This window comes from Paracidovorax konjaci (assembly GCF_900112675.1).
GTDB classification, from domain to species: Bacteria; Pseudomonadota; Gammaproteobacteria; order Burkholderiales; family Burkholderiaceae_C; genus Paracidovorax; species Paracidovorax konjaci.
Genome location: NZ_FOMQ01000001.1, coordinates 57,672 through 115,342, shown reverse-complemented (window position 1 = coordinate 115,342; position 57,671 = coordinate 57,672). Strand labels below are relative to the sequence as shown.

Genomic DNA, 57,671 nt, shown 5'->3' with positions numbered 1-57,671 from the left:
TGGCCTCGCTGCCGCCGGCCGATTGGCCCTCGGCCGAACAGCACGCGATCGCGCGCGAGGCGCTGCACCGCCTGGACGCGGCCCTCGCCGGGCTGGCCGAACGCGTGCGGCGCGCCTTCCTGCTGTCGCAGCTCGAAGGGCGCGACTACGCCGCCATCGCCACCGAACTGGGGGTGACCGAGCGCAGCGTGAAGCGCTACATGGTGCAGGCGTTCGAGGCATGCATCCTGGCAGCGGACTGAGCGGCGCGACCGCCGGCACTCCGCCCGGCCGCGCCGCCGTGCGCGAAGCCGCGCGCTGGCTGGCCCGCCTGCACGCGGGCGGCGCCAGTGCGCAGGACCATGCCGCGTGCGAGCGCTGGCGCGCCGCCCATCCCGAGAACGAACAGGCCTGGCAGCGCGCGCGCCGCATGCAGGATCAACTGGGCCTGGTGCCCCCGCCGCTGGCCCGCGCCGTGCTGGGCCGGCCCGACGCCGCGGGACGCCGCCGCGTGCTGCGCGCGGCGGGCGGGATCGCGCTGGCGCTGCCGCTGGCGCACCTGGCGTGGCGCGAAGCCGGCACGGCCTGGGCCGCGGACCTGCGCACCGGCGTGGGCGAGCGCCGCCTGGCCACGCTGCCCGACGGCTCCCGCGTGTGGCTCAACACCGGTACCGCCGTGGCGATCGCCTTCGGCCCGCAGGCGCGCCGCCTGGAGCTGCTGCGCGGCGAAGTGCGACTGCAGGCCGGCGCGGCGGCCGGCGGCGCGCCGCCGCTGGAACTGCACACGGCCGCCGGCACGCTGCAGGCGCTGGCGGAAGGCGCGCTGCCGCCCGCGCACTTCCTGGCGCGCACGCTGGAGGATGCCGACACCGGCTGCCGCGCGACCGTGCAGGCCGGCGCCGTGGCGCTGCGCACCGCCGACGGCCTGGAAGCCCGCGTGGACGCCGGCCAGGCGCTCTCGTTCGGCCCGGCGCACCTGGGCCCCGCCCGGCCGGCCGACCCGTTCGCGGACCGCTGGACCGACGGCCTGCTGGTGGCGCGCGGCCAGCCGCTGGGCGACTTCCTGGCCGAGCTGGCGCGCCACCGCCATGGCTGGCTGCAGTGCGATCCGGCCGTGGCGGGCCTGCGCATCACCGGCGCCTTCCAGCTCGACCAGGGCGATGCGGTGATCGACGCCCTGCCCCGCTCGCTGCCGGTGCGCGTGGTCTGGCGCACGCGCTACTGGGCGCGGGTGGTGCCGGCGCACGGGGCCTGAGCCCATGCCCGCAGCCCGCTGCCTGCGCCCCCGCCGGGCCTGCGGCACCGCGGCATTGGCGGCGGTGCTGGCGTTCGCTGCGGGCCCGGGCGCGGCACGGGGCGCCGCCTTCGACCTGCCCGCCGGCCCGCTCGTGGAACAGCTCGCCGCCCTCGCGGCGCGCGCGGGCATCACCATCCAGGCCGACGGCACGCTGCCGCAGGACCTGGCCGGCCGGCCGGTCGCGCAGGCCGCCACCGCGGCGCAGGCGCTGCAGCAGCTGCTGCGCGGCACGGGCTGGGTGGCCGAGGAAGTCTCCCCGGGGCTGTTCGCGCTGCGGCGCGCGGCCCCGCCCCTTCCCGGCCCGGATGCCGCCGTGCATCCCGAGGTGCGGGTGGCGGCACGTCGCGATGCGGACGGCGCAGCCGGCGCCGCGGTGCGGCCCGATGCCGCGGCCCCGGCGCCCTCGGCCACGCGCATGCCCGGGCCGGCGCTCGCAGTGCCGCAGGCGCTTTCCACCATCGACCGCGGCACCCTCGGCGCGCTCGGCGCGACGCGGCTCGACCAGGTGATCGACTACGTGCCCGGCGTCTCGCGGCAGAACGATTTCGGCGGCACCTGGGACAACATCGCGCTGCGCGGCTTCGCGGGCCACGAGGACACGGGCATGAGCCTGCTGCGCAACGGCATGCAGGCCAACCGCGGCTTCAATGCGCCGCGCGATACCGCCAACGTGGAGCGCTTCGAATTCCTGCGCGGGCCGGTGGCCGCGCTCTACGGTTTTTCCGAGCCCGGCGGCACCCTGGACAGCGTGACCCGCGCGGCGCCCCGGGAGCCCGTGCGCGCCGCCGAATGGACGCTGTCGCAGCACCGGGGCCGGCGCGGCGTGCTGGAGCTGGGCGGCCCGTTCGGCGCCCCGCCGGACACCGGCGCCGACGCGCCGCCCCCGCGCCTGGCCTGGGGCCTGATCGCCGTGGCAGAAGACCGCGGCAGCTTCCGCGAGCACGTGCGCACGCGCCGCGAAATGCTCGCGCCCACGCTCACCTGGAAGCCCGCGCCCGGCACCACCGTGCGCTACGACGGCGAGTGGCTGCGCCAGCGCGCGCCGCTGGACCGCGGCGTGGTCGCGATCGGCGGCGTGCCCGGCACCATCCCCGACACGCGGTTCTTCGGCGAGCCCGGCGACGGCGATCTCACCATGGTCAACCAGACCCACCAGGGGCTGCTGAGCCACGACCTGTCTCCCGGGTGGCAGCTGCATGCCGGCGCCATGGCGCGGCGCGGCACCATGCGCGGCTTCACCACGTACGGGCACGGCTACGGCGAGGCGCTGGCCGACCTGGACGCCACCGGCTGGCTCTGGCGGCAGCGGCGCTGGCGCGACTTCGCCTCCACCGACCGCTCCGTGCAGGCCGACCTGCGCGGGCAGTTCACCGACGGCGGCGGGCGCGCGCACGCGCTGCTGCTGGGCGCGGAAGCCTTCGCCTTCGACATGGACCAGCTGCTGCTGCGCAACCCGGAAAGCGGCTGGCGCGACTACGGCATCGACGTGCGCGACCCCGTCTACCGCAGCGTGCTGCCGGCCACCACCGACACCCTGCAGTCCACGCGCGAGCGGCAGTCCGGGCGGGGCCTGTACCTGCAGGACCAGGTCACGCTCGCGCCCCGCTGGCGGCTGCTGCTGGGCGTGCGGCACGACAGCTTCCGGCAGGCGGTGGACAACCGGCTCGCCGCCACCGCGCAGCGCCAGTCGCAGAGCGCCTGGTCGCCGCGTGGCGGCATCACCTGGCTGCCGCGCCCGGGCTGGGCCGTGTACGCGAGCGCGGGGGCTTCGCTGCGGCCCAACATCGGCGTGGACGCGGCCGGTGCTTCGTTCCGCCCGGAGCGCGGCAGCGCCCGCGAAGTGGGGGTGAAGTGGCAGCCGGAGCCGGGCCGCCTGTCCGCCGCGCTGGCGCTCTTCGACATCGCCAAGCGCCACGTGCTGGTGATCGACCCGCAGCACACCGACCACAGCCTCGCCGCCGGCCGCGTGCGCAGCCGCGGGCTGGAGGCCGAACTGAGCGGCCGGCTCTCCCCGTCCTGGCGCATCGTGGCCGGCGCCGCCTGGCTGCGCGAATCGCTGCCGCAGTTCCCGCGCGCCAGCGGCAGCGTGCTGCTGCTGCGCGAATGGGCGCTGGACGAAGGCGGCGGGGCCTCGGCGGGAATGGGACTCACGCACGTGGGCGAGCGCACGGGCGACGCTGGCTCGCCGCGCCTGCCGGCCTACACCACCGCCCGCCTGGTCGCGCAATGGAAGGCGGCGCGCGGCTGGCGGCTCTCGCTGCAGGTGGACAACCTGTTCGACCGGCGCTACTACGCGAGCGCCTACCACACGGTCTGGATCACGCCGGGGGCGCCACGCAGCGCATCGGTCAGCCTGCGTCACACATTTTGATACACAAAGCCCGCTGAAGGCCTGTCCCCTGCGGCCCGCGCCACGTGTCCTCCCTCTCGACATCCGACGTCCGTCCATTCCACTTCGAGAGGAGAAATCGCCATGCCGTGCACGCGCCCCGCATGTTTCCGCCACCCATCGCGCGCCGCGCGCCGCCGCCGGCTCGTCGCCGCGGGCCTCGCGTCCCTGGTCCAGGCCATCGCGGCCTCGCAGGCCCAGGCCCAGGCCCAGGCGCAGGTGCCCGCCCCTGCCGCGCCCGAAGCCCAGTTGCCCGCCACCGAGGTCGTGGGCCGCCAGCAGTCCGGCCAGTACCACGCCCAGGAGTCCGAGGGCGCCACCAGGACCGACACCCCGGCCCTCGAAGTGCCCCAGGCCGTGCGCGTGGTCACGCGCCAGTTCGTGGACGACCTGGGCGCGCTGCGCCTGGACGACGTGCTCGACTACGTGGCCGGCGTCTCGCGCCAGAACAACTTCGGCGGCACCTGGGACAACATCGCCATGCGCGGCTTCGTGGGCCACGAGGACATGGGCATGGGCCTGCTGCGCAACGGCATGCCGGCCAACCGCGGCTTCAATGCCCCGCGCGACACGGCCAACGTGGAGCGCTTCGAATTCCTCAAGGGCACGATGGGCGCGCTCTACGGCAACAGCGAGCCGGGCGGCACGGTGAACGTGGTCACCAAGCAGCCGCTCTGGCGCGCCGCGCATTCGGTGGAGGCCTATTACGGCAGCCACGACGCCAAGCGCCTGGCGCTGGACACCACCGGCCCCATCGGCGGCAGCGAGCGCGAACCCGCGCGCCTGGCGTACCGCCTCAACATGTCGGTGGAAGACAAGGACAGCTTCCGCGACTTCGTGCACAGCCGCCGTGAACTGGTGGCGCCGGCCCTCACGTGGAAGCTCGCGCCCGACACCGTGCTGCGCTACGACGGCGAATGGCTGCGCCAGCGCGCGCCACTGGACCGCGGCGTGGTGTCGGTGAAAGGCCGGCTGGGCGCGGTGCCCACCTCGCGCTTCTACGGCGAGCCGCGCGACGGCGACATCACCGTGGACAACCAGACGCACCAGTTCTTCCTGGAGCAGGCCCTCTCGGCCGACTGGAACCTGCGCGCGGGCCTGCAGTACAAGCGCGGCACGCTCTCCGGCCTCGCGAGCGAGCCGCACCAGTACGGGCCCGCGCCCTGCCAGACCTCGGTGGAGACGAGCGGCTGGCTCTGCCGCCGCCTCATCGACCGCGACTTCCGCTCCAACGACACCACGGTGCAGGTCGACCTGAACGGCCGCTTCGCCACGGGTGCGCTGCGCCACGAACTGCTGGTGGGCGCCGAGGTGTCGCGCTTCCGCATGGACCAGACCATGATGACCCAGGCCGGCGGGGGCCGCTTCGGCTACGGCATCAGCGTGTTCGATCCCGTCTACGGCGCCGCGCAGCGCCCGGCTCTCACCGCCGCGGCCATCGACCGCACGGTGAACGACCGCACCGCCGCGTTCTACGTGCAGGACCAGATCGCGCTCGCGCCGCAGTGGAAGCTGCTGGCCGGACTGCGGCACGACCGCTACCGCGGCGAGATCGACGAGCGCAGCGGCGGCGGCGTGACGCGCCAGGAGCCCAGCGCCACCTCGCCGCGCCTGGGCCTCACCTGGCTCGCGCAGCCCCACCTCTCCGTCTACGCGAGCGTGGGCAAGTCGTTCCGCGCGCAGGCGCAGACCACGGCCTCGGGCCAGCCCATCGAACCCGAGATCGGCACCGCGCGCGAAGCCGGCGTGAAGTGGGAAAGCGCCGACCAGCGCCTGGGCGGCAACGTGGCGGTGTTCGACATCCGCAAGCGCAACATGGCCACCTGGGACGACGACGGCGTGCACCTCGTGCCCCTGCCCGGCACGGTGCGCAACAAGGGCCTGGAGGCCGAACTGGCCGGCTGGGTGGCCCCGGGCTGGCGCGTCGCGCTGAGCTACACGTACCTGGACGCCGACCCGCAGATCACCCAGTTCGCGCGCCAGAGCGCCAGCGCCTTCGTCACGCACGAACGCGCGGCCCCCGGCGGCGGCCTGGTGGGCGTGGGCGCGGGCGTGACCCACGTGGGCGAGCGCCGCGGCGACACCGGCGAGCCGCGCCTGCCGGCCTACACCATCGCCAAGCTCACGGCCTACTGGAACGTCGACCGGCGCCTGCGCGTCTCGCTCGACGTGGACAACCTGTTCGACAAGACCTACTACCACAGCGCCTACAACCGCGTCTGGGTGATGCCGGGCAGCCCGCGCCAGGTCACGCTGGGCCTGCAGTACAAGTTCTGAGGGAGAAGGAAGAAAGAGAAGCGGCTCGGAGCGATGCATGGAGCCATATCGGCTCCATGCCGCCGCAAACATTGAATAGTTTGCTCATTTTTTTATAGCGACAGCACCGGCCGGCGGAGGACCGCAGCACCGGGCCATGGGCCGGTAATTCACAACGTTTGAGGACTTTTCAGACGCGCTTCAAGACCTTGCCCGCAGGCTCCGGAAGAATCCCGATCGATCTCCTGCCGCCGCGACAGCGAAGGCCGCACGAAGGAGAAAGGGGAGCGCCGGCATACCGGCGCCTCCGGAAACGGAAGGCCGGGGCACCAAGGCTCGCATGCCGCCGGCACAGTGCACCACAGCGACCCAAACCAGAGAGAGGAATACCACCATGTCCAACAACAACATCCCCGGCGGCTGGACCGCATTCAACTTCGACCTCACGCCCGAAGCGCAGAAGGTGTTCAAGGAGGCCGTCAACCTCGTGGGCGCCACGTACACCCCCATCGCCTTCGCCACGCAAGTGGTGGCCGGCACCAACTACTCCTTCCTCTCCAAGGTCCAGGCCGTGGTGCCCAACGCGCAGCTGCGCGTGGTGAAGGTGCACATCCACCAGCCGCTGCAAGGCCAGCCGCACATCACGCAGATCATCGATATCCAGCCCTGATCGGCGGTATCCCCCAGAAAAAATGGCGCCTCCGGGCGCCATTTTTCTTTCGCGGCGCGCAGGCGCCCCGCAGGCGGGAGGCCTGTGCCTCCGGGCCGCTTCAGCGCGGCAGGTCCGAGTAGCCCATGAGGAACTCGTCCACCGACCGCGCGGCCTGCCGGCCTTCGCGGATGGCCCACACCACGAGCGACTGGCCGCGGCGCATGTCGCCCGCGGCGAACACCTTGGGCACGTTGGTCGCGTAGCCGCCCGTGAAATCCGTCGTGGCGCGGGCGTTGCCGCGGGCGTCCTTCTCGACGCCGAAGGCTTCGAGCACGGGCGAGACGGGCGCCACGAAGCCCATGGCCAGCAGCACGAGGTCGGCCTTGAGCGTCTGCTCGGAGCCGGCCACCTCGACCATCTTGCCGTCCTTCCATTCGACGCGCACGGTCTTCAGGCCGGTGACCTTGCCGGACTTGGCATCGCCGATGAATTCCTTCGTGGCGATGGCGAACTCGCGCTCGCAACCCTCTTCGTGGCTGGAACTGGTGCGCAGCTTGTAGGGCCAGTAGGGCCAGGTCATGGGGCGGTTCTCGACCTCGGGCGGCTGGGGCATCAGCTCGAACTGGGTCACGCTCGCGGCGCCGTGGCGGTTGCTCGTGCCCACGCAGTCGCTGCCCGTGTCGCCGCCGCCGATCACGATGACGTGCTTGCCCTCGGCCCGCAACTGGCCCTTGAGCTTGTCGCCCGCGTTCACCTTGTTCTGCTGCGGCAGGAATTCCATCGCGAAATGGATGCCGTCCAGCTCGCGACCCGGCACGGGCAGGTCGCGGCTCTGCTCGGCACCGCCGGTCAGCAGCACGGCATCGAACTCCTGCTGCAGTTGCTCGGGCGTCACCGTCTCCTTGGCCCAGTTGGTGACCTTGGAACCCTTGCCCAGACCGTCCTTGGCGGCGCCGACGAACACGCCGGTGCGGATGCGCACGCCTTCGGCCTGCATCTGCTCGGCGCGGCGGTCGATGTGCGACTTCTCCATCTTGAAGTCCGGGATGCCGTAGCGCAGCAGGCCGCCGATGCGGTCGTTCTTCTCGAAGAGCGTCACGTCGTGCCCGGCGCGTGCGAGCTGCTGGGCGGCCGCCATGCCCGCGGGGCCGGAGCCGACCACGGCCACCTTCTTGCCGGTCTTGTGCCGGGCCGGGCGCGGCTGCACCCAGCCCTCGGCCCAGGCACGGTCGATGATGGCGTGCTCGATCGACTTGATGCCGACCGGGTCGTCGTTCACGTTCAGCACGCAGGCGGCCTCGCAGGGCGCGGGGCAGATGCGGCCGGTGAACTCGGGGAAGTTGTTGGTCGAATCCAGCACGGCCCAGGCGCTCTTCCAGTCCTGCTGGTACACCAGGTCGTTGAAGTCCGGAATGATGTTGTTGACCGGGCAGCCGCTGTTGCAGAACGGCGTGCCGCAGTCCATGCAGCGCGCGCCCTGCAGCTTGGCCTGCGCATCATCGAGGCCGATGACGAATTCCTTGTAGTGCTTCAGGCGCTCGGCGACGGGCTTGTAGCCCTCCTCGATGCGCTCGTATTCCATGAAGCCGGTGGTCTTTCCCATGATTGCGTGTCCTGTCGTTGTGCGTTGCGTCGTCGGCGTGGGGGGCGTCGTGCGGCCTTACTTGGCCGGCACCGCCGCGCGCGCGCTGGCCTGTGCGGGGTCTGCCACCGGCGGGGTGGGCGGCTCCTGCAGCGCGCGGCGTTCATGGATCTCGGACAGCGCGCGCTTGTACTCGGTGGGGAACACCTTCACGAACTTCGCCCGCGAGGCCGCCCAGTTGTCCAGCAGTTCGCGCGCGCGCTTGCTGCCGGTCCAGCGGTTGTGGTCCTCCAGCATCTTCTTGAGCTGCGCCTCGTCGGTCTGGCCGCGGTGCCAGATGCCGGCCGAGGTGGTGGACATCTGCTCGTCGGAGGGCACGATGCGGTCCAGCGTGACCATCGACAGGTTGCAGCGCGTGTGGAACAGGCCGTCCTCGTCGTAGACATAGGCCACGCCGCCGCTCATGCCGGCCGCGAAGTTGCGGCCCGTCTTGCCGAGCACCACCACGGTGCCGCCCGTCATGTATTCGCAGCCGTGGTCGCCCGTGCCTTCCACCACCGCCGAGGCGCCCGAGAGGCGCACCGCGAAGCGCTCGCCGGCCACGCCGCCGAAGAACGCCTCGCCGGTCGTGGCGCCGTACATCACGGTGTTGCCCACGATGGTGTTGCGCACCGTATCGCCGCGGAAGTCGATGCTCGGGCGCACGATCACGCGGCCGCCCGACAGGCCCTTGCCCGTGTAGTCGTTGGCGTCGCCGATCAGGTAGAGCGTGATGCCGCGCGTGAGGAACGCGCCGAACGACTGCCCGCCCGTGCCCTCGAGCTGGATGCGGATGGTGTCGTCGGGCAGGCCCTCGGGGTGCTCGCGCGTCACGGCGCCCGAGAGCATCGCGCCCACGGAGCGGTTCACGTTGCGCGCCACCTCGATGAACTGCACGCGCTCGCCCTTCTCGATGGCGGGGCGGCTGCGTTCGATCAGCTTGCGGTCCAGCGTGTGGTCGATGTTGTGGTCCTGCTTGTCGACGTGGAAGCGTGGCACGTCGGCCGGCACCTGCGGCTGCGCGAAGAGGCGGCCGAAGTCCAGGCCCCGGGCCTTCCAGTGGGCGATGCCGGCGCGCATGTCGAGCAGGTCGGTGCGGCCGATCAGGTCGTCGAATTTCGCGATGCCCAGCTGGGCCATGATCTGGCGCACTTCCTCGGCGATGAAGAAGAAGTAGTTCACCACGTGCTCGGGCTTGCCCGAGAACTTCTGGCGCAGCACCGGGTCCTGCGTGGCCACGCCCACCGGGCAGGTGTTCAGGTGGCACTTGCGCATCATGATGCAGCCCTCGACCACCAGCGGCGCGGTGGCGAAGCCGAACTCGTCGGCGCCCAGCAGCGCGCCGATGGCGACGTCGCGACCGGTCTTCATCTGGCCGTCGGCCTGCACGCGGATGCGGCCGCGCAGGCGGTTGAGCACCAGCGTCTGCTGGGTCTCGGCCAGGCCGATCTCCCAGGGCGAGCCCGCGTGCTTGATCGACGACCAGGGCGAGGCGCCCGTGCCGCCGTCGTGGCCGGCGATCACCACGTGGTCGCTCTTGCACTTGGCCACGCCGGCCGCGATCGTGCCCACGCCCACTTCGGAGACGAGCTTGACCGAGATGTCGGCGTGCGGTGCCACGTTCTTCAGGTCGTGGATGAGCTGCGCGAGGTCTTCGATCGAGTAGATGTCGTGGTGCGGCGGCGGCGAGATCAGGCCCACGCCGGGCACGCTGTGGCGCAGCTTGCCGATGTAGTCGGTGACCTTGCCGCCGGGCAGCTGGCCGCCCTCGCCGGGCTTGGCGCCCTGGGCCATCTTGATCTGGATCTGGTCGGCCGACGACAGGTATTCGGCCGTGACGCCGAAGCGGCCCGAGGCCACCTGCTTGATGCGGCTGCGCAGCGAATCGCCTTCCTGCAGCGGCAGGTCCACCTCGACGTTCTGCGCGCCGATCACGCTCTTGAGCGTGTCGCCCTGCTTGATCGGGATACCCTTGAGTTCCTGGCGGTAGCGCGCGGCGTCCTCGCCGCCCTCGCCCGTGTTGCTCTTGCCGCCGATGCGGTTCATGGCCACGGCCAGCGTGGCGTGCGCCTCGGTGGAGATCGAGCCCAGCGACATGGCGCCCGTGGCGAAGCGCTTGACGATCTCCTTGGCGGATTCGACCTGCTCCACGGGAATGGCCTTGGCCGGGTCGAACTTGAACTCGAACAGGCCGCGCAGGGTCATGTGGCGGCGGCTCTGGTCATTGATGATCTGCGCGTATTCCTTGTAGGTGTTCCAGTTGTTGGCACGCGTGGAATGCTGCAGCTTGGCGATGGCGTCGGGGCTCCACATGTGCTCTTCGCCACGCGTGCGCCAGGCGTATTCGCCGCCCGCGTCCAGCATGGTCTCCAGCACCGGGTCGTCGCCGAAGGCGGCCTTGTGCATGCGGATGGCTTCCTCGGCGATCTCGAACACGCCGATGCCCTCCACGCGGCTGGCCGTGCCGGTGAAGTACTTGCCCACGGTGTCGCTGTTGAGGCCGATGGCCTCGAAGAGCTGCGCGCCGCAATAGCTCATGTACGTGGACACGCCCATCTTGGACATGATCTTCGACAGGCCCTTGCCGATGGCCTTCACGTAGTTGTAGATGGCCTTCTCCGGCGACAGGTCGCCAGCCAGGTCCTTGTGCATGTCGGCCAGCGTCTCCATGGCCAGGTAGGGGTGCACGGCCTCCGCGCCGTAGCCGGCCAGCACGCCGAAGTGGTGCACTTCGCGCGCCGTGCCGGTCTCCACCACCAGGCCGGCGGTGGTGCGCAGGCCTTCCCGCACCAGGTGCTGGTGGATGGCCGAGAGCGCGAGCAGCGCGGGGATGGCCACCTGCGTCGCGCTCACGGCGCGGTCGCTGATGATGAGGATGTTGGCGCCGCCCTTGATGGCGTCCACCGCCTGCGCGCACAGCGATGCGAGCTTGGCTTCCACGCCTTCATGGCCCCACGCCAGCGGGTAGGTGATGTCGATCACCGCGCTCTTGAACTTGCCCTGCGTGTGCTGCTCGATGTCGCGCAGCTTGGCCATGCCCACGAAGTCCAGGATCGGCTGGCTCACTTCCAGGCGCATCGGCGGGTTGACCTGGTTGATGTCCAGCAGGTTCGGCTTGGGGCCGATGAAGCTGTTGAGCGACATCACGATGGCTTCGCGGATCGGGTCGATCGGCGGGTTGGTCACCTGCGCGAAGAGCTGCTTGAAGTAGTTGTAGAGCGGCTTGTTCTTGCCCGAGAGCACGGCCAGCGGGCTGTCGTTGCCCATGGAGCCGATGCCCTCCTCGCCGTTCCTCGCCATGGGCGCCATGAGGAACTTGATGTCCTCCTGGGTGTAGCCGAAGGCCTGCTGGCGCTCCAGCAGCGGCAGCTCGGAAGGCAGCGGCGCCACCGGCAGGTCGCCGCCCACGCTGTCGAGCTTGATGCGCAGGTTCTCGATCCACTGCTTGTAGGGCTTGGTGTTGACGATGTTGGCCTTCAGCTCGTCGTCGTCGATCATGCGGCCCTGCTCCAGGTCGATCAGGAGCATCTTGCCGGGCTGCAGGCGCCACTTGCGCACGATCTTGTTCTCGGGCACGGGCAGCACGCCCGATTCGGAGGCCAGGATCACGATGTCGTCGTCGGTCACGCAGTAGCGCGAGGGGCGCAGGCCGTTGCGGTCCAGCGTGGCGCCGATCTGGCGGCCGTCGGTGAACACGATGGAGGCCGGGCCGTCCCAGGGTTCCATCATCGCGGCGTGGTATTCATAGAAGGCGCGGCGGCGCTCGTCCATGGTGGTGTGCTGCTCCCACGGCTCGGGGATCATCATCATCACGGCCTGGCTGATGGGGTAGCCGGCCATGGTCAGCAGTTCGAGGCAGTTGTCGAACGTGGCGGTATCGGACTGGTCCGCGAAGCTGATGGGGTAGAGCTTCTTCAGGTCCGGGCCCAGCACGGGCGAGGCCATCACGCCTTCGCGCGCACGCATCCAGTTGTAGTTGCCCTTGACGGTGTTGATCTCGCCGTTGTGCGCCACGTAGCGGTACGGGTGGGCGAGCGGCCACTCGGGGAAGGTGTTGGTGGAGAAGCGCTGGTGCACCAGGCCGATGGCCGAGACGCAGCGCGGGTCCTGCAGGTCGAGGTAGTAGGTGCCCACCTGGTCGGCCAGCAGCAGGCCCTTGTAGACCACCGTGCGGCTGGACATGCTGGGAACGTAGTATTCCTTGCTGTGCTTGAGCTTCAGGCTCTGGATGGCGGCGCTGGCCGTCTTGCGGATCACGTAGAGCTTGCGTTCCAGCGCGTCCTGCACGATCACGTCGTTGCCGCGGCCGATGAAGACCTGGCGCAGGATGGGTTCCTTCTTGCGCACCGTGGGCGACATCGGCATCTCGACATTCACCGCCACGTCGCGCCAACCCAGCAGCACCTGGCCCTCGGCCTTGATGGCGCGCTCCATCTCCTGTTCGCAGGCGAGGCGGGAGGCGTGTTCCTTGGGCAGGAAGATCATGCCCACGCCGTATTCGCCGGCCGGCGGCAGCGTGACGCCCTGCCTGGCCATTTCTTCGCGGTAGAGCGCGTCGGGGATCTGGATCAGGATGCCGGCGCCGTCGCCCATCAGCTTGTCGGCGCCCACGGCGCCGCGGTGGTCGATGTTCTCGAGGATCTTGAGCGCCTGCGTCACGATGTCGTGCCGCTTCTCGCCCTTGATGTGGGCCACGAAGCCCAGCCCGCACGCATCGTGCTCCTGGGCGGATGAATACAGACCGTGCTGTTGCAGGTGCAGGATTTCGGCAGCCGTCGTCATGGCGCTCTCCTCGGGGAAATTGATCGCAGGGAGCCCGAGCGTAGTGCATGACGTTATGCACATCAAGTATTTTAATTGGGGTCAGATAACAATTTTATTTACACAACGATCTTTGAGAAAGAAATTAGGGACATATCAGAAAAGGTGTTTTTCTTCCGCAATCGGCCAACGTCACGCCTCTGGCGGGTCGTCCGGGGTCTTGCGCGGCCGCCCTGCTCGCGCCTTGGTCACACGGCGGACGGTCTGCTCCTGCAGCGCCGCAGCGAACGACTCGCCTCCCAGCGCCCAGCCGGCCAACGTCGCCTCCGTAATGCGGCCTTGTTCGGAGGCGGCCAGCCCGGCCTGGACCAGGGCGGCATAGGCGGCCTCGCGCGCGAATGGTGTATTGCCCAGCGCCCAGTAGAGCGCGTGCGGCGTCACCACGCGGTCCGGCCGCAGGCCCAGCGCATGGGCGTGGCTGGACCACGGGTAGTCCTCGGGCCGGGCCACCAGCCCGGCCCGCACGGGATTGAGGTCGATGTAGGCCATGCAGGCCAGCAGGTAGCGCGCGGCCTCCAGCACCGTGGAGCGGTAGCGCCCCTCCCACAGCGTGCCGCTGCGTCCGTGGCGCTGATTGAAGGCCCGCACATAGCTGCGGCCCACCGACTGCATCAGCAGCGGAAGACCGTCCGCGGTGCGCGGCGTGGCCAGCAGGTGGAAATGGTTGTCCATCAGCACATAGGCATGGATGGCGACCCCGCAGGCGCGCGACTGCCCGGCCAGCAGATCCAGCAGGGCTTCGCGGTCCTGCCGGTCCACGAACACCACCTGGCGGTTGTTGCCGCGGTGGATGACGTGGTGGGGGTACCCGGGCAGGGTCAGGCGGGGAAGGCGGGCCATGGCGGGCGAGCGGGCAGTGGGCGAAGGCAGCAGCGTGGAGCGCGATCTTAGAGCGACCGGCAGAGGCCTTGCGGCGCCGCCGCCAAGGGCCGCGCCGCCCGCAAGGCCTGCGGCAGGGCCGGCGACATGGCACCCGGCCGCAACCCCCTCGCCGGGTTCTGCGGGCCGCTCCGCAGCGCCCGTGGTGAAGCGCCCGCGGCTCCAGGCCTGGATGCTACTATTTTTATAGCAAACTATTCAATGGATCCGGCGGCATGGAGCATTTTTCATGCAGATTCTTCCGCCACCGCTCCGGCAGGGGCCGGAGCGGCCGGCAGCGGGAACCGCGCCGCCAGTTCCTGCTCCAGGCCGAATTCCGCCAGGATGGCCCGCAGCCGCTCGGCCGCGCTGCGTTTGCGCTGGCCGGTGTGGCGCGCCACGATCAGCTCGTTCTTCATGCTGTGCTCCCAGCCGACCAGCTCGGTCACCGTCACCTGGTAGCCGCTGGCCTCCAGGTAGAGGCAGCGCAGCACGTTGGTGAGCTGGCTGCCCATCTCGCGCGTGTGGAGCGGGTGGCGCCACAGTTCGGCCAGCGGCGTGCGCGCGAGCGCCAGCGCCTTGTTCTGGCGCAGGCAGGCGGCCACTTCGGCCTGGCAGCACGGCACGAGCACCATGGCGCGCGCCTGCTTCGCCAGACCGAAGGCGATGGCATCGTCCGTCGCGGTGTCGCAGGCGTGCAGCGCGGTGACCACGTCGAAGCGGGCGGGCAGCGCCGCGGCCGCGGTCGATTCCGCCACGGTCAGGTGCAGGAAGGCCATGCGGTCGAAGCCCAGCCGCTGCGCCAGGGCCTGCGACCGCTCCACCAGCTCGGCCCGCGTCTCGATGCCGTAGCTGTGCCCGCGGCCCAGCTCCCGGAAAAACAGGTCGTAGAGGATGAAACCCAGGTACGACTTGCCCGCGCCGTGGTCGGCCAGCGTGGGCGCCTGCCCGTCCTGCGCGAACTCGCGCAGCAGCGGCTCGATGAACTGGAACAGGTGGTAGACCTGTTTCAGCTTGCGCCGCGAATCCTGGTTGAGCCGGCCATCGCGCGTGAGGATGTGCAGTTCCTTGAGCAGTTCCACCGACTGGCCCGGGCGCAGCTCCTGCAGTACCTGCGCGTCGGCGGCCGGGGCCTGCGCACCGGCACGGGGGGCGGCCCTGGGGACGCGAGCGGGCTTCACGCTCCGCTCCCGGCGCCACCGTGCGCGACGGGGCAGCGCGGGCCCACGTCCAGCGCGGCCCAGCCTTCGGCACCCAGTGCTTCGAGCATCTCGATGTTCTTCTCGAAGATCGCCTCGGCCTCGGGAAAGGCTTCCACGGCGCGGTCGATGCTTTCCTCGCGCAGCAGGTGCAGCGTGGGGTACGGCGCGCGGTTGGTGGCGTTGCCCACGTCGTCCACCGCGGTGTCGGCGAACTGGAAGCGTGGGTGGAACGAGGCCACCTGCAGGATGCCGCCCAGGTCCATCGCCTCCACCAGATCGTCGGCCAGGCCGAGGAAGTCGTTGAAATCGAGGAAATCCTCCATGCAGCCCGGCGCCATGAGCAGTGTGGTGTCGCGGCGCTCGGGCGAGGCTTCGGCCAGCGCTTCCAGCTCGCGCTGCAGGTCTTCGATCAGGCCGCGCGCGTCGGTGGCATCGCTCACCACGTAATGGATCTGCTCCTTCACGTGGACGGCCTTGGCGAAGGGGCACAGGTTCAGGCCGATGACGGCACGCTCCAGCCAGCGCACCATGTCCTCGATCACGGTCTGGTGCACGGACGCGCAGGCATCGGCGGCAGGCGGCACGGCGCCGGCGGGGGATTCGCTCATGGGGTCTTTCTGGGGGGGAAGCCGCGATTTTATCGGCGGGGCCGCCAGCGAGCCTTGTCCCCGGGCAAAAGGCTGCCGGACGGCAACCCGGCGTCAGGCCAGCAGGCGCACGCCCGTGAGCCGCTCGTGCTCGCGCACCGCGAACCGGTCGGTCATGCCGGCGATGAAATCGGCCACGGTGCGCGCATGCGGCAACGCGCCCGCCGCCGCCGTGCCGGCAGCCCCCTCCAGCGCCGCGGCCGCGCGGTCCGCGAAGCGGTGCTTCATCTCGGTGGGCCGTGCGGCATAGATCTCGAACAGCTCGCGCACCACCTGCTTGGCCAGGCCCGTGGTCTCCATGACCTGCGGATGCCGGTAGAGGTTCTGGAACAGAAAGCGCTTGAGCGCCTGCGACTGCGTCCGCATGGAGGCACTGAAGCCCACCAGCGGCGGCAGGCGGCGCACGTCGTCCACCGTGCGCGGCGCCGCATCCGCGATGGCGGCGCCGGTGGCATCGATCACGTCGTAGACCTGCGCGCTCAGCATGCGGCGAATCGCCTCGTGCAGCAGCCGGCGCTGCGCCTGCGGCCCGCCCAGGTGCGGGTGGTCGCGCTCGGCATCGGCGCGGAAGCGGTCGAACAGCGGCAGGTCGCGCAACTGCGCCAGCGTGATGAGCCCGGAGCGCACGCCATCGTCGATGTCGTGGGCGTTGTAGGCGATCTCGTCGGCCAGGTTGCACAGCTGCGCCTCCAGGCCCGGCTGCTGCCGGAGCAGGAAGCGCGCGCCGACGCCGCCGGGCTCCTGGGCCTCCAGGCCCTCGGCATGGACGCGCGAGCAGTGCTTGAGGATGCCCTCGCGCGTCTCGAAGGTCAGGTTCAGGCCGTCGTAATCCGGGTAGCGCTCTTCCAGCGCATCGACCACGCGCAGGCTCTGCAGGTTGTGCTCGAAGCCGCCCTGCTGCGCCATGCACTCGTGCAGGGCATCCTGCCCCGCATGGCCGAACGGCGTGTGGCCCAGATCGTGCGCGAGCGAGACGGCCTCGACCAGGTCTTCGTTGATGCGCAGCGAGCGCGCGATGGAGCGCCCCAGTTGCGCCACTTCCAGCGAATGCGTGAGCCGGGTGCGGAACAGATCGCCTTCGTGGTTGAGGAACACCTGTGTCTTGTAGACCAGCCGCCGGAACGCCGTCGAATGCACGATGCGGTCGCGGTCGCGCTGGTACTCCGTGCGGGTGGGCGCGGGCGACTGCGGATGCCTGCGCCCGCGCGTCAGGGCCGGGTCACAGGCATACGGGGCCAGCGGCGGCACACAGGCCGGCGCGCCACTCCCCTGCCCTGGCAGCGGCTGCGGCGCGCTGCCTGCGCGGGCGCCCGGGACGAAAGAGGGTTCTTTTGCCTGCACCGTGGCGGTCCGGGTCGCTCAGGCGCAGCAGGCGTCGATGACTTCGCGCACCAGCGCATCGGGCGCCGGGCGCATGGAGGCACTGCCCGGGCCGTCGATGACCACGAAGCGGATCTCGCCGCCTTCGGATTTCTTGTCCAGGCGCATGAGTTCGAGGTAGCGGCCGGCGTTGTCCGAGGGGTCGATCACGGCACCGCGCACCGGCAGACCCGCGCGCACGATGAGGGCGCGCAGGCGCTCCACGAAAACCGCATCCACCAGCCCCAGCCGATGCGACAGTTCGGCCGCCATCACCATCCCGGCACCCACGCCCTCTCCGTGCAGCCACACGCCGTACCCCATGCCGGCCTCGATGGCGTGGCCGAAGGTGTGGCCGAAGTTCAGGATGGCGCGCAGGCCGGCTTCGCGCTCGTCCTGCCCCACCACCCAGGCCTTGATCTCGCAGCTGCGCCGCACGGCATGCGCGAGCGCGGCGTGGTCGCCCGCCCGCAGGGCATCGACGTGGCCTTCGAGCCAGGCCATGAAGTCCATGTCGGCGATCGGCCCGTACTTGATGACTTCCGCCAGCCCCGCGCTCAACTCGCGCGCAGGCAGCGTGGACAGCGTAGACAGGTCGCACACCACCAATTGCGGCTGGTAGAACGCGCCGATCATGTTCTTGCCGAGCGGGTGGTTGATCGCCGTCTTGCCGCCCACCGACGAATCCACCTGCGCGAGCAGCGTTGTCGGCACCTGCACGAAGGGCACGCCACGCATGTAGCTTGCCGCCGCGAAGCCGGTCATGTCGCCCACGACACCGCCGCCCAGCGCGAACAGCACGGTCTTGCGGTCGCAGCCATGGGACAACAGCGCATCGAAGATGCGGTTCAGCGTCTGCCAATCCTTGTGCTCCTCGCCGTCCGGCAAGGAAACGATGAACACTTCGGGATAGCGGTGGGCGATGGCCTGGCGCAGACGCTCGGCATACAGCGGCGCCACGGTTTCGTTCGTCACGATGAGGGCGCAGGCGGCCTTGGGGCACGCCGCGTAGGTATCTGCCGCATCGAGCAGGCCCGCGCCGATCTCGATGCCGTAGCTCCGGTCGCCCAGCGGAATTTCCACGCGGGATGGCGGCACGGGCCCATCGCCCCGGCCTGGCGGCAAACCGCGCTCGGTCGATGGGGGGATGGCAGATGCGCTGGAGGACGAAGGCGCAGACCGTGGGGACCGGTCGGTATCGCGGGCAAGGGTGGCGTCGGCAGTCATGGCCCCGGAGTCTATCGGCTTCCGCTGCGCGAACCGCAGCCGGCCTGCCGGGGAGGGCACGGGACGCCAAGCATGGCTCTGGCGCGTCCACTCGTGCTGCTGGAGACTGTGGGACCTCAGGGTGGGCGGCACGTGCCGCCATGGAGGACAGGCGGTGTGTTAGAGAAAGGGGCGCAGCATGTGCTCCGCCGTCTTTCAGGATCGCCCCCCGACAGCGGCACTGCCAGGCTGCCAAGCCTTCGGACTTCGGACTTCGGACTTCGGACTGCGGGGCCGCCCCGCTGCCGCCTCAGGGCGCCGTGGGTGGCGGGGGGTGTGGTGGCCCGGCCAGTTCTATCTGCATTGCAATGTGCTGTACCAGCGCGGCAACGTTCTTGCCCCGCCCCGGCGACACCACGAAATGCGCCGTCTCCCGGTACAGCGGATCCCGCTCGCGCTGCAGTTCACGCAACCGGTCCAGCGGCGCTGCCACCTGCAGCAGCGGCCGGGTCTGGTCATGGCGGATATGGCGAAAGATTTCTTCGGGCGATGCATTCAGGTACACCACCGTTCCCCGCTCGCGCAGACGCGCGCGGTTGGCCGCGCGGATCACCGCGCCCCCGCCCGTCGCGAGCACGCGCGCCTCGCTCTCCTCCGTCAACTCGCGGATGACCTCCTCCTCCAGATCCCTGAAGGCGGCCTCTCCCTCACGATCGAAAAAACCACGGATCGAGCCGCCGATGCGCTGCTCGATCACGTGGTCCGAATCGATGAAGGGCAGCCCCAGCCGCCGGGCCAACTGGCGCCCGACGGTGGATTTGCCCGAGCCTGGAAGGCCGATGAGGTGGATGCTCAGCTGGGGTCCGCGCAATTGAGGGCCGTGCCGAAGGGGCTGACGCGCGATGCCGGGGGCACCGTCGCACTGGTCATGTCGTCCGCGCTGGCAGAGGCACTGAAATTGAAGAACGAGCTGGATTCGGTGCCCGCGACAACCGCCTTGGCGGCCAGTTCGAACAGGATCCAGTTGGCGTATTGCTGGCCGTAGGTCAGCGTGAAGGAGGCCGAACCGACAGCGTCCGTGGTCACCGATGCCGGCGCGATCGCCGCGGGCAGGCCCGGGCTCAGGCGGCCGTTCCCGTCACGGTCTTCACCCGCATCAAGAATGCCATTGCGGTTGGTGTCTTCGTTCAGGCAACCCACCGAGCGAGTGAGCGTGGTTGTGTTGCCATTCGTCCAGACGCCGTTGATCCCATCGTAATCCATGGTGCCCTTGCCGAAGACAGGAGCCCAGTAGGACAGCGTCACGTTCTGGTTGGCCACCGGTGCGCCATTGGCGTCTGTGACCTGCACGGAGAACGTCTTGCGGTAGGTGGTGGTCTGCTTCTCGATGGTGTTGTTCGCAGCGATCGAGATGAAGAGTGCCTGGCTGCTCACCGTCAGGGACGAGACGGCGCTGATGCTGGTGTTGGCCACCGTGGCACGGATCTGCACGCCATTGGCGGCCGTCGACGTGGCACCCGACACGAACACGTCGGTGGCAAGGCCGTTGGCGTCCGTCACGGCGGTACCCGTCTTGATGGAGCCACCGCTCAGATCCTGCACCGCCGTGAAGAAGACGGTCTTGCCTTTGACGGCATTGCCGGCGGCATCGCGCACAGTGGCACGCAGTTGCACCTGGTTGGTCGAGCTACCGGGGCTGTTGGGAGCCAGGGCAGCCGAGGAGGTCTGCAGCACCAGGGTCGCGGGCGTGGAGGCCACGAAGCTCACAGGCAGGGTGGTGATCGCGCTGTCGTCCACACGGGCGCTCACGGTCGCCACGCCGACGGACGGCGAAGTCACCTGCACGGTGGCCGTGCCATTGGCATCGGTCACTGCCTGCGCAGGCGAAACCGTGCCGCGGGTGGTGCCGAACGACACGGCCTTGCCGGCCACGCCGACGCCGCCGGACAGGTACCGCACCGTCACGGCACGGCTGCTGTTGACTTCCACTTCCGTGTTGGCGGCCGGCGACGTGAATGCGAAATTCACGCTGCTGACGTTCACCGTGAGGGCCTGCGAGGCACCTGCACCCTGGATCGTCAACGTGTCCGTGCCGCTGCGGGTGGCAGAGTAGGCCAGCGTGACCGAGCCATTGCCATCGGTATTCGTGCTGCTGGCCGTGATGGCATTGCCCAGGGAGGAGGACGCCGTCACCGCAGCGCCCGAGATCGCCACGCCGCTGCTGTCGCGGAGGCTGACGGCGAAACTCGTGGATGCACCGGTCAGCAGGGACGTCGAGCCGGAAGCCGTCAGCGTGGTGCCGGTGACCGGAATCGTGGCCTTCTGGGTGATGGAACCGGAGGTCACCGTGACCACGATGTCGCGGTTGGAGCGGTCATTGCCTGCGGTCAGGACGGCCGTGGCGCGCCCGTCGGTGCCTGTCGAGGCCGCGACGCTGGTCAGCGTGCCGCTGCTCGCGCTGAAAGACACGGCCCTGGAAGCGATCGAATTGTTGGCGGCATCCTTCACCACAGCGGTGACGGTGACGCCGGTCGTGTCCGCAGAGGCCAACCCCGTGGCCGATGTCAGGACTTCGATGGATGCAACCGCCGGCGTCGTCGTGCCGCCCGTATCGGTGCCTCCGGCACTTCCCCCACCCCCACCACACGCCACGAGCGTGGCGGCCAGCGATAACGCGATGGCCTTGATCAATGATTTCATTCTGTCACCCAAGTTGATTTTTTAACGAACTGGACCTTTGTCCGAAATGACTTTCGGGGTGATAAACACCAGCATTTCACGCTTGGTGGATTCCTTGGTCCTATTTTTGAAAAGATTCCCGACCACGGGGACGTCGCCCAGTACGGGAATCTTGTTTTCCTGGTTGGTCTCTTCCAACCGGAAAATCCCGCCGATCACCACGGTGCCGCCATTTTCCACAAGAACCTGCGTCTTGATATGGTTCGTATCGATCGCGACCCCCTGGGTCGTCGTTTCACCCTTGCTGTCCTTGTTCACGTCCAGGTCAAGAATAATGTTGCCCTCGGGCGTGATCTGGGGCGTGACCTCCAGCTTCAGGACGGCCTTCTTGAATGCGACCGTGGTGGCGCCGTTCGGAGCCGTCACCGAATAGGGATACTCGGTCCCCTGCTCGATCAGCGCTTTGGTCTGGTCGGCCGTGATCAGGCGCGGGCTCGACACCACTTTGCCCTGGCCATCGGCCTCCATGGCCGACAACTCCAGCGTGAGAAAGCGGTTGGCGGCAGAGTTGAACAGCGTCAGCGCGAAGTTGCCGAAGCTGCCGCCGGTGGAGAGTGCCGCAGGCAGGTTCACGAACGACGAACTGGTATCCACCGTGCCGCCGGCACCGCTGCTCGCCACGGCGTTGCTGTAGCTGGTGCCGATCGCTAGCCGATTGTTGCCACCGACGCTGTAGCCGCCGTCACCACCGCGGTTGGCGCGCAGGTCGGCGCCCCCCAGCCGCACGCCCAGCGAACGGCCAAAAGTGTCCCGCGCTTCGACAATGCGCGCCTCGATCATCACCTGCCTGACGGCCACGTCGAGCGTCAGCAGCAATTGGCGCACTTCTTCCAGCTTGCTCGGCGTATCCGTGACGAAAAGCTGGTTGGTGCGGGGCTCGGCGATCGCGCTTCCGCGCTCGGAGAGAAAGCGCGTGGAAGTTCCGGAGCCCGCGCTGGTGTTGGCCAGCTGCGTCAGCATGTCGGCAGCCTTGGCATAGTTCAGCTGGAAGGCCTGGGTCCGCAGGGGCTCCAGCCTCTGGATGGCCAGCGCGGCTTCGTAGTCCTTCTTCGTCCGGGCATCGATCTCGTCTTTGGGCGCGATCCACAGGACCGTCCCCGACTTGCGCATGCCCAGGCCCTTGGCATCCATGATGATCTGCAGGGCCTGGTCCCACGGCACATCCTTGAGCCGGAGCGTCAATGCACCCGTCACGGTATCGGACGTCACGATGTTGAAGTTCGTGAAGTCCGCGATCACCTGCAGCAGGGACCGCACTTCGATGTTCTGGAAATTCAGGGAAAGCTTTTCACCGCTGAAACCAGGGCCTTGCGTCAGCTTGTTCAGGTCGACCTTCTTCTGACGGACCTCGACCACGAACTGGTTGTCGCTCTGGTAGGCGCTGTGTTCCCATTCGCCGATCGGCTCGATCGTCATGCGGACGCGTTCGCCCTGCTGGGCGGTGGTCACGATGCGCACGGGGGTCCCGAAATCGGTGACGTCCAGGCGGCGGCGCAGCCCTTCGGGCAAGGAGGACTTGAGGAACTCCACCGTCAGGTTGTTGCCCTGCTTGCGGAGGTCGACGCCCACCTGGTTGTTGGCCAAGGCCACGATGATGCGGCCCGCGCCATCGGTGGCGCGCCGGAAGTCCACATCCCGCAGAGGAAGCACATCGGTGTTCCTGCTTTCGGCAAACGCCACCGGGGCCACGGCCTGGGCCACTGCGCCCGTGGACGCGGGATCCAGCGACACCAGCAGCGCAGAACCCTGGATCTCCGCCTTGTAGGAGGTGGGTTGCTTCAAATTGAGCACCACGCGCGAACGGTCCCCGGCCTGAACGATGTTCACCGACTTCAGGTTGCCTTGGTTCACCTCGACGAGGGACTGGCCGGTGCCGTTCGTGGTGTTGGGGAAATCGAGCGCGATCCGCGCGGGTGCCTGGATGGCGAATCCGGAAGGCAGCGTGCTGAGCGGCTGCGAGAGCTCGATGCGCACCAGTTCCGTGCCGCCCTGCATGACGCCCCGCACGGACTCGATCGCTGCCTGCGCATGGACCCAGGTGCTGCACAAGGTTGCCGCCGCGGCGACCAGTACCGCTCGGCAACGAAAACCGAACCATTTCGTTTGAATCATTTCTTCCCCTCTTGGAGATCAAGCGTCACGGGACGCTCTATCCAGTCGCCCGTTGCATCCTGAACAATTTCACGCACCTGGATGGCCGTCTCGGTGATCTGCGTGATCTTTCCGTAGTTCTGCCCCAGGTAATTGCCCGCCCGTACCTGATAGATCAGGTTGTCCACCTTCAGCAACGCAGTCAGTGCACCGGCCTTGTTCAGGCTTCCCACCATGGACATGGTGTCCAGCGGGAAGGCCTCCAGCGGTTCCTTGCGGCGCGACATCTCAGGAGCGATCAATGTCGCGTTGGCCGCCACCTGCACGGAGTCCCGTCGCAGGGCCTGGGTCAGCTTGAGTGGATTGAAAGGGTCGGTCGCCCCGTCGGCCCTGTAGTTCTCGGGCTGGAATTTCTTGGGCTCGCTCAGGGGCGTGATGCGCGGCTTGGTCGTGGCGCGCAACCCGGACATCCATTCGCGCAATTCATCCTCGTTCGACGAGCCGCAGCCCTGAAGCGCCAGCGCCGCCAGCACTGCGAAGCCATACACAAGATGCCGCTTCATTTCTTCGCTCCGGCAGCTTGGCGTTGGGCCTGAATTTCCTCAGGATCGAGATATCGGAACGTCCGTGCCGTGGCCTCCATGGAGAGCGTACCGGCCGCTGCGTCCTTGGCGCCAGACGGCGACAGCGAGATGTTGTTCAGCGTCACGATGCGCGAGAGGTTGGCGACATCCGAGGCGAACGCCCCGATGTCGTGGTACCGGCCGGTCACCCGGATGGCAATCGGCAGCTCTGCGTAGTAGTCCCTCGCGACCACCTGCCCCGGACGGAACAATTCGAACTGCAGGCTGCGGCCGAGGCCCGCCTGGTTGATGTCGGACAGCAGCGCGGCCATCTCGGCCTTGCTCGGCAGTTGCTTTTCCAGCTGGATCACATACTGCTGCACCTGCTCGCGCTGCTTCTTGAGCGCATCGAGGCTCACGGCCTTGGTCAGCTTCTTCTGGTAGTCCTCGCGAAGAGCCACCTCCTTGTTGCGCTCGGACTCCAGTTCGTCCTGGTACTCACTGATCTTGAAGAACCAGAGAAACGCTGCGACACCAACGGCAATCACCACGCACAGCAACAGCTTGGGCACCGGTGGCCAGAGAGAGGGGTCCTTGGCGTCGAGATTCTTGAATTGGCGCTGCAGATTGCCCTGCAGTGCGACGAAGTCAACGGATGTCTTTTTTCTGCTCGCCATGCTCATCCCCCTGCCGCGCGCGGTGCGCCGTGGGGTGCGCTGGCACCGTCCATGGCCTTTTGCGCTTCGCTGGTCCGCATGAGGCGGAAGCGCAAATTGAACGAAGCCACACGGCGCTGGTCCCGGGGCGTCAATGCCACGTTGGCCGCCACGATCTCGACCAGTTCGGGCTTGGAGAACCACGGGGTGTTCTCGGCCAGGTTACGCAGCATTTCGGAGACGCGCTCGTTCGACTGCGCCATGCCTTGCATGGTGATGACCTGGTCCGCCTGCTTGAGGCTGGTGATGTAGACGCCGTCCGGCAGCTGCTGGACCAGCTCAGTGAGCAGGTGGACCGGCAGGTTGCGATCGGACTGGAGATCCTCCACCGCCTTCTGGCGCGCGCGCAAGGCGGCGATTTCTTCCTCGATGGTGGCGATTTCCTTGATCTGGCTTTCCAGAACCTTGATCTCGGATTGCAGGAAGCTGTTGCGCCCCTGCTGCTCGCTGATCATCATCTGGTACCACCAGTAGATGCCTGCAGCGATGGCAAGGCCGATCAGGAACGAAGCGAACATCGTCGCCTGGAAGGCTTCCTTCCGGCGCTTTCGGGCTGCCTCGCGGTGGGGCAGCAGGTTGATGAGAATCACTGGAGGAACCTCCGCATGGCGAGCCCACACGAGGTGAGGTAGGACGGCGCTTCGCGCACCATCTTCTTGAGGCGGACGGAACTTCCGATCTCCATGCCCTCAAAGGGATTGACGGCCGTGCAGGCACACCCCGAATGCTGGGTGACCGCCTCCGTCAGGCCCGGCAATGGCGCCGACCCTCCCGCAAGCATGATGTGATCCACCCGGTTGTAGGGTGTACTGGTGAAGAAGAACTGCAATGCCCGCCCGATTTCCTGAGCCATGCTTTCCACGAACGGCCGCAGGACCGCGGACTGGTAGTCCTCGGGCAGGTCTCCGTTGCGTTTCTTGCTCTCCGCCTCTTCCGCGGAAAAACCGTACTGCCGGACGATGAGCTGGGTCAACTGTGCGCCGCCGAACGCCTGGTCCCGGTCGTACAGCACTTCATCGTTGCGGATGACCTGCATGCTCGTGGTCAAGGCGCCCACTTCGAACAGGGCCACCAATGCATCCGTGCCCTGGTTGGGCAAGGCTTCGATGAGCCTGCCGGCCGCCAGGCGGGAGGCGTGCGACTCGATGTCGACGACCACCGGCTTCAACCCCGCGGCTTCGGCCAACCCCTGCCGGTCCTGCACCTTCTCGCGGCGCGAGGCGGCAATGAGCACATCCACATCGCCGGGGGCGTTCTTGCTGGGGCCGATGACGCAGAAATCCAGGCTCACCTCGTCCAGCGAGAACGGGATGTACTGGTTGGCCTCGGATTCGACCTGCACCTCCAGCTCCTGCTCGGACATGCCGCCCGGCAGGGTGATGCGCTTGGTGATGACCGCGGAAGGAGGCAATGCCAACGCCACGTTCTTCGTGCGCGTGCCGCTCTTCTTCACCAGCCGGCGCAAGGCCTCGGCGACCTCATCGAACTTCTCGATGTTGCCGTCGCTGATCCAACCCCGTTCCAGGGGCTCGATAGCGCAACGTTCCAGCACCAGCCCCCCTGCCTTGTCGCGCCCCAGTTCCACGAGCTTGACGCTGGAAGAACTGATGTCGATGCCCAGCAGTGGCGCAGCCTGGCGACTGAACAAAGATCCCAAAGAGATCAAGATTGGCCCCCTGTAACTCGCTTTATTGACGCAACAAAACTTAACACTTCACATGAATGCTAGCAGTAAGGTTGTAGAGCGGCAAAGTGTTTTACCCCGCCGTAACCAGCGCTGCGTTGTCAAAAGCAGACGGAATTCACGGTGGCGGCAGAGGTTATCCAGAGGCGCTGTCCAAGGGTGCAAACGCCGCCCTTCCGCACAGCGGTAAGCGTGCGGAAACGCCACGCCATGGGCGATTTTTTATAATGCCCGGTTGATTCCCACTGGACCGATATGCCGCCCTCCTCTCCCGACAAGACCGCGCCGCGGGCCACCCCCTCCCGGCCGACGTGGCTGCGCTGGCTGATCAAGAGCTTTGCCTGGCTGTTCGGGATCGCCGCTGCAGGCGCGCTGGGCCTGGGACTGGCCATCGCCGTTGCGCTCGCAGTGGCATACCCCAACCTGCCGGACATCTCGGACCTCGCCGACTACCGGCCCAAGCTGCCTTTGCGCGTGTATTCCGTGGAAGGCGCCCTGCTGGGTGAATTCGGCGAAGAGCGTCGCAACCTGACGCCCATCCAGGAGATCCCCAAGGTCATGACCAATGCGGTGCTGGCCATTGAAGACGCGCGGTTCTTCCAGCACGGGGGCGTGGATTACAAGGGCATGGTGCGGGCGGCCCTCGCCAACCTCGGCCGGGTGAAAAGCCAGGGCGCCTCTACTATCACGATGCAAGTGGCACGCAATGTTTATCTTTCGTCGGAGAAAACAATTACGCGAAAGATTTACGAAATATTACTAACATTCAAACTCGAGCATCTGTTGACCAAAAATCAGATTCTCGAGATTTACATGAACCAGATTTATCTGGGAAATCGGGCTTACGGTTTTGCCGCCGCGTCCGAGGCTTATTTCGGCAAGCCGCTGAAATCCATCAGCATCGCAGAAGCCGCCATGCTGGCGGGCCTGCCGAAGGCCCCCTCGGCGTACAACCCGATCAGCAACCCCAAGCGGGCCCGGGTGCGACAGCTCTACATCATCGACCGCATGGTCGAGAACGGATTCATCACCGCCGAAGAAGCCGCCGCCGCCAAGCAGGAAGACCTGAAGATCCGTCCGGGCGGCCCGGACAACACCCGCATCCACGCGGAGTACGTGGCCGAGATGGCACGCCAGCTGATCTTCGCGCAGTACGGAAACGATGCCTACACCCGTGGACTGAACGTGTACACCACGCTCAATGCCGGGGACCAGGAAGCCGCCTACCAGGCCCTGCGCAAGGGCATCATGGATTACGAGCGCCGCCAGCACTACCGCGGCCCCGAGAAGTTCGTCGCCCTGCCCACCAACGCCCAGGAGGCCGAGGACGTGATCGACGACACCCTGGCCGCCCATCCGGACAACGGCGATGTGCTGTCGGCCGTGGTGCTGGAGGCGACGTCCAAGAAGATCGTGGCGGCGCGCGCCAATGGCGAGCCCATCGAGATCACGGGCGACGGACTGAAGCCCGTGCAATCCGGCCTGAGCGACAAGGCCCCGCCCAATATCAAGATCCGGCGCGGCGCGGTGATCCGCATCATCCAGACGCCCAAGAAAACCTGGGACATCACCCAACTGCCGGAAGTCGAAGGCGCCTTCGTGGCGGTCGATCCGCGCTCGGGCGCCGTCAAGGCGCTGGTGGGCGGCTTCGATTTCGACAAGAACAAGTTCAACCACGTCACCCAGGCTTGGCGCCAGCCGGGTTCGAGCTTCAAGCCGTTCATCTACTCTGCAGCCCTCGAAAAGGGCTTCACCCCGGCCACCGTGGTGAACGATGCCCCGCTTTTCTTCAGCGCCGGCACGACGGGCGGCCAGCCGTGGGAGCCCAAGAACTACGACGGCAAGTACGACGGCCCGATGACGCTGCGCACCGCGCTCGCCAAGTCGAAGAACGTCGTCTCCATCCGCATCCTGCAGGCGGTGGGACCGAAGACGGGGCAGGAATGGATCACGAAGTTCGGTTTCGAGGCGGACAAGCACCCGGCCTACCTCACGATGGCGCTCGGAGCCGGATCGGTGACGCCGATGCAGATGGTGTCGGCCTACTCGGTGTTCGCCAATGGCGGCTACCGCGTGAATCCATACCTCATCAGCCGCGTGACGGACCACAAGGGCCGGATCCTGTCGGACTTCCAGCCGCCCGCCACGGCCGACAACCCGCGGGCCATCGAGCCCCGCAACGCCTTCGTGATGAACAGCCTGCTGCAGGAAGTGACGCGCTCCGGCACGGCCGCGCGCGCGCAGGCGACGCTCAAGCGCTCCGACATCTACGGCAAGACCGGCACCACCAACGATGCCGTGGATGCCTGGTTCGCGGGCTTCCAGCCCACCATCGCGGCCGTGACGTGGATCGGCTACGACACGCCGCGCAACCTCGGCAGCCGCGAAACCGGGGGAGGCCTCAGCCTGCCGATCTGGATCAGCTTCATGGAACGCGCGCTGAAGGGCGTGCCCGTGGCCGAACCCACCGTGCCGCCCGGCGTGGTGAACGTGGGTGGCGAGTGGTTCTACGAGGAATACGCGCGCAATGCCGGTGTGGCCAGCGTCGGCATGGAAGACCATCCGGCGGCGGTGCCGGGGGCCGCGCCGCAGGCACCGCCGCCCGTGGAAGAGCGCAACCGGATCCTGGACCTCTTCCGCAACTGACCGCACGCCTCCGCCAGGGGGGCGGCGATCCGAAGGCACCGCGGCGCCCGCCGCGGTGCCTTTTTCTTTGGGCGATCCGGGTCAGGCGGCCGCGAAGGCGAGCGGCATGCCCGACTGGCGCGAGGCGGCGTCGCTCAGCGCCCCGAAGAATTCGCCCGCGCCTTTGGTGTCCATCCAGGCGCTGCCGTCGAAGCGGTAGTGGTAGCCGCCCGACTGCGCGGCCATCCAGATCTCGTGCAAAGGCTTCTGCCAATTGATGACGATCTGGCTGCGGTTGGAGAAGACGATGGTCACCATGCCGCCCGAGCGCTGGGCGTCGAGGTCCGCGTCGGTGGTGTCGTTGATGCGGTCGCAGCCCTGCTCCACCGCCAGCAGCAGTCGTTCGGCCTGGTCCAGGAATTCTTGATCGGTCATTACTTCTACAATTTGCGGATGTTGAGAGCTTCGCAAATTCTAGTCAGCACGTGCGTCCTTGCTGCCGGTGCGGTTGCCGCGCTGACGGGCTGCGGACAGCGCGGTCCGCTCTACCTGCCGTCCGATCCGGCCGCAACCCAGCGCGCCACGCTGCCGCAGACGCTCGATCCGATGCGCGACGCGCCCACGCCGTCCCCCATCCCGGCACCGGTGCTGGCACCGTCGCCCGCCCTGCCCTCAGCCTCTCTTCCCTCGTCCCCCGCTTCGACGCCCGCGTCGACCCCTGCCTCCACCACGCCATGACGCTGACCGCACTGCCCGGCCACCCCCACATCGCCTACCAGGGCGACGACCTCTCCATCGAATCCGTGCGCGCCTCGGACCTGGCCCAGGCGCATGGCACGCCGCTGTATGTCTATTCGAAGGCGTCGATGCTCGCGGCGCTGGCGGCCTACCAGCGCGGGTTCGCGGGGCGCAAGGTGCAGATCTGCTACGCGATGAAGGCGAATTCGTCGCTGGCCGTGCTGCAGCTCTTCGCGCGTGCGGGCTGCGGCTTCGACATCGTCTCCGGCGGAGAACTGCGCCGCGTGCTGGCGGCCGGCGGCGACGCCCGCAAGATCATCTTTTCCGGCGTCGGCAAGACGCGCCAGGAAATGCGCGAGGCGCTGGAGGCCGGCATCGGCTGCTTCAACGTGGAGAGCGAGCCCGAACTCGAGGTGCTGAGCGAAGTGGCCGTGGCCTGCGGCCGGCGTGCGCAGATCAGCATCCGCGTGAACCCGAACGTCGATCCGAAGACCCACCCCTACATCTCCACCGGGCTCAAGGGCAACAAGTTCGGCGTGGCGCACGAACGCACGGTGGCCACCTACCAGCGCGCCGCGGCCCTGCCGGGGCTGCAGGTGGCGGGCATCGATTGCCACATCGGCTCCCAGATCACCGAGGCCACGCCCTACCTCGACGCGGTGGACCGCATGCTGGACCTGGTCGGCCAGATCGAGGCCGCCGGCATCCCGATCCACCACATCGATTTCGGCGGCGGCCTGGGCATCAACTACAACGGCGACACCCCGCCCGCGGCGGATGCGCTGTGGGCACAGCTTTTCGAGCGCCTGGACGCGCGCGGCTATGGCGACCGGCAATTCATGATCGAGCCGGGCCGCTCGCTGGTCGGCAATGCCGGCGTGTGCCTCACCGAGGTGCTCTACGTGAAGCCCGGCGAGCAGAAGAACTTCTGCATCGTCGATGCCGCGATGAACGACTTGCCCCGCCCCGCGATGTACCAGGCCTTCCACGCGATCGTGCCGGTGGGCGCGCCAGCCGCCGGTGCCGCGTCCGCGGTGTACGACGTGGTCGGTCCCGTCTGCGAGAGCGGCGACTGGATCGGCCGCGACCGCACGCTGGCGGTGCAGGCCGGCGACCGGCTGGCCGTGCTTTCGGCCGGCGCCTACTGCAGCTCCATGGGCAGCAACTACAACACGCGTGCGCGCCCCGCCGAGGTGCTGGTGGACGGCGACCGGGCCCACCTCATCCGTGCGCGCGAGCCGCTCGAGGACACGTTTCGCCACGAGAAGCTGCCCGACTGAGCATTCGCTTTCGCTTGATGCGCATCAAGCGCCCGCCGGGCCGATGTCCGTACATTGACCGTTTCATGACATGTGGAACGCTATGGCATCGGAACCCCTGGAACTCTATCGAGACAAGCACCACGCCTGCCTGATGTTCTCCGACCTCATCGAAGAGGACGGGCAGGCGGTGCAGGCCAACCAGTTCCTCATCGTGGATGGGGACACGGGCGCGATCATCGACCCGGGCGGCAACCTCGCCTTCAACGAGCTGTTCATGGGCATGAGCAAGCACTTCGCCCCGCACAAGCTCTCCTACCTGATCGCCTCGCATGCGGACCCGGACATCATCGCGTCGCTCGACCGGTGGATGACCAGCACGAAGGCCACGCTGGTGATCTCGCGCATCTGGGAGCGGTTCGCGCCCCACTTCACCAAGGTGGGCAAGACCGAGAACCGCGTGATCGGCGTGCCCGACGCGGGCGGCCACCTGCCGCTCGGCCGGCACGAATTGGTGCTGCTGCCCGCGCATTTCATGCACTCCGAGGGCAATTTCCACTTCTACGATCCGGTGAGCAAGATCCTGTTCACCGGCGATCTGGCGGTGTCGCTCACCTCGGGGGCGAAGGCGCGCGAGCCCGTCACCGAACTGGCGCCGCACATCCCGCTCATGGAAGGCTTCCACCGCCGCTACATGGTGTCCAACAAGATCCTGCGCCTGTGGACGCGCATGGCGCGGCAGCTCGACATCTCCATGCTGGTGCCCCAGCACGGCTCCCCCATCATGGGCAAGAAGGCGATCGGCGATTTCCTGGACTGGATCGAGAACCTGCAATGCGGCATCGACCTGTTCGACGACCGGGCCTACCAGCTGCCCACGGCGATCATCGATCCGGCCACGCGGCAGGTGCGGCCGGCGCTGCAGGCCGTGCGCGGATGAGGCATGTTTTTGGCCTCATGCCGCCGGATCCATTCAATACTTTGCTACCAAAAATATAGCAATCATGCCGCCGAGGCGCGCGCGCCGTGGGCGCTGCGCAGTGCCCGCACGGCGCGCCAGCCCAGCAGCACGCCCAGGATCGCCGCATAGACGGCGACCTCGCCGAAGAAGTTCTTGCCCGCGCGCATCCAGAAGAAGTGCAGCAGTGCCAGGCCCGCCACCGCATACACCGTGCGGTGCAGCGCCTGCCAGCGCTTGCCGCCCAGCCAGCGGATCGCCCGGTTGAACGACGTGGCGGCCAGCAGCAGCAGCAGCCCGAACGCCAGCATGCCCACGAGGATGAACGGCCGCTGCAGGGTGTCGCGCACGATGCCGGGCAGGTCGAACTCCATGTCGAACCACGCATAGCTCACGAGGTGCAGCACCGCGTAGAAGAACACGAACAGCCCCAGCATGCGGCGGAACCGCGCCAGCGCCGGCAGGCCGGCCACCACGCGCAGCGGCGTCACCGCCAGCGCGAGGCAGAGCCCGCGCAGCGTCCAGTCGCCCGTGGAGCGGATGAGCACCTCGGCGGCGTTCGGGCCGAGCCGGTCGGCCACGATGCCGTAGACCAGCCACGCGAACGGCAGCAGGCAGAGCACGAAGACGACCGGCTTGGCGGCCGGGTGGAGCAGCAGTTTCTTCATGGGGGTGGGCGGTGCGGCCTGGCCTCCCGGCCGGACACATCCGGGGTCAATAGAATTTCTTGAGGTCCATGCCCGCGTAGAGCTGGCCGACCTGCGCTCCGTAGCCGTTGAACATCAGCGTCTTGCGCTTCTTGGCGAAGATGCCCCCGTCCTCGCCGATGCGACGCTCGGTGGACTGGCTCCAGCGCGGGTGGTCGACGTTGGGGTTCACGTTGGAATAGAAGCCGTATTCCTGCTTGGCCGCCTTGTTCCAGGCCGTGCCGGGCTCTTTCTCGACGAAGCGGATCTTGACCAGGCTCTTGGCGCTCTTGAAGCCGTATTTCCACGGCACGACGAGGCGCACCGGGGCGCCGTTCTGGTTGGGCAGCACCTCGCCGTACATGCCGAAGGTGAGCAGCGTGAGCGGGTGCATGGCCTCGTCCATGCGCAGGCCCTCGGTGTAGGGCCAGTCGAGCACGGGGCGGTCCACATAGGGCATGGTCTTCTTGTCGGCCAGCGTCACGAACTCGATGTACTTGGCGCTGCCCTGCGGCTCGACCCGCTTGATGAGTTCGGACAGCGAGTAGCCCACCCAGGGGATCACCATCGACCAGCCCTCCACGCAGCGCAGGCGGTAGATGCGCTCTTCCTGCGGGCTGAGCTTGAGCAGGTCTTCGAGGGCGAACCTGGCCGGCTTGTTGACGAGCCCCTCGACCTCCACGGTCCAGGGCGAGGTCTTGAGCGTGTGGGCGTTGCGCGCCGGGTCGCCCTTGTCCACGCCGAACTCGTAGAAGTTGTTGTAGGTGCTCGCGTCCTTGTATTCGGTGAGCTTTTCGATGGTGGTGGCGCCGGCCACCTTGCTCGGCACCGCCGCCAGCGGCGCCAGCTTGCCGGGGCGTGCCACCTGCGCCAGGGCCTCCCGGCCGGCCCAGCCGGCGAGCGCCGCGCCGGCCGCGCCCCCCGCCAGGAGCTTCATGAGGTCGCGGCGGCCCTCGTAGACCGCGCGGGGAGTGATCTCGCTGCCGGCGGGGTGGAGGAAGCCGTCGTCGTGGTTCTTGATGAGCATGGAGGAATCCTTCGGGGGTGGGGGCGGCCTGCGGGGATGTCCCGGTTATACGCGCCCTCGCCCCGGACGGATTCGTCCGCTGCTACAACGTTCCGTAGCTGTGCAGGCCCGAGAGCCACATGTTCACGCCCAGGAACGCGAAGGTGGTCACGCCCAGCCCCACGAGGGCCCACCAGGCCGACACCGTGCCGCGCAGGCCCTTCATGAGGCGCATGTGCAGCCACGCCGCGTAGTTGAGCCAGACGATCAGCGCCCAGGTCTCCTTGGGGTCCCAGCTCCAGTAGCCGCCCCAGGCCTCGGCCGCCCAGAGCGCGCCCAGCACGGTGGCGATGGTGAAGAACGCGAAGCCCACGGCGATCGCCTTGTACATCACGTCGTCGAGCACCTCGAAGGACGGCAGGCGCTCGGCGATGCGCCGGCGGCCCAGCAGGATGCCCGCGACGATGAGCGCCGAGATGCCGAAATACACCATCCAGTAGCTGCCGCCGTTCTCGGTGGCGCCCTGGCGGAACACGATGGGCTCGAAGCACAGCACCATGCCGAGCATCCAGAGCGGCGCGAGCTTCCACCAGCGCGTCTCGCCGGCCTGCTGCTTGATGAGGTAGGCGAACGCCACCATGGCCGCGAGCGCGAAGGTGCCGTAGCCGATGAAGTTGGCCGGCACGTGCAGCTTCATCCACCAGCTCTTGAGTGCCGGCACCAGTGGCTGGATCTCGTGGGCCTCGCGCACCACGGTGTACCAGAGCAGGAAGCCCACGGCCGCGCTCACCACCAGCATCACGAAGCCGCCCAGCGCGCGCGTCGCGTACTGCTCTTCGTAGTAGAGGTAGAAGGCCGCCGTCATCCAGCAGAACAGCACGAACACCTCGTAGAGGTTGCTCACGGGGACGTGGCCGATGTCCGGCCCGATCAGGTAGCTCTCGTACCAGCGCACCAGCGTGCCGATGAGCGCCATGGCGATCGCCACCCAGGCGATGCGCGAGCCCAGCAGCGAGAGCGTGCCGCGCTCGCCGCGCGCGAACATGCCCAGCCAGTAGAACACCGTGCTGATGAAGAACAGCATGCTCATCCAGAGGATGGCCGACTGGCTCGAGAGGAAGTACTTGAGCCCGAACACGGTGTCGGCCCGTGCGAGGCTGCCCGCGCCGTCCTGCTGGTAGAGCCCGATGGCCAGCAGCGCGAACGCCGCCACCACCAGCACCAGGGCGCGCAGCGGCCGCCAGAACCAGCCCAGCCACACGGTGCACGGAATGGCGCCGAGCAGGATGCCTTTCTCGTAGACGTCCATGAAGGCCCCGTAGCGCTGCAGCGCGTAGAGCCCGCCCGCGGCCACGAGGGCCGCGAACACCCAGTCGAACCAGTTGCGCCGCGCGAAATAGCCTTCGTTCAGGGTGATGGTGCCAGTGGTGGTGGTCGTCGCCGTGTTCATGCGGTGTTGCCTCCATGGTGGGGCCGGGCCCCGATGAGTTTCTCGGTGAGCTGGGCGAATTCGCGGTCGCCGTCCATCGTCTTGCGGTTGGTGGACAGCGCCATCGTGGCCGCGGCGCCGCTGCCGCCGGCGGGCACGAGCCACACCCAGACGCGGCGCTCGCGCACGTAGAGCATCGCGAACACGCCCAGGATCAGCAGGGCGCAGCCCAGGTAGACCACGTTCTTGCCGGGCGCGCGCGCCACCTGGAACACGCTGGCCTGCACCTGCGTGAAATCGGCCAGCTCGAACGCCATGGGCGCGGGGTAGACCTGCGCATCGCTGAGCGAGAGCACGGCCTGCGTCATGAAGGCGCGCGTGGCCTCGTTCTGCGGCAGGGGCGCGAGTCCGGCACGCTCGCGCGTGAGCTGCGCGATCTCGAACAGCGCGCCGTTCAGGATGCGGATCAGCACCTCGCCCGCGCGCTCGCGTTCGGCCGCCGGCACGTTGTCTTCCATGAAATCGGAGATGGCCTGCAGGCCCGCGCGCGGCGGTGCGCCGGCCGGGCGCGCCGCATCGCTCGCACCCGCGAAGAGCGAGAGCGCGCGCAGTGTGGATTGCGTGAGCTGCCCGGCCAGCTCGGGCCGGGAGCCATCGACCGCCTGGGCCACGTAGCGGCGCACGGCCTGCTCGCGCAGTTGGGGGTCGGCCAGTGCCATGCGCATGCGCAGGAACCCGTCCATGCGGCCCTGGTCGTCCACCGGCACGCGCAGGAAGCGGAACGGGTCGGCCGGGGTCTCGCGCACACCGAGCAGGAACACCGGCTGGCCGTCGCCCGTGTCCACGGGCAGCATGTAGTTGTGGAATTCGCGCGCCTGGCCCGCGGCGTCGCGCAGCTTGTAGGTGACGCTCGGGCCCACGTTGCGCAGTTCCTTGGGCGTGGCGGTCTTGTTGCCCGCACCCAGGCGCGATTCGATGGACTGGCGCAGGTCCACCTTGCGCACGTCGGCGCCGGAGCCTGAACCGGAGCCGCCGGCACCGGTTGCGCCGAAGTTCTCGACGTTGATGGTGCGCAGGCCGGTGAATTCGAGCGTCATGGCCTCGCCGGCACCGGCGCGGCCCGCACGCTCGATGCGCGTGGAGCCGCCCACGGTGCCTTCCACGTCGAACGGCTGCACGCCCGGCGCCATCGGCACGGCGCGCAGCTTGAGCAGGGAGCCGCCGTCGTCGAAGCTCGACTGGTAGATCTCGATGCCGCGGTGGCTGGCGGGGTGGTTGACCTCCACGCGCGCGGGCGTGGATTCGCCCGTGGCCTTGTCGTGGATCACGATCTCGCTCGCGAACAGCTTGGGCATGCCCGTGGAGTAGTGCTCCACGATGAATTTCTTCAGCTCGATGGAAAACGGCAGGTCCTGCAGCAGCACGCCGTCGGACTGGTTCAGGATGGCCGTGCCCGACTGCGTGCCCTCGGCCACGAAGAGGTTGCCGCGGAAGGTGGGATTGCGCTCGGAGAGCCGGTGCTCGGGCCCCACCTCGGACACGAGCCCGCCGCCGGTGTACGGCGTCTTGCCGCCCATCCACATCTGCGCGCGCACGATGAGGTCGCCGTCGAGCAGGCCGCCCAGGCAGATCAGCACGATGGCGCTGTGCGCGGCGATGTAGCCGATCTTGTTGGCCGCGCCGGCCTTGGCGGCCACCATCCAGCCCGTGCCGGGACCGGCCGCGGTGTCGCGCTGCTGCAGCCGCACCTTCCAGCCGCCGCCGGCCAGCAGGCCGCCGATGCGCCGCGCCGCGGCCTCGGGCGGCTCGGCCGCGAGCGCCGCCTGCGCACGGTGGTGGAAGGCCTTCAGGCTCTGCTCGCGGATGTTCTCCTTGTAGCTGCGCAGGTCGGCCAGGTAGCGCGGGCCGTTGCGCGCGATGCACAGCGAGGTGCTGGTCACCAGGAAGGCGAGGATCAGCAGGAACCACCAGGCGCTGTAGACCGCATTGAGGCGCATGGCCAGGAACAGCTCGGCCCAGAACGGCCCGAACTGGTTCACGTAGTTCACCGCGGGCTCGTGCTGCTTGAGCACCGTGCCGATCACCGAGGCGATGCAGATCACCGTGAGCAGCGAGATCGCGAAGCGCATGGACGACAGCAGCTCGACCACGGCACGCGCAGGAGACGTGCGGGACTGGGGCGGGTGGCCGGGGGCGGTGTCGGACATGGGCAGAACGGCGGGAGGCGGTGGCGGATGCGGTGGAGGGAAAAGGGAGAAAAGGCGCCAGGCGGCGCCGGAACGGGGCGATGCGGCCTGAACGAAAAAAGGCGGGCCATCCGTTCAGATGTGCCCGCCCGTCTTGGGTGTGATTATCGGCGGCTGGTTCCGGAAGGCGGCAGGGCCGACCGGGGGGATTTTGACGCAAGTCAAGCGCCGGCCCCTCGGGGATTCCCGCAGGGACGAAGGGTTCAGCGCAGGCCGGCGATGTAGTCGGCGACGGCGCGGATCTCGCGGTCGTTCAGCTTGGCCGCCACCTGGGTCATCTGCACGCTGTTGGCGCGCTTGCCTTCGCGGAACTCGGAGAGCTGCTTGGCGGTGTAGTCGGCGTGCTGGCCCGACAGGCGCGGGTACTGGGCCGGAATGCCGGCGCCGTTGGGGCTGTGGCAGCCCGCGCAGGCGGCGATGTTGCGGTCGGCGATGCCGCCGCGGTAGATGCGCTCGCCCAGCGCGACGAGGTCCTTGTCCTTGGCGAAGCCGGGCTTGGCCTGCTTGGCCGCCACCCAGTACGCGATGTTGCGCATGTCGTCCTCGGAGAGGGTGGAGGCGATGCCCTTCATGACGGGATCGTTGCGCTTGCCGGACTTGAACTCCTGCAGCTGCTTGACGAGGTATTCGGGATGCTGCTGCGCCAGCTTGGGGTTGGCGACGATGGCCGAATTGCCGTCGGCCGCGTGGCAGGCGGCGCACACGGCGGTGAAGCTGGCCTCGCCCTTCACCAGATCCGGCTTGCCCGCCTTCTGCGCCGCCGCGGGCGCCTGGGCCGAGGCCGGTAACACCGCCGCCGCCAGCGCGGCAGCCATCAGCATGGGAGCAAGCAGTTTCTTCATATCGGGGGGTTCTGTGTTGTAGAAGGGTGCCGCAAAGCCCGTCAATCTTACAATGCGCCCCTTCGCGGGCGTCTCCCTGCTAACCCCCATTTATGACGACTACATCACATGCGCCAGTTGCTGGCTCTCTCCCGCCCGCACCCGACGCCAAGGTCGCCGTGGGGTGGATGCACACGGCCCGTTTCCTGACCACCGCCGCGCAACTGCACCACCTGCCGGCCATCGACGTGCCGGAGATCGCCTTCGTGGGTCGCTCCAACGCGGGCAAATCCACCTGCATCAACACGCTCACGCAGCAAAAGCAGCTCGCCTTCGCCTCCAAGAAGCCGGGGCGCACGCAGCACATCAACCTGTTCGCGTTGGGCCGGCACGGCACGACCGACGCCGTGCTGGCCGACCTGCCCGGCTACGGCTACGCGGCCGTCTCGCGCTCGGACAAGCAGCGCTGGCAGCAGGTGATGCTGAACTACCTCGTGCAGCGCCGGGGCCTCACGGGCATCGTGCTGCTGTGCGATCCGCGCCTGGGCCTCACCGAGCTGGACGAAGCGCTGCTGGAGGCCGTGCGCCCGCGCGTCGAGGCGGGCCTCAAATTCCTCGTGCTGCTCACCAAGGCCGACAAGCTCACGCGCGCCGAGCAGGCCAAGGTGCTGTCCATCACGCGACTGCAGGCGGGCGGCGGCGAGGTGAAGATGTTCTCGGCCCTGAAGAAGCAGGGCGTGGACGAGGTCGCCCAGCTGCTCTGGCAGTGGTCGCACCCGGCGGCCCGGCCCGGCCCGGACGGCGCCGCGCCGGAGGCCGGGGCCGCACCGTCCGCGCCAGGCACCGAAGACGACGACGCCCCTGGCGAGTCCCCCGACAACCCCTGACGACCCGCGTGGAGGGCACGCGCGGGTGGTCGCCCCACCGCACCGCCGCATGACCGAAACCATCCTCCACGCCCTGCCCCACGGCATCACCCTGTACTGCCACGCGCGCGGCGAGCGCGGCCGCCCGGTGCTGGTCTTCCTGCACGGCTTTCCGGAAGGCGCCTTCATCTGGGACGGCATGCTGGAGCATTTCTCGCGCCCCGAGAACGGCGGCTACCGCTGCGTGGCGCCCTTCCTGCGCGGCTTCGCGCCCTCCAGCAGCCCCCAGGCCGCCGAGTCGTACCGTGCGAAGCACCTCGTGCAGGACCTGGTGGCGCTGGTCGAGGCCGAATGCGGTACCGCGTCCGGGGGCGGCCGCCTGGCGGCCCTCGTCGCGCACGACTGGGGCGGCGCCGTGGCCTGGAACTTCGCCAACCAGCGGCCCGAACTGCTGGAGCGCCTGGTGATCGTGAACTCGCCCCACCCCGGCACCTTCCTGCGGGAGCTGCAGCGCAGCCCCGAGCAGCAGCAGGCGAGCGAATACATGCACTTCCTCTGCCGGCCCGATGCCGAGGCGATGCTCGCCGCCGACGGCTACCGCCGGCTGTTCGGCTTCTTCGGCCGCCCGGACGGCACGGCACCCGACTGGCTCACGCCCGAGCTGCGGGGCCGCTACCGCGCCACCTGGGACGAAGGCCTGACGGGCGCCTGCAACTACTACCGGGCCAGCCCGCTGCGACCGCCGCGCGAGGGCGGCGCCCATGCCGAGGCCGTGGCGCTGCCCGATGCCATGCTGGCCATCGCGCGGCCCACGCTCGTGGTCTGGGGGCTGGACGACCCGGCCCTGCGGCCCGGCCTGCTGGACGGGCTGGACCGCTGGGTGCCCGACCTGCGGCTGCGCCAGGTGCCCGGCGCGTCGCACTGGATCGTGCACGAGCAGCCCGCGCTCGTGGCGCGCGAGATCGGCGATTTCCTGCAGCAGCCAACCACTATTAAATAGATAGCAAACTATTCAATGGATACGGCGGCATGGAGCCACTTTTACTCCTGAGCCGTCCTGCACTGCGCGGCGGGCCGGCGGCCGCGGAGGGCTACCGGTAGACCGACGGCTCGCCGCCCGGGCGCGTCTTGAAGCGCTTGTGCACCCAGTAGTACTGCCCGGGCATGGTGTCGATCCACTGCTGCAGCTCGCGGTTCATGCGCGCGGTGTCGGCTTCGAGGTCGTCGGTGGGGAAGTGGTCCCAGGCCGGCATCATCTCGGCGCTGTAGCCGCGCGGCGTGATGCGGCCCACCAGCGGCACCACCTTGGCCCGGCCCAGGCGCGCGAAGCGCGAGAGCGAGGTGATGGTGGCCGCCTGCATGCCGTAGAACGGCACGAACAGCGAGTCATTGGGCCCGAAATCCATGTCGGGCAGCAGGTAGAGCAGCCCGCCCTTGCGCAGCCCGCTCAGGATCGGCTTGACGCCGTCGCCGCGGTTGAGCATGCGCACGTTGCCGAAGCGCTGGCGCCCGGCGAAGAGCCAGGCGTCGATGTCCGGGTCGGGGTGCGGCGTGAAGATCGACGTGAACGCACGGCCCGTCTGCAGCGTGAGCGCCGTGCCGGCGGCGTCCATGCCGAGGAAGTGCGGCGCGAAGATGATGGTGGGCGTGTCGCCCTCCAGTTCATCCAGCGCGCCGTGGATCTCCAGGCGCTGCTCCACCACCGACTGCGGCGCCATCCAGAGCCAGCTGCGGTCCAGCCACGACTGGCAGAACCGCACGAAGGTCTCGCGCGCCCACGCCCGGCGCTGCGCGGCGCCGGCCTCGGGAAAGCACAGCTCCAAGTTGCGCAGCGCGACCTTGCGGCGCGGCCGGGCCAGCACGTAGAGCACCTGCCCCAGCAGCCAGCCCAGGCCGCGCAGCACCGGCAGCGGCAGTCGCGCGAGCACGCGCATCAGCGCGACGTTGAAGCGCCCCGCCGTCATGCGTGGTCTCCGGGCGCGGCGGGCGGCTGGGCGGCATGCGGCTCGGCGCGAGGCTGCTTGTAACGGCCGTAGCCCCAGAGGTATTGGTCGGGCGACTGGCGGATGGTGCGTTCCATGGATTGGTTGATCTGCACGGTGGCGGTTTCGAGGGAATCGGAGAGCGGCTCGGGCAGCGGCCCGAAATGCACGACATAGCCGCGGCCGCGCGGCAGGCGTTCGCAACGCACGAGGATCGGGGTGGCGCCCGTCTGCTGCACGAGGCGCGCGGCCAGCGTCATGGTGTAGGCCGGCTGGCCGAAGAACGGCGCCCACAGGCCCTGCCCCTCGGGCGGCACCTGGTCGGGCAGCAGGCCCACGGCCTCGCCGCGGCGCAGCGCCTTGATCATCTGCCGCACGCCCATGAGCGCGGTGGGCACGGCGCGGATGCCGGGCCGGTCGCGCGCGGTGCGCATCATCTCGGCCAGCCAGGGCTGGCGCGCGGGACGGTACAGGATGGTGATGGGCCCGTGCGCGGGGCTCCAGCGCAGCGCGGCCGCCTGCACCGACAGCTCGAAGCAGCCCATGTGCGGCGTGAGGAAGACGATGCCGCGGCCGGCCGCCCAGGCCGCCTCGACGCACTCGCCCCCCTCGATGCGGTAGGGCGGCGCATCGGCGCGCAGCCACAGGCGCGGCAGCTCGGTCACCATGCGCCCCGCATGCCCCACGGCGGCGCGCACGCGTGCGAACGGGTAGCCCGCCTGCGCGGCATTGGCCCGGAAGCGGCGCCGGTAGGTGGGCGAGGCGAGGTACGCGATCCAGCCCAGCAGCGCACCCAGCGCATGGAGCACGGGCAGCGGCAGGCGGGCGAAGAACTGGAACAGGGCGGGCATCGGAGACAGGTCCGTATCAGTAGAATGGCGCGGTCGCTGAGTTAACAGAGCAACTTGCAGGGCGACGTTAAACAACTCTGCTAAAGCGTTCGCCAAGGCTCCCAGGGCTGAGGGCAACGCCCAAAATGCCAAAAAAGCACAGGAGTTTATTCAAATGGCGAACGACTTTCTCTTCACGTCGGAATCGGTGTCCGAGGGCCACCCCGACAAGGTGGCGGACCAGATCTCCGACGCCATCCTCGACGCGATCTTCCGCGAAGACCCCCGCAGCCGCGTGGCCGCCGAGACGCTGACCAACACCGGCCTGGTCGTCCTGGCCGGCGAGATCACCACCAACGCGCACGTCGACTACATCCAGGTGGCGCGCGACACCATCAAGCGCATCGGCTACGACAACACCGACTACGGCATCGATTACAAGGGCTGCGCGGTCCTCGTGGCCTACGACAAGCAATCCAACGACATCGCCCAGGGCGTGGACCATGCGAGCGACGACCACCTCAACACCGGGGCCGGCGACCAGGGCCTGATGTTCGGCTACGCCTGCGACGAGACGCCCGAGCTGATGCCCGCGCCCATCTACTACGCCCACCGCCTCGTGGAGCGCCAGGCCCAGCTGCGCAAGGACGGCCGCCTGCCCTTCCTGCGCCCCGACGCCAAGAGCCAGGTGACGATGCGCTATGTGGACGGCAAGCCCCACAGCATCGACACCGTGGTGCTCTCCACCCAGCACCACCCCGACCAGTCCGAGACGCCCACGAAGATGAAGGCGAGCTTCATCGAGGCGGTGATCGAGGAGATCATCAAGCCCGTGCTGCCCAAGGAATGGCTGCAGGACACGAAGTACCTCATCAACCCCACGGGCCGCTTCGTCATCGGCGGCCCGCAGGGCGACTGCGGCCTCACGGGCCGCAAGATCATCGTGGACACCTACGGCGGCGCCTGCCCGCACGGCGGCGGCGCCTTCAGCGGCAAGGACCCGACGAAGGTCGACCGTTCGGCCGCCTACGCCGCGCGCTACGTGGCCAAGAACATCGTGGCCGCGGGCCTTGCGCGCCAGTGCCAGATCCAGGTGAGCTACGCCATCGGCGTGGCCCGCCCGATCAACGTCACGGTCTACACCGAGGGCACGGGCGTGATCCCCGACGACCGTATCGCCGCGCTGGTGCAGGAGCACTTCGACCTGCGCCCCAAGGGCATCATCCAGATGCTCGACCTGCTGCGCCCCGTCTACGAAAAGACCGCCGCCTACGGCCACTTCGGCCGCGAAGAACCCGAGTTCACCTGGGAAAAGACGGACAAAGCCCAAGCGCTGCGCGCAGCGGCCGGGCTGTGAGGCCCGGCGCTTGGCCATAGGCCAAGCCTTGGGCTTTGGGGCGGAGTTCATATCGCGCAGCGATGTGAACGCAGACCACAAGGCCACCGCGCTGCGCGCAGCGGCCGGGCTGTAGGCCGATTTCCTCGCTGATTCACTTAACCCAAAGCCGCCTACCCCCGATAAAGGGCGGCTTTTTCCATGCATGCCGCCGGCACGGCCTGCGCGGCGATTCTGGTGAAAGATTCAGCGCTCCAGGGAAATGCCTGCGGCGCACCGCCCGCCTGTCGCCGTTCGCCCGTTGAGCGCCCATCGCCATTCAGGCACTCACTTCGGATCCGCGCACGACCCCGGCATCCGGTGCCTCTACCGTCGGGGCACCAGGAGCTTCCATGCGGATCACCCCCCTTTTTCGTCCGCAAGCGCGCACCGATGCGCCTGCGCAGCCCTACTCAGAACAGACCGCCGTACGCTACGAACGCCGACGCGACGGGCCTTCCGTGCGCGCCTTCGAGAAATCGGCGCGGGGCAAGCAGCTCATCCAGCAGTACCGGACCGGTATCGAGACGCTCCAGCGTTTCCTCCGCGACAATCATCCGTCCCCTGCCAGGGCACAGCAGGCCGCCCACGCCCTGGACACGTTCCACCAACGCGTGCGTGAGGGTGCCGACGGTTTTTTCTCCGGCCATGTGACGCGTCTCTATGGCGAGGGCAAGGCGTCGCTGGACACCCTGTGCGTGGCCATCACCGACGAAGCGACCCCGTTGTCGACCCGCATCGACATCCTCGAGAACCTGGCGGAGGGGCTGCAGGTCTGCTCCGAGGGCAGCCTCGCCAACCTGGTCATGGCCGTTCAGGAACTGAGCCTGAACAAGGGCCTGCACACTCACGCCCAGAAGACCTGGGAAGGCATGCTGGACCAGGCCTTGCGGGACTTCAGCCAGGCTCGGCACGGCGACAGCGAGCATTACGAGATCAACGAGATCCACTATGTGAACGGCTACCGCAATCTGCTGGCGAAGAAGTTCCAAGTCGCCGGGCGCGATGACCAGTTCGTCGACAGGCCAACCGTCAACGCCCATGCGGCCGACGCGCTGGCTTTCGCCGAGGCGCGCGTGGCGCCCGAGGCTCTGGTGCGCAACCTGGCCGAAGAGTGCCTGGCAGAACTGCAGGAGCACTTCCGGCCGCACCTGGGCTGCGCGCTGACGGAGGAGACGGCCTATCGGCTGCATGCCGAATACCGCGACCACCTCGAGACCGGCCTGCAGAGCCGCTTCGGCCCGATCCCGGCCGCTGTCGTCATCTCCGGGCACGAGCCCACCGGCAGCGAAGAGGCGCCCTATTCGGTCATCGCGGACCCTGCGCTGCTCATGCGCACCATCGCGAAGAACATGAAGACGCAGGGGCTGATCGAGAAGGAAAAGTTCGCCGTCATCGACACTTCGAAGACGCAGGACGGCATGCGCAGGATCAAGCGGATCGGCACAGGCGACTTCTACGTGAAGGAAACGACCCGTGCCGGCGATGTCGGTTATCGCAGCGTGCGGGTGTCCGATCTTCCCCCGGCGGCCGAGTGGTCGTCCGAACTGCTGATGCACGCCCTCGCCGCCACGAAAGACCCCGAGGAACTGCGCGGCCTCGACCCTGCGAGGGTCTGGCCCCTCATCCGCTCGGCGGCATCCGTCAGCGGAACCCCGTGGCAGGCGGCGCTCATGCATCCCGCGCTGCAGCGCTACCGCGCTTCGTCGCCATCCATCGAATCGGCCCTGGTGGGCAGGGCCGTGGAAGAGGTCGAGAAGCTCGCGGAGGAAGACCGCCCCGCGGCCGTAGCACAGAGCCTGGCGGCTGGCGACGTGGCCACCGCCAACTGGCTGGCGAGCCTGCCCATGCCCGCTTCGTGGAAGGATGCGAACGGCAACACCCTGCTGCACCACGCCGCCGCCGCAGGGGCCAATGCCGTGGTGTCGTTGCTGGCGACGCCGGCCCTGCTGCAGTCCACCAACGCGCGGGGCGATACCCCGCTGCTGCAGGCGGCGCGCCATGGACGCACCCAGACGGTCAGCCATCTCCTGGGGGCCGGAGCGGCCTTCGGCACCCGCAATCGCCAGGGCGAAACGGTCCTGTACCTGGCGGCGCAGGCAGGCGACGTGGCATCGGTAGGCATCCTGGTACAGACGCTCACCCAGAACCGCAAAGACCGCGGCGCGCTGGACACGGCATCGAACACCGGCCGGACGCCCCTGATGGTCGCGGCGGCCAACGGGCAGGAGGCCATCGTGAAAATGCTGCGGTCCGCCGGCGCGAACGTCGCAGTGGCAAGTCACGACGGAACCACCGCATTGCATGAGGCCGCCCGCAGGGGCCGCGTGGGCATTGCCCGACTGCTGATGCCCGCACGCCAGGGTTATCTGGGCAGCCTGCGCCCGAGGACCGACCGCGCCAACCCCGATGCACACATGATCGATCGCACCACGCCGCTCATGGACGCGGTCCGGCATGCGCAGTACGAGATGGCGGCCTTCCTCGCCCCGATCAGCGACCTGTCGCGCACGGATGCTTCGGAGCGGTGCCCCCTCATGCAGGCGATCGCCCGGCAGGATGTCCGGATGGCGAAAGTCCTGATCGCGGCCCAGGCCGACGTGCTGCGGGAGCAGCCCGATGGAACCACGCCCCTCATGCAATCGGCAAAGACGGGGAACACGGAGATGATGGCGCTGCTGCTGCAGTCCGGCGCGAAGGTGAATGCGCTCACCAAGACGGAAAACTCCGCGCTCGGTATCGCGGCGAAGCGCGGCCATGCGGAGGCCGTTCGGCTGCTGCTGGCCGCGGGAGCGAAGCCGGATGCCGGCAACGACCGGGAGGTGACGCCTCTCATGTACGCGGCCCGCGAAGGCCATACCGACGTCCTGAGGGTTCTGCTGGCCCGGGAGGACGTCGAAGAACTCGACTGGAGTTCCGAATACGACGAGTCGGCACTGATGCTGGCCGCCATGTCGGGGCATGCCGACGCGGTGCAGTTGCTGCTGGATGCGGGTGCGCGCACCGGCCTGAAGCGTTCGCTGGGGATCGCCAGGGAAGCGAGGGACTACGCTGTGTTGAACGTGCTGGAGCGGGCGCAGAGGGCCGACCGCGCCCCGCGGCGGGCCGCGCCCTGAGCGCTGGCCGGCGGCCGACGAGGCCATGAAGGCGCGGCGCGGCGCAGGGCATCCCGGCCCACCTTTTCCTACAGGCGGAGCCATGGCCTGCTGACGGCCGCGGCGCGGCGGCGCCGGGAAGATGCAGCCATTGCCCACCACACCACCGGAGCCTCCGCCATGCTGAAGTACGCCATCATCTTCGCCATCGTTTCCCTCATCGCCGGCGCGCTCGGCTTCACCGGCGTTGCCGCGGGCGCCGCCGGCATCGCCAAGATCCTGTTCTTCCTGTTCCTCGTGGTCGCCATCGTCTTCGTGGTGCTCGCGGTCCTCGGGGTGGGAGCGGCACGGAGGGTGATGAAGTAACGGCCCGCGGCGGCGGCACCTGCCGCCCGGCGCCCGCACTGCATCGCACGCCCATGCCCGGGCCGGCGGCCACCTCGCGGTGGCACTGTCGGCCCGGGCATGGGCGTTTTGCCGCGCACGGCGTCCAGGCAGGCGGTGCGCCGACGGGCGGGATAGTTAGTTGCATTAATAAACTAACTGTCTACAATCGCCTCAACGCCTTTCTTCCATCGCCCTGAACGGAGCCGTCCATGACCCACCCACCTGCCGCCCTCCACCTGCTGGCCATCGACCCACAGAACGATTTCTGCGATCTGCCGGCCGCGTGGTGCCCGGCCGATCCCCTTTCCGGCCAGCGCCTCGCGCCTTCGCTGCCCGTGGCCGGCGCGCACGGCGACCTGCAGCGCCTGGCCGCCTTCGTGCGCCGCGTGGCGCCGCAGCTCGGCGCGGTGACCGTCACCCTCGATTCGCACCAGCGCTACGACGTGGCGCACCCGCTCTTCTGGCGGGCGGGCGGCGGCGCGGACGTGGCGCCGTTCACGCCCATCACCGCCGCGCAGGTGCGCGCCGGCGACTTCACGCCGCGCGACGCCACCGCCCTGCCGCGCGTGCTGGCCTACCTGGACGCGCTGGAGGCGCAGGGGCGCTACACGCTCATGGTCTGGCCCGTGCACTGCGAGATCGGCAGCTGGGGCCATGGCGTGCATGCCGACCTGCTGGCCGCCTGCGCGCAGTGGCAGGCCGTGCAGGGGCAGGCCGTGCATGCGGTGTTCAAGGGCATGAACCCCTGGACCGAGCACTACAGCGCCATCGAGGCCGAGGTGCCCGATCCGCAGGACCCGGGCACCACGCTCAACCTGCCGCTGCTGCAGCGCCTGGCCACGGCCGGGCGCCTGGTGATCGCGGGCGAGGCCAGCAGCCACTGCGTGCGCGCCACCACCGAGCACATCGTGCAGCACCTGCCGCGCCTGCAGCCGGGCTGGACGCCGTCGCGCGTGGTGCTGCTCACCGACTGCATGAGCCCGGTGCGCGGCTTCGAGGCGCAGCACGGCGCTTTCCTGGACGCCATGCGATCGCAGGGCGTGCAGCTCGCGCAGTCCACAGAGCTTTTGGCCTGATGCCGCCGATTCCATTGGATTGTTTGCTATCTTTATAGGAGCAAAACAGATGACCCCGATCATCCGGAGCCTGCTGGACACCGACCTCTACAAGTTCACCATGTGGCAGGCGCTGCTGCACCGCCACCCGCAGACGCAGGCCGAGTACCGCTTCGTCTGCCGCAACACGCCGGCCTTCCCGCTCGCCGAGCTGCTGCCCGAGGTGAACGCCGAACTCGACGCGCTCTGCGCGCTGCGCTTCACGCCCGCCGAGCTGGAGTACCTCGCCGGGCTGCGCTACATCAAGAGCGATTTCGTCGATTTCCTGCGCATCTTCCAGTTCCAGCGCGCCTTCATCGAGGCGCGGGCCGAGGGGCCGCTGCTGTCGATCGTGGCGCGCGGCCCGCAGGTGCACGTGATGGGCTTCGAGATCTTCGTGCTGGCCATCGTGAACGAGCTGTATTTCCGCCGGCTGGGCAGCGCGCCCGAGGCCCTGGCCGAAGGCCGCCGACGCCTGGCCGCGAAGATCGCCCGCGTGCAGGCGCTCGCCGCCGAGGCGCCGCGCGCGCACCCGTTCCAGATGTTCGACTTCGGCGTGCGCCGCCGCTGGGGGCGCGACTGGCACCGCGAGGTGGTGCAGGCCTTCGCCACCGAGGTGCCGCAGTGGTTCAAGGGCACGTCGGACGTGCGGCTCGCGATGGACCTGCAGCTCGTGCCCATCGGCACCATGGCGCACGAATACCTGCAGACCTACCAGGCGCTCGGCGTGCGGCTGCGCGACTTCCAGAAGGCCGCGCTGGAGGACTGGGTGCAGGAGTACCGCGGCGACCTCGGCATCGCCCTCACCGACACCGTGGGCATGGACGCCTTCCTCGCGGATTTCGACCTCTACTTCGCCAAGCTCTTCGACGGCCTGCGGCACGACTCGGGAGACCCCGTCGCCTGGGGCGAGAAGGCGCTGGCGCACTACGCGCGGCTGCGCATCGACGCGCACGGCAAGCGGCTCGTGTTCTCCGACGGGCTGGACGTGGACCGTGCGCTGGCCCTCTACCGCCACTTCGGCGACCGCGTGCAGCTGGGCTTCGGCATCGGCACGCAGCTCAGCAACGACATGGGCCCCACGCCGCTCAACATCGTGATGAAGATCGTGCGTGCGAATGGCCAGCCGGTGGCGAAGCTGTCCGACAGCCCGGGCAAGACGCTGTGCGACGATGAAACCTACCTGGCCTACCTGCGGCAGGTGTTCGGCCTGCCGCCCGGCGCCTGAGCGCCCGCCCGGCGCTTTTCTCCCGTCTTCTACCCCTTCCCCAGCCAAGGAACCGACATGCTCCGAATCACCCTCGCCCAGCTCAACTTCACCGTGGGCGACATCGAAGGCAACGTACAGCGCATGGTAGAGGCCGCGCAGCGCGCCGCGCAGGCCCGGGCCGACCTCGTCGTGTTCACCGAACTCGCGCTGTGCGGCTACTACCCCGGCGACATGCTCGAGGAGCCCGGCTTCATGGAGCGCGTGGACGCCGGCATCGCCGCGCTGCAGGAAGCCTCGCGCGCCACGCCGGGCCTGCACTGGGTGGTGGGCACGCCCACGCGCGCCCAGGGCCCCGGCAAGCGCCTGCACAACAGCCTGCTGGTGCTGCAGGGCGGCGAGGTGCGGATCACCTATGCCAAGCAGCTGTTGCCCACCTACAACATCTTCGACGAGCGCCGCCACTTCGAGCCCGGCCCCGACGTGGCGCGCGTGCTGCGCATCGGCCACGCGCAGATCGGCTTCCTGGTCTGCGAGGACGGCTGGAACGACACCGTGGCCGACTACGCCACCAACCCCTTCCAGCGCGTGGCCGACGCGGCGCCCGACCTCGTGGTGAGCATCAACGCGAGCCCCAGCCACATCGGCAAGCGCGAGGTGCGCCACCAGGTCTTCGGAGATGCCGCGCGGCGCCACGGCCTGCCGGTGGTCTACGTGAACCAGGTGGGCGGGCAGGACCAGATCGTCTACGACGGCGCATCGTTCGCCGTGGAGCCCGAAGGCGGCGTGGTGTTCGAGGCGCCGCGCTTCGCCGAGGACGTGCGCACGCTGCGGCTCGAGGACGGCCGCTTCCTCGCCGAGGACGGCGGCGCGCTGCCGCCGGTGCCTGCCGAGGGCCTGCCCACGATGGACTTCTACCGCCAGCAGATCGTGCTCGGGCTGCGCGACTATGCGCGGCGCTGCGGCTTCCGGCAGGTGGTGGTGGGCAGCTCGGGCGGCATCGACAGCGCGCTCACGCTGGCGCTCGCCGCCGAGGCCATGGGCCCGGAGAACGTGGTGGCCGTGACGATGCCATCGCGCTTCTCGTCGAGCGGCTCCGTGGACGATTCGGTGCGGCTGTGCGCGAACCTCGGCATCCGGCTGCACACGCACCCCATCGCGGACCTCGTGGCGGGCTATGCCGCGCAGTTCGGCGAGAGCTTCGGCCAGCCGCTCCAGGGCCTGCCGCTCGAGAACCTGCAGGCGCGCATCCGCGGCACCATCCTGATGGAGTATTCCAACGCCTTCGGCCACCTGCTGCTCACCACGGGCAACAAGTCGGAGATCTCGGTGGGCTACTGCACGCTCTACGGCGACACCAACGGCGGCCTGGGCCTGCTGGGCGACCTCTACAAGACGGAGGTGTTCGAGCTGTCGCGCCACGTCAACGCGCATGCCGGGCGCGAGCTGATCCCGCAGGCCATCATCGACAAGGAGCCCTCGGCCGAGCTGGCCCCGGGCCAGCGCGACGTGGACAGCCTGCCGCCCTACCCCGTGCTGGACCAGGTGCTCAAGCTCATCATCGAAGGCGAAGGCCTCTCGCACGCCGAGTACGAGGCCGCGCGCGCGTTCTCGGTGCAACTGCAGCACGACGAGGCCGGCCGCGCGCTGGTGCACCGCGTGCGCCAGATGATCGCGCGCAACGAATACAAGCGCCGCCAGGCGCCGCCCATCCTGCGCGTGCGCGCCAAGGCGTTCGGCAATGGCCGGCAGATGCCGATCGCGGCGAAGTACGTCTGAAAGGAACCGCTATTGCTATTGAATAAATAGCAAACTATTCAATGAAAACGGCGGCATCCGGCCATTCCGATGCCTTCCCCCACACCGCGGCAGGCCCTGGCCGCCGCACCGCGGGGCCCGCCGCCGGCAAGAAGGCTACATTTCCCGCAGTCCCGCGCGCACCGTGCCGCACCTCCGGGCGGCGCGCACCGCCGCCCACCCTCGCACCCGCCATCCATGTACGACACCGCCATCCTCATCGGGCGCTTCGAGCCCGTCCACAACGGCCACCTGGCCCTGCTGCGCCGCGCGCTGGACAGCGCGCACGGCGCCATCGTCATCATGGGATCGGCCTGGCAGGCGCGCTCGCCCAAGAACCCGTTCACCTGGCAGGAACGCGAGGCCATGCTGCGCAACGCCCTGCCCGAGGCCGACCGCGCGCGCCTCACCGTGCTGCCCGTGCGCGACCACTACAACGAACTCGCCTGGGTGGCCGCGGTGCTGCAGGCGGTGTCGCGCCACACGCGTCCCGATGCGCGCATCGGCCTCGTGGGCCACTTCAAGGACGCCACGAGCAGCTACCTGCGCGCCTTCCCGGGCTGGCAGCTGATCCCCATGGAGCGCCAGGGCAGCATCGACGCCACCGCCATCCGCGACGCGGTCTTCGGCGCCACGCCGGACACGCTGCTCACGGCCCTGGGGCCGCTGGCCGGGCAGATGCCGGACAGCACGCTCGACTTCCTGCGCGCCTTCTCGGCAGGGCCGCACTACGCGGCGCTGCAGGAGGAATGGCGCATGCTGCGCGGCTACCGCGAGGCCTGGGCGCAGGCGCCCTACCCGCCCGTGTTCGTCACCGTGGACGCCGTGCTGCGCTGCCAGGACCACGTGCTGGTCATCCGCCGCGCGCACGCGCCCGGCAAGGGCCAGCTCGCCGCGCCGGGCGGCTTCATCGAGCAGCGCGAGACCGTGTGGCAATCGTGCCTGCGCGAACTGTCCGAGGAAACGCACTGCGAACTGCCCGAGGCCCGCATGCGCGCCGCGCTGCGCGAAGTGGCGGTGTTCGACCACCCCGACCGCAGCCAGCGCGGCCGCACCATCACCCACGCCCACTACTTCGACCTAGGCGGCGACGCCTTCCCCGACGTGCGCGCGGACGACGACGCGGCGCAGGTGCAATGGCTGCCGATCACGGCGCTGGCCGCGCTGGAGGAAGCGTTCTTCGAGGACCACTTCCATATGCTGGACCACTTCCTCGGGATCACACGGGAACCTGGAACGGTGGGCAGCGAACCGGCGATCGGACGCGAGCGCCGGTAACGGCATGCCCTGGTGTGGGCGAAGGGCGGTAAGGACGGCCCAAGCGTGCGATGCGTGCACAATGGCTCCCTCCATCCCACCCGACACGCGCACCATGCAACGCACTCCCCCACTCAGCGAAGCATCCATGCAGGCGGCCGAGGCCCGCATCCCGGAACTGGCCGCCGAGGCCGGGCGGCGCGCCCATGAACGAGCCCTCCGCCAACCCGGTGCCGTCATCCTGACGGCCCTCGACGGTCAGTTGGTGGAGCAACGTGCGGATGGCGGCGTCCGTGTCCTGAAGCAGTTGCCCAGCAGCACGCCTGTGCGAGAAGGCGCCCGCTTCACCCGCAAACCAGGTTCTACTGCGCTGCGCAGCCACGACCGGTGGTGAACACCGCTGGCAGTCCCCACCAACCACGGCTACGGGTCATCGCCGGTCCCAACGGGTCCGGCAAGAGCACGATCCAGGAGATGTTGCGCCCAGAATGGATTGGCGCTTACGTGAATGCTGACGAGATCGAAAAGAGCCTGCGGGCCACCGGCACGCTGGATCTGGCTGATTTCGGGCTGACAGGCGATGCGGTCATGCTGGAACAGCAACTGCGAGGCCACTTGGCCGCATCCGGGCTGCTCCGTCAACACAGTCTGGACGGCGCGGCACAGACGCTCCGTGTCGCGGAAGCAAACCTGCTTCATCTGCCCACCCGTTGGGCAAACTCCTATGTCGCGGCAGTGCTGGCCGATGCGGTCAGGCGCCAATTGCTGGCGCAGGGCAGCACCTTCACCTTCGAAACCGTCATGTCCTCTTCCGACAAGATCGATTTCATGGAAGAGGCGCGAGCCAGCGGCTACCGAACCTATCTCTACTTCGTTGCCACGGACGACCCTGCCATCAACGTCGCACGGGTGCGGCTGCGCGTGGAACAGGGCGGCCACGACGTTCCCGAGAACAAGATCCTTGAACGCTATCAACGGTCCATTGCCTTGTTGAATGACGCATGCACTGCGGCAAACCGTGCCTACGTGTTCGACAACTCGGGCTCCGAACACCAGTGGATCGCAGAGATCCAAGAGGGCAACGAACTGACGGTACACGCATCGGCCTTGCCGGCGTGGTTTACCGGAACCACGCTGTGGCAGTCGTTCCAACCCGCCGCCGACGGGCCCTGATCGATCCGGCACCGCACCGCGGCGATGCCGGCCCACCGGGCCTCAGCGCGACAGCGCATCCGCCGTCGCGGTATCGAGCCGGCCCGTCACGGGCAGGCCCTTGTCCTTCTGGTAGGTGCGCAGCGCATTCGCCGTCTTCGGGCCCATGCCGCCGTCCGGCGCGCCCACGTCGTAGCCCAGCGCATTGAGCCGCGACTGCGCCTCGCGCACCGACATCGCCGTGCCGGCCTTCGTCTGCGACGGGGCCGCGCCGCCGTCCACGCCCAGCCGGCCGCCGCCGCCCAGGCCCTGGCCGCGCACGCTCTGCGCCTTGTAGTTGCGCAGCGCCACCACCATCTGGTTGTAGGCATCCATGAACGCGGCCGTGATGACCTTGCCCTGGGAGGTGTTCTGGTAGCCGCCGATGGAGCCGCCGGCCGAGCCGCCGAACAGGTTGCCGAAGCCCGCGAAGTCGCTCTTGGAGGCGCTGCCTTCCGACACCGACACCTGCACGCCCGAGCGGTTGTCCACCAGCGTCAGCATGGCGCTGGCCTCGCGGGTCTTGAGCGCGCCGCCCAGTGCGCCGATGGCGCGGCCGCTGCCGCCGCCGACCAGCGCCCCCAGCGCACCGCCGATGCCGCCTGCGTCGCTGTTGGAGAAGATGATCTCGGGCGACATCGCATAGTCCGACGCCACCATCTGGCCCTGGCCGAAGTTGCTGCCGCCGCGCATCTCGCCCGACTGCATGATCGCGCGCTCGCGGTTCATGGCGCCCATGCCCGCGGCGCTGCGCTCCACCACCACGAAGCAGTTGGACTGCTGCACCAGCAGGCGCAGCAGGTTCGCCGTGGGCGGCAGGCGGTATTCGTTGCGCAGGATGGTGTACCAGCCGGCATCCTGGTTCTCGACCAGCGAGACCGTGCCCAGCGGCGATGCGCAGCGCTCCAGTTGGGTGCTCGCGTTGGCGGAGGCCTCGCCGGCGGCGGCGCCGGTGGCCACGGTCTTCGATTCCGCGCTGCCCATGCGAATGTTGGTGGTTTCGCAGCCCGACAGCAGCACCGCGGCCAGCGCGGCGCAGGCCACGGCCGCGGAGCGGCGTGGCAGGAGGGACGGTGCAGGCGAGGAAGAAGAAGACAGGTTCATGGGAATACGGGCGCAGAAACGCATGGCAAAGCGACCGACGTTAGGGGGCGCGGCGGTGGACGGCAACCCGACCATGGTGGGGGCGCTGTAACTCCCCGCTCTCCGGAACGCACCCGGCCGGATGGGCACGTTTTTGCCTCCATGCCGCCGGATCCATTCGATAGCTTGCTATTAATTCAATAGCAATCAGGTGCCCGCCCGCTCCAGCATGGCGTGCAGCAGCACGTTGCAGCCGGCGGTGATGTGCGCGGGCTGCGCATCCTCGATCTCGTTGTGGCTGATGCCGTCCTTGCAGGGGATGAAGACCATTCCCGCCGGAGCCAGCCGCGCCATGTAGACGGCGTCGTGCCCCGCGCCGGACACCACGGGCATGTGCGAGTAGCCCAGTTGCGCCGCGGCGCGCTCGACCGCCTGCACGCATTCGGCGTGGAAGGGCTGCGCGGGGTAGGCGGAAACGGGCTCGATGCGGATCTCCAGCCCGGTCTCGGCGGCCAGGCGCGCGGCCACGGCGCGGATGTCGGCGTCCATGCGCTCGCAGTCGGCATCGGTGGCGTTGCGCAGGTCGATGCTGAACTTCACCTGCCCCGGGATCACGTTGCGGCTGTTGGGGTGCACCTGCACCATGCCCACGGTGCCGCGCCCGTGGGGCGGGTGGCGGTGCGCGCAGGCCACCACCTCCTGCATCAGGCGCGTGGCCACCTGCAGGGCGTCGCGGCGCAGGGCCATGGGCGTGGGGCCGGCGTGGGCCTCCATGCCGGTCACGGTGCAGTCGTACCAGCGGATGCCGAGCACGCCGGTCACCACGCCGATGGTCTTGTCGTTGTCCTCCAGCACCGGGCCCTGTTCGATGTGCGTCTCGAAATAGGCGCCGATGGGGTGGTCGCCCGGCTCCTGGTCGCCCACGTAGCCGATGCGCTCCAGCTCGCCCTTCACGGTCTTGCCCTCGGTGTCGGTGGCGGCGTAGGCGTGCTCCAGCGTGAAGGCCCGGGCGAACACGCCCGAGCCCATCATCACGGGCACGAAGCGCGAGCCTTCCTCGTTGGTCCAGAAGGCCACCTCGATGGGCGCCTCGGTCTCGATCCCATGGTCGTTGAGCGTGCGCACCACCTCGATGCCGGCCAGCACGCCGTAGTTGCCGTCGAACTTGCCGCCCGTGGGCTGCGTGTCGATGTGGCTGCCGGTCATGACGGGCGGCAGGCGGTCGTCGCGGCCCGGGCGGCGCATGAAGACGTTGCCGATCTTGTCGATGGTGACGGACATGCCCGCCGCGCGCGCCCAGCCCGTGACGAGATCGCGGCCCTGCCGGTCCAGGTCGGTGAGCGTGAGGCGGCACACGCCGCCCTTGGGCGTGGCGCCGATCCGCGCCAGCTCCATGAGCGAATCCCAGAGGCGTTCGCCGTTGACGCGCAGCGCGGCGATGTCGGTGGTGGTGGTACGGGTTGCTTTCGTGTCCATGGGAGGCTCCGGTGGGTCGTCAGTGGGTGCGTTGGACGGCGGTGGGCGCGAGGTCCCGGGTGCGCTTGCCCGCCGCCTGGAACTGCGGGCCGAACGCCGGCCGCGGGATGTAGCGCCCCGTGCCCGGCTCCGCGCGCAGATCGCCGTCGGCGAAGACGACGCGGCCCTGGCTGACGGTGTGGCTCGGGATGCCGCGCACGGTGCGCCCCTCGAAGATGTTGAAGTCGCCCTTGCTGTGCTGCGTCTTGGCCGAGAAGGTCTTGGTGCCCTCGGGGTCCCAGAGCACCAGATCGGCGTCGGCGCCCGCGCCCACGAAGCCCTTGCGCGGATAGATGTTGAACAGCTTCGCCGCATTGGCGGAGGTGATCGCCACGAACTCGCTGGGCGTGAGCCGGCCGGTGTTCACGCCGCCGTCCCAGATCGCGGCCATGCGCTCCTCCACGCCACCCGTGCCGTTGGGGATCTTGGCGAAGTTGTCGCGGCCCATGGCCTTCTGCGCGGCGCAGAAGGTGCAGTGGTCGGTGGCGGTGGTGTGCAGCTGGCCCGACTGCAGGCCGCGCCACAGCGCCTCCTGGTGGCCGCCCGCGCGCGAGCGGAACGGCGGGCTCATCACGTGGGCCGCCGCGGTGGCGAAGTCCGGGTAGCGGTAGACGCTGTCGTCCACCAGCAGGTGGCCCGCCAGCACCTCGCCGAAGACGCGCTGCCCACGCGACCGCGCGCGCGCGATGGCCTCGGCCGCCTCGGCGCAGCTCACGTGCACCACGTAGATCGGCACGCCCAGCACGTCGGCGATGGCGATGGCGCGGTTGGCCGCCTCGGCCTCCACCATGGGCGGGCGCGCGAGCGGGTGGCCCTCGGGGCCGGTGATGCCCATCTTGGCCACCTCCTGCTGCAGCAGGTAGACCAGCTCGCCGTTCTCGGCGTGCACGGTGGGCATGGCGCCCAGCTCCAGCGCGCGCTTGAAGCTGTTCACCAGCGTTTCGTCGTCGCACATGATGGCGTTCTTGTAGGCCATGAAGTGCTTGAAGCTGTTCACGCCTTCCTCGCGCACGAGCGTTCCCATGTCGGCATGCACCTGCTCGCTCCACCAGGTGACCGCCACGTGGAAGGAATAGTCGCCCGCGGATTTCCCGGCCCAGCCGCGCCACTTGCGGTAGGCATCCATCAGCGGCTCCTGCGGATCGGGGATCACGAAGTCGATGATGGTCGTGGTCCCGCCGGCCAGCCCCGCGGCCGTGCCGGTGAAGAAGTCGTCCATGGTCACGGTGCCCATGAAGGGCAGCTGCATGTGGGTGTGCGGGTCGATGCCGCCGGGCAGCACGTAGCGGCCCGAGGCGTCGAGCGTCTCGGTGCCGGCAGGCGCCTGCCCGGCCACGTCGGCGCCCACGGCCGCGATGCGGCCGTCCACGCAGAGCACGTCGGCGCGCTCCTCGCGGTCGGCGTTCACCACCGTGCCGCCACGGATCAGAAGGGAGGGTGCACTCATCGTCGTTCTCCTTGAAGGGGTGGGCGCCGTCAGGCGCGGTGCAGCGGTGCGGGGGCCGGCGCACCACTGCGCCGCGCCATGCCCAGCCGGTAGACCACGCCCGCGATGGCGAGGCCCACGAACCAGGCGTAGGCATAGATCTGCTTGAACACTTCGCCCACGCCGGGGAAGCTGGCGGGGAAGGCCGCATTCAGGAAGCCCGGGATGTTGGGCGCCACGCCCAGCACGAACGCGGCCACGGCCACTCCGTTCCACCCGCGCGTGTAGGCATAAGGGCCCTCGTCCGCATAGAGGGCCGCCACGTCGAGCCGCGTGCGGCGCACGAGGTAGTAGTCCACCATCAGGATGCCCGCCACGGGCCCCAGCAGCGCCGAGTAGCCGATGAGCCACGTGAAGATGTAGCCCTGGGTGGATTCAAGGATCTTCCACGGCATCATCGCGATGGCGATGCCCACCGTGATGTAGCCGCCCGTGCGGTAGCTGATGCGCCCGGGGTCGAGCGCCGAGAAGTCGTAGGCCGGCCCGACGAGGTTGGCCGCGAGGTTCACGCTCACCGTATCGACCAGCAGGATGATGAGCGCCACCAGCACCGCCGCGCCGGTCATGCGGCAGGCCAGGTCCACCGGGTCCCAGAGCGCCTTGCCGTAGATCACCACCGTGGCCGAGGTCACGAACACCGCCAGCGCCGCCAGCAGGC

Annotated in this window: 46 protein-coding genes (2 of these 46 cut by a window edge); 20 read left to right on the top strand and 26 right to left on the bottom strand. The window is 68.8% G+C overall.

The annotated features are described in order from the left end of the window. The 5 genes from BM144_RS00435 to BM144_RS00415 form a co-directional block, all read left to right on the top strand. Positions 1-242 carry the end of a sigma-70 family RNA polymerase sigma factor gene (locus BM144_RS00435; protein WP_092949494.1) on the top strand. Its footprint begins 286 nt before the window's first position, so 242 of the gene's 528 nt are visible here — the last part of the coding sequence; its start codon lies beyond the left edge, outside the window; the stop codon is at positions 240-242. Next, positions 221-1,234 (top strand): DUF4880 domain-containing protein, encoded by a 1,014-nt coding sequence (locus tag BM144_RS00430; RefSeq protein ID WP_092948719.1) that lies wholly within the window; start codon positions 221-223, stop codon positions 1,232-1,234. The genes BM144_RS00435 and BM144_RS00430 overlap by 22 nt, the downstream gene beginning before the upstream one ends. 4 nt (positions 1,235-1,238) lie before the next feature. After that, positions 1,239-3,647, top strand: a complete 2,409-nt coding sequence (locus tag BM144_RS00425) for a TonB-dependent siderophore receptor (protein WP_092948717.1) — start codon at positions 1,239-1,241, stop codon at positions 3,645-3,647. Positions 3,648-3,749: 102 nt separating this feature from the next. Then, positions 3,750-5,942 carry a TonB-dependent siderophore receptor gene (locus tag BM144_RS00420; RefSeq protein ID WP_092948715.1) on the top strand — a complete coding sequence of 731 codons (2,193 nt, stop codon included), beginning with the start codon at positions 3,750-3,752 and terminating at the stop codon, positions 5,940-5,942. A gap of 373 nt (positions 5,943-6,315) precedes the next feature. Beyond that, on the top strand, positions 6,316-6,591 hold the full coding sequence (locus BM144_RS00415; RefSeq protein WP_092948714.1) for a hypothetical protein: 276 nt from the start codon (positions 6,316-6,318) through the stop codon (positions 6,589-6,591). A 100-nt stretch (positions 6,592-6,691) separates the two neighbouring features. Here the strand turns inward: BM144_RS00415 and BM144_RS00410 are convergent, their stop codons facing one another. The 14 genes from BM144_RS00410 to BM144_RS00345 form a co-directional block, all read right to left on the bottom strand. Continuing rightward, positions 6,692-8,176 carry a glutamate synthase subunit beta gene (locus BM144_RS00410; protein WP_092948712.1) on the bottom strand — a complete coding sequence of 495 codons (1,485 nt, stop codon included), beginning with the start codon at positions 8,174-8,176 and terminating at the stop codon, positions 6,692-6,694. A 57-nt stretch (positions 8,177-8,233) separates the two neighbouring features. Beyond that, positions 8,234-12,976 carry a glutamate synthase-related protein gene (locus BM144_RS00405; RefSeq protein WP_092948710.1) on the bottom strand — a complete coding sequence of 1,581 codons (4,743 nt, stop codon included), beginning with the start codon at positions 12,974-12,976 and terminating at the stop codon, positions 8,234-8,236. A 171-nt stretch (positions 12,977-13,147) separates the two neighbouring features. Beyond that, positions 13,148-13,855, bottom strand: coding sequence for a transposase (locus tag BM144_RS00400; RefSeq protein WP_092948708.1), 708 nt, complete (start codon positions 13,853-13,855; stop codon positions 13,148-13,150). Positions 13,856-14,121: 266 nt separating this feature from the next. Then, positions 14,122-15,054: a class I SAM-dependent methyltransferase gene (locus BM144_RS00395; RefSeq protein ID WP_092948706.1), complete on the bottom strand. Its 933-nt coding sequence runs from the start codon at positions 15,052-15,054 to the stop codon at positions 14,122-14,124. Next, positions 15,051-15,683 (bottom strand): DUF1415 domain-containing protein, encoded by a 633-nt coding sequence (locus tag BM144_RS00390; protein ID WP_092948704.1) that lies wholly within the window; start codon positions 15,681-15,683, stop codon positions 15,051-15,053. The genes BM144_RS00395 and BM144_RS00390 overlap by 4 nt, the downstream gene beginning before the upstream one ends. 93 nt (positions 15,684-15,776) lie before the next feature. Beyond that, positions 15,777-17,003, bottom strand: a complete 1,227-nt coding sequence (locus BM144_RS00385) for a deoxyguanosinetriphosphate triphosphohydrolase (RefSeq protein ID WP_092949492.1) — start codon at positions 17,001-17,003, stop codon at positions 15,777-15,779. Positions 17,004-17,081: 78 nt separating this feature from the next. Further along, positions 17,082-18,179 carry a 3-dehydroquinate synthase gene (gene aroB, locus BM144_RS00380; RefSeq protein ID WP_434802633.1) on the bottom strand — a complete coding sequence of 366 codons (1,098 nt, stop codon included), beginning with the start codon at positions 18,177-18,179 and terminating at the stop codon, positions 17,082-17,084. A gap of 418 nt (positions 18,180-18,597) precedes the next feature. After that, entirely contained in the window at positions 18,598-19,158 is a 561-nt protein-coding gene (locus BM144_RS00375; protein WP_092948700.1) for a shikimate kinase, read from the bottom strand. Next, complete coding sequence (locus tag BM144_RS00370; RefSeq protein ID WP_092948698.1) at positions 19,140-20,987, bottom strand: beta strand repeat-containing protein; 1,848 nt, start codon at positions 20,985-20,987, stop codon at positions 19,140-19,142. Before BM144_RS00370 ends, BM144_RS00375 begins: the two co-directional genes overlap by 19 nt. Before the next feature lie 21 nt (positions 20,988-21,008). Further along, positions 21,009-23,138 (bottom strand): type IV pilus secretin PilQ, encoded by a 2,130-nt coding sequence (locus tag BM144_RS00365; RefSeq protein ID WP_092948696.1) that lies wholly within the window; start codon positions 23,136-23,138, stop codon positions 21,009-21,011. Next, positions 23,135-23,680 (bottom strand): pilus assembly protein PilP, encoded by a 546-nt coding sequence (locus BM144_RS00360; RefSeq protein ID WP_092948694.1) that lies wholly within the window; start codon positions 23,678-23,680, stop codon positions 23,135-23,137. The genes BM144_RS00365 and BM144_RS00360 overlap by 4 nt, the downstream gene beginning before the upstream one ends. Next, positions 23,677-24,363 carry a type IV pilus inner membrane component PilO gene (locus BM144_RS00355; protein ID WP_092948692.1) on the bottom strand — a complete coding sequence of 229 codons (687 nt, stop codon included), beginning with the start codon at positions 24,361-24,363 and terminating at the stop codon, positions 23,677-23,679. Before BM144_RS00355 ends, BM144_RS00360 begins: the two co-directional genes overlap by 4 nt. After that, positions 24,360-24,986 (bottom strand): PilN domain-containing protein, encoded by a 627-nt coding sequence (locus BM144_RS00350; RefSeq protein WP_092948690.1) that lies wholly within the window; start codon positions 24,984-24,986, stop codon positions 24,360-24,362. Before BM144_RS00350 ends, BM144_RS00355 begins: the two co-directional genes overlap by 4 nt. Continuing rightward, entirely contained in the window at positions 24,983-26,062 is a 1,080-nt protein-coding gene (locus BM144_RS00345; RefSeq protein WP_092948688.1) for a pilus assembly protein PilM, read from the bottom strand. Before BM144_RS00345 ends, BM144_RS00350 begins: the two co-directional genes overlap by 4 nt. A gap of 273 nt (positions 26,063-26,335) precedes the next feature. Here BM144_RS00345 and BM144_RS00340 point away from each other — a divergent pair, with 273 nt between their 5' ends. Further along, a complete protein-coding gene (locus tag BM144_RS00340; protein ID WP_175525901.1) occupies positions 26,336-28,726 on the top strand; it encodes a penicillin-binding protein 1A in 2,391 nt (796 codons plus the stop codon). Between the two features lie 81 nt (positions 28,727-28,807). On the opposite strand, the gene cyaY is transcribed toward BM144_RS00340, so the two are convergent. Continuing rightward, positions 28,808-29,140: an iron donor protein CyaY gene (gene cyaY / locus BM144_RS00335; RefSeq protein ID WP_092948686.1), complete on the bottom strand. Its 333-nt coding sequence runs from the start codon at positions 29,138-29,140 to the stop codon at positions 28,808-28,810. 18 nt (positions 29,141-29,158) lie between these two features. Between cyaY and lptM the strand changes: the two genes are divergently transcribed. The 3 genes from lptM to BM144_RS00320 all read left to right on the top strand — a co-directional run bounded on the left by lptM (position 29,159) and on the right by BM144_RS00320 (position 31,642). Next, a complete protein-coding gene (gene lptM / locus BM144_RS00330) occupies positions 29,159-29,443 on the top strand; it encodes an LPS translocon maturation chaperone LptM (protein ID WP_092948684.1) in 285 nt (94 codons plus the stop codon). After that, on the top strand, positions 29,440-30,723 hold the full coding sequence (gene lysA, locus BM144_RS00325) for a diaminopimelate decarboxylase (RefSeq protein WP_092948682.1): 1,284 nt from the start codon (positions 29,440-29,442) through the stop codon (positions 30,721-30,723). Before lptM ends, lysA begins: the two co-directional genes overlap by 4 nt. A gap of 82 nt (positions 30,724-30,805) precedes the next feature. Further along, positions 30,806-31,642, top strand: coding sequence for an oxygen-binding di-iron domain-containing protein (locus BM144_RS00320; RefSeq protein WP_092948680.1), 837 nt, complete (start codon positions 30,806-30,808; stop codon positions 31,640-31,642). A gap of 62 nt (positions 31,643-31,704) precedes the next feature. Here the strand turns inward: BM144_RS00320 and msrQ are convergent, their stop codons facing one another. From msrQ to BM144_RS00295, 5 genes are all read right to left on the bottom strand, one after another. Further along, positions 31,705-32,328 carry a protein-methionine-sulfoxide reductase heme-binding subunit MsrQ gene (gene msrQ, locus BM144_RS00315; RefSeq protein ID WP_092948678.1) on the bottom strand — a complete coding sequence of 208 codons (624 nt, stop codon included), beginning with the start codon at positions 32,326-32,328 and terminating at the stop codon, positions 31,705-31,707. 46 nt (positions 32,329-32,374) lie between these two features. Beyond that, positions 32,375-33,373: a protein-methionine-sulfoxide reductase catalytic subunit MsrP gene (gene msrP / locus BM144_RS00310; RefSeq protein WP_092948676.1), complete on the bottom strand. Its 999-nt coding sequence runs from the start codon at positions 33,371-33,373 to the stop codon at positions 32,375-32,377. Between the two features lie 82 nt (positions 33,374-33,455). Continuing rightward, positions 33,456-34,802 (bottom strand): c-type cytochrome biogenesis protein CcsB, encoded by a 1,347-nt coding sequence (gene ccsB / locus BM144_RS00305; RefSeq protein ID WP_092948674.1) that lies wholly within the window; start codon positions 34,800-34,802, stop codon positions 33,456-33,458. Further along, on the bottom strand, positions 34,799-36,988 hold the full coding sequence (locus BM144_RS00300) for a cytochrome c biogenesis protein ResB (RefSeq protein WP_092948672.1): 2,190 nt from the start codon (positions 36,986-36,988) through the stop codon (positions 34,799-34,801). The genes ccsB and BM144_RS00300 overlap by 4 nt, the downstream gene beginning before the upstream one ends. A gap of 242 nt (positions 36,989-37,230) precedes the next feature. After that, on the bottom strand, positions 37,231-37,869 hold the full coding sequence (locus BM144_RS00295; protein WP_092948670.1) for a c-type cytochrome: 639 nt from the start codon (positions 37,867-37,869) through the stop codon (positions 37,231-37,233). Between the two features lie 92 nt (positions 37,870-37,961). Here BM144_RS00295 and yihA point away from each other — a divergent pair, with 92 nt between their 5' ends. After that, a complete protein-coding gene (gene yihA / locus BM144_RS00290) occupies positions 37,962-38,735 on the top strand; it encodes a ribosome biogenesis GTP-binding protein YihA/YsxC (protein ID WP_092948668.1) in 774 nt (257 codons plus the stop codon). A gap of 49 nt (positions 38,736-38,784) precedes the next feature. After that, positions 38,785-39,714, top strand: a complete 930-nt coding sequence (locus tag BM144_RS00285) for an alpha/beta fold hydrolase (RefSeq protein ID WP_092948666.1) — start codon at positions 38,785-38,787, stop codon at positions 39,712-39,714. A gap of 91 nt (positions 39,715-39,805) precedes the next feature. Here the strand turns inward: BM144_RS00285 and BM144_RS00280 are convergent, their stop codons facing one another. Beyond that, positions 39,806-40,678 carry a lysophospholipid acyltransferase family protein gene (locus tag BM144_RS00280; protein ID WP_092948664.1) on the bottom strand — a complete coding sequence of 291 codons (873 nt, stop codon included), beginning with the start codon at positions 40,676-40,678 and terminating at the stop codon, positions 39,806-39,808. Next, a complete protein-coding gene (locus BM144_RS00275; protein ID WP_092948662.1) occupies positions 40,675-41,547 on the bottom strand; it encodes a lysophospholipid acyltransferase family protein in 873 nt (290 codons plus the stop codon). Before BM144_RS00275 ends, BM144_RS00280 begins: the two co-directional genes overlap by 4 nt. A gap of 154 nt (positions 41,548-41,701) precedes the next feature. Between BM144_RS00275 and metK the strand changes: the two genes are divergently transcribed. The 9 genes from metK (at position 41,702) to BM144_RS00230 (ending at position 52,911) form a co-directional block, all read left to right on the top strand. After that, entirely contained in the window at positions 41,702-42,883 is a 1,182-nt protein-coding gene (metK, locus tag BM144_RS00270; RefSeq protein WP_092948660.1) for a methionine adenosyltransferase, read from the top strand. A gap of 371 nt (positions 42,884-43,254) precedes the next feature. Further along, complete coding sequence (locus BM144_RS00265; RefSeq protein ID WP_092948658.1) at positions 43,255-46,017, top strand: ankyrin repeat domain-containing protein; 2,763 nt, start codon at positions 43,255-43,257, stop codon at positions 46,015-46,017. Positions 46,018-46,176: 159 nt separating this feature from the next. After that, the gene (locus tag BM144_RS00260) at positions 46,177-46,362 is read left to right on the top strand and encodes a DUF1328 domain-containing protein (RefSeq protein ID WP_092948656.1); all 186 of its coding nucleotides are present in this window, start codon (positions 46,177-46,179) and stop codon (positions 46,360-46,362) included. A 230-nt stretch (positions 46,363-46,592) separates the two neighbouring features. Continuing rightward, positions 46,593-47,459 (top strand): cysteine hydrolase family protein, encoded by an 867-nt coding sequence (locus BM144_RS00255; RefSeq protein WP_092948654.1) that lies wholly within the window; start codon positions 46,593-46,595, stop codon positions 47,457-47,459. A gap of 49 nt (positions 47,460-47,508) precedes the next feature. Beyond that, on the top strand, positions 47,509-48,705 hold the full coding sequence (gene pncB / locus BM144_RS00250) for a nicotinate phosphoribosyltransferase (protein ID WP_092948652.1): 1,197 nt from the start codon (positions 47,509-47,511) through the stop codon (positions 48,703-48,705). Positions 48,706-48,762: 57 nt separating this feature from the next. After that, the gene (locus tag BM144_RS00245) at positions 48,763-50,463 is read left to right on the top strand and encodes an NAD+ synthase (RefSeq protein WP_092948650.1); all 1,701 of its coding nucleotides are present in this window, start codon (positions 48,763-48,765) and stop codon (positions 50,461-50,463) included. A 216-nt stretch (positions 50,464-50,679) separates the two neighbouring features. Further along, on the top strand, positions 50,680-51,759 hold the full coding sequence (locus tag BM144_RS00240; RefSeq protein WP_092948648.1) for a bifunctional nicotinamide-nucleotide adenylyltransferase/Nudix hydroxylase: 1,080 nt from the start codon (positions 50,680-50,682) through the stop codon (positions 51,757-51,759). Positions 51,760-51,853: 94 nt separating this feature from the next. Next, the gene (locus BM144_RS00235) at positions 51,854-52,132 is read left to right on the top strand and encodes a hypothetical protein (protein WP_139225600.1); all 279 of its coding nucleotides are present in this window, start codon (positions 51,854-51,856) and stop codon (positions 52,130-52,132) included. 110 nt (positions 52,133-52,242) lie between these two features. Beyond that, positions 52,243-52,911, top strand: a complete 669-nt coding sequence (locus BM144_RS00230) for an ATPase (protein WP_245783465.1) — start codon at positions 52,243-52,245, stop codon at positions 52,909-52,911. Between the two features lie 42 nt (positions 52,912-52,953). Here BM144_RS00230 and BM144_RS00225 read toward each other — a convergent pair whose 3' ends face one another. The 4 genes from BM144_RS00225 to BM144_RS00210 form a co-directional block, all read right to left on the bottom strand. Beyond that, a complete protein-coding gene (locus BM144_RS00225) occupies positions 52,954-54,033 on the bottom strand; it encodes a peptidoglycan-binding domain-containing protein (RefSeq protein WP_245783464.1) in 1,080 nt (359 codons plus the stop codon). A gap of 186 nt (positions 54,034-54,219) precedes the next feature. Continuing rightward, positions 54,220-55,488: a Zn-dependent hydrolase gene (locus BM144_RS00220; protein ID WP_092948644.1), complete on the bottom strand. Its 1,269-nt coding sequence runs from the start codon at positions 55,486-55,488 to the stop codon at positions 54,220-54,222. Positions 55,489-55,507: 19 nt separating this feature from the next. Beyond that, positions 55,508-56,974: a dihydropyrimidinase gene (hydA, locus tag BM144_RS00215; protein WP_092948642.1), complete on the bottom strand. Its 1,467-nt coding sequence runs from the start codon at positions 56,972-56,974 to the stop codon at positions 55,508-55,510. Positions 56,975-57,003: 29 nt separating this feature from the next. Then, a protein-coding gene (locus BM144_RS00210) for an NCS1 family nucleobase:cation symporter-1 (RefSeq protein ID WP_092948640.1) crosses the window boundary here: on the bottom strand, positions 57,004-57,671 show its 3' end. 835 nt of this gene lie beyond the right edge of the window; 668 of the gene's 1,503 nt are visible here — the last part of the coding sequence; the start codon falls outside the window, past its right edge; its stop codon occupies positions 57,004-57,006.

Coding starts and splice junctions, on each gene's coding strand:
- metK (WP_092948660.1), top strand. CDS start 41,702: ATGGCGAACGACTTTCTCTTCACGTCGGAATCGGTGTCCGAGGGCCAC.
- BM144_RS00370 (WP_092948698.1), bottom strand. CDS start 20,987: ATGAAATCATTGATCAAGGCCATCGCGTTATCGCTGGCCGCCACGCTC.
- BM144_RS00355 (WP_092948692.1), bottom strand. CDS start 24,363: ATGAGCATGGCGAGCAGAAAAAAGACATCCGTTGACTTCGTCGCACTG.
- BM144_RS00240 (WP_092948648.1), top strand. CDS start 50,680: ATGTACGACACCGCCATCCTCATCGGGCGCTTCGAGCCCGTCCACAAC.
- BM144_RS00405 (WP_092948710.1), bottom strand. CDS start 12,976: ATGACGACGGCTGCCGAAATCCTGCACCTGCAACAGCACGGTCTGTAT.
- lysA (WP_092948682.1), top strand. CDS start 29,440: ATGACGCTGACCGCACTGCCCGGCCACCCCCACATCGCCTACCAGGGC.
- BM144_RS00235 (WP_139225600.1), top strand. CDS start 51,854: ATGCAACGCACTCCCCCACTCAGCGAAGCATCCATGCAGGCGGCCGAG.
- BM144_RS00365 (WP_092948696.1), bottom strand. CDS start 23,138: ATGATTCAAACGAAATGGTTCGGTTTTCGTTGCCGAGCGGTACTGGTC.
- BM144_RS00300 (WP_092948672.1), bottom strand. CDS start 36,988: ATGTCCGACACCGCCCCCGGCCACCCGCCCCAGTCCCGCACGTCTCCT.
- BM144_RS00340 (WP_175525901.1), top strand. CDS start 26,336: ATGCCGCCCTCCTCTCCCGACAAGACCGCGCCGCGGGCCACCCCCTCC.
- ccsB (WP_092948674.1), bottom strand. CDS start 34,802: ATGAACACGGCGACGACCACCACCACTGGCACCATCACCCTGAACGAA.
- BM144_RS00255 (WP_092948654.1), top strand. CDS start 46,593: ATGACCCACCCACCTGCCGCCCTCCACCTGCTGGCCATCGACCCACAG.
- msrQ (WP_092948678.1), bottom strand. CDS start 32,328: ATGAAGAAACTGCTGCTCCACCCGGCCGCCAAGCCGGTCGTCTTCGTG.
- BM144_RS00295 (WP_092948670.1), bottom strand. CDS start 37,869: ATGAAGAAACTGCTTGCTCCCATGCTGATGGCTGCCGCGCTGGCGGCG.
- BM144_RS00245 (WP_092948650.1), top strand. CDS start 48,763: ATGCTCCGAATCACCCTCGCCCAGCTCAACTTCACCGTGGGCGACATC.
- hydA (WP_092948642.1), bottom strand. CDS start 56,974: ATGAGTGCACCCTCCCTTCTGATCCGTGGCGGCACGGTGGTGAACGCC.
- BM144_RS00320 (WP_092948680.1), top strand. CDS start 30,806: ATGGCATCGGAACCCCTGGAACTCTATCGAGACAAGCACCACGCCTGC.
- BM144_RS00225 (WP_245783464.1), bottom strand. CDS start 54,033: ATGAACCTGTCTTCTTCTTCCTCGCCTGCACCGTCCCTCCTGCCACGC.
- lptM (WP_092948684.1), top strand. CDS start 29,159: ATGTTGAGAGCTTCGCAAATTCTAGTCAGCACGTGCGTCCTTGCTGCC.
- BM144_RS00275 (WP_092948662.1), bottom strand. CDS start 41,547: ATGCCCGCCCTGTTCCAGTTCTTCGCCCGCCTGCCGCTGCCCGTGCTC.
- yihA (WP_092948668.1), top strand. CDS start 37,962: ATGACGACTACATCACATGCGCCAGTTGCTGGCTCTCTCCCGCCCGCA.
- BM144_RS00420 (WP_092948715.1), top strand. CDS start 3,750: ATGCCGTGCACGCGCCCCGCATGTTTCCGCCACCCATCGCGCGCCGCG.
- BM144_RS00410 (WP_092948712.1), bottom strand. CDS start 8,176: ATGGGAAAGACCACCGGCTTCATGGAATACGAGCGCATCGAGGAGGGC.
- pncB (WP_092948652.1), top strand. CDS start 47,509: ATGACCCCGATCATCCGGAGCCTGCTGGACACCGACCTCTACAAGTTC.
- BM144_RS00430 (WP_092948719.1), top strand. CDS start 221: ATGCATCCTGGCAGCGGACTGAGCGGCGCGACCGCCGGCACTCCGCCC.
- BM144_RS00400 (WP_092948708.1), bottom strand. CDS start 13,855: ATGGCCCGCCTTCCCCGCCTGACCCTGCCCGGGTACCCCCACCACGTC.
- msrP (WP_092948676.1), bottom strand. CDS start 33,373: ATGCTCATCAAGAACCACGACGACGGCTTCCTCCACCCCGCCGGCAGC.
- BM144_RS00260 (WP_092948656.1), top strand. CDS start 46,177: ATGCTGAAGTACGCCATCATCTTCGCCATCGTTTCCCTCATCGCCGGC.
- BM144_RS00415 (WP_092948714.1), top strand. CDS start 6,316: ATGTCCAACAACAACATCCCCGGCGGCTGGACCGCATTCAACTTCGAC.
- BM144_RS00390 (WP_092948704.1), bottom strand. CDS start 15,683: ATGAGCGAATCCCCCGCCGGCGCCGTGCCGCCTGCCGCCGATGCCTGC.
- cyaY (WP_092948686.1), bottom strand. CDS start 29,140: ATGACCGATCAAGAATTCCTGGACCAGGCCGAACGACTGCTGCTGGCG.
- BM144_RS00265 (WP_092948658.1), top strand. CDS start 43,255: ATGCGGATCACCCCCCTTTTTCGTCCGCAAGCGCGCACCGATGCGCCT.
- BM144_RS00285 (WP_092948666.1), top strand. CDS start 38,785: ATGACCGAAACCATCCTCCACGCCCTGCCCCACGGCATCACCCTGTAC.
- BM144_RS00425 (WP_092948717.1), top strand. CDS start 1,239: ATGCCCGCAGCCCGCTGCCTGCGCCCCCGCCGGGCCTGCGGCACCGCG.
- BM144_RS00280 (WP_092948664.1), bottom strand. CDS start 40,678: ATGACGGCGGGGCGCTTCAACGTCGCGCTGATGCGCGTGCTCGCGCGA.
- BM144_RS00220 (WP_092948644.1), bottom strand. CDS start 55,488: ATGGACACGAAAGCAACCCGTACCACCACCACCGACATCGCCGCGCTG.
- BM144_RS00360 (WP_092948694.1), bottom strand. CDS start 23,680: ATGAAGCGGCATCTTGTGTATGGCTTCGCAGTGCTGGCGGCGCTGGCG.